Annotated in this window: 41 protein-coding genes and 1 rRNA gene (1 of these 42 running past the window's edge); 30 read left to right on the forward strand and 12 right to left on the reverse strand. The window is 73.8% G+C overall.

Going from position 1 to position 57,671, the window contains the following annotated elements:
• A 5S ribosomal RNA gene (gene rrf, locus ACIP4P_RS36240) occupies positions 1-87 on the forward strand; the annotation flags it as partial.
• A gap of 61 nt (positions 88-148) precedes the next feature.
• Positions 149-1,006 carry a phosphatase PAP2 family protein gene (locus ACIP4P_RS36245; RefSeq protein WP_400925964.1) on the forward strand — a complete coding sequence of 286 codons (858 nt, stop codon included), beginning with the start codon at positions 149-151 and terminating at the stop codon, positions 1,004-1,006.
• Here ACIP4P_RS36245 and ACIP4P_RS36250 read toward each other — a convergent pair.
• Together ACIP4P_RS36250 and ACIP4P_RS36255 are read right to left on the reverse strand one after the other, a co-directional pair.
• Positions 999-1,562: a GPR1/FUN34/YaaH family transporter gene (locus ACIP4P_RS36250; RefSeq protein WP_400925967.1), complete on the reverse strand. Its 564-nt coding sequence runs from the start codon at positions 1,560-1,562 to the stop codon at positions 999-1,001. The two genes, ACIP4P_RS36245 and ACIP4P_RS36250, sit on opposite strands and share 8 nt — an antisense overlap.
• Before the next feature lie 271 nt (positions 1,563-1,833).
• Positions 1,834-4,395, reverse strand: a complete 2,562-nt coding sequence (locus ACIP4P_RS36255) for a SpoIIE family protein phosphatase (RefSeq protein ID WP_400925970.1) — start codon at positions 4,393-4,395, stop codon at positions 1,834-1,836.
• A gap of 497 nt (positions 4,396-4,892) precedes the next feature.
• Here ACIP4P_RS36255 and ACIP4P_RS36260 point away from each other — a divergent pair, with 497 nt between their 5' ends.
• The 9 genes from ACIP4P_RS36260 (at position 4,893) to ACIP4P_RS36300 (ending at position 18,165) form a co-directional block, all read left to right on the forward strand.
• Complete coding sequence (locus ACIP4P_RS36260; protein ID WP_400926211.1) at positions 4,893-9,503, forward strand: HAMP domain-containing protein; 4,611 nt, start codon at positions 4,893-4,895, stop codon at positions 9,501-9,503.
• A gap of 297 nt (positions 9,504-9,800) precedes the next feature.
• Positions 9,801-10,436 carry a response regulator gene (locus ACIP4P_RS36265; RefSeq protein ID WP_400925973.1) on the forward strand — a complete coding sequence of 212 codons (636 nt, stop codon included), beginning with the start codon at positions 9,801-9,803 and terminating at the stop codon, positions 10,434-10,436.
• A 148-nt stretch (positions 10,437-10,584) separates the two neighbouring features.
• Positions 10,585-13,269: a DNA translocase FtsK gene (locus tag ACIP4P_RS36270; protein ID WP_400925976.1), complete on the forward strand. Its 2,685-nt coding sequence runs from the start codon at positions 10,585-10,587 to the stop codon at positions 13,267-13,269.
• Positions 13,270-13,551: 282 nt separating this feature from the next.
• Complete coding sequence (locus tag ACIP4P_RS36275; RefSeq protein ID WP_400925979.1) at positions 13,552-14,412, forward strand: helix-turn-helix domain-containing protein; 861 nt, start codon at positions 13,552-13,554, stop codon at positions 14,410-14,412.
• 97 nt (positions 14,413-14,509) lie between these two features.
• Positions 14,510-16,000, forward strand: a complete 1,491-nt coding sequence (gene rimO / locus ACIP4P_RS36280) for a 30S ribosomal protein S12 methylthiotransferase RimO (RefSeq protein WP_400925982.1) — start codon at positions 14,510-14,512, stop codon at positions 15,998-16,000.
• Positions 15,997-16,635, forward strand: a complete 639-nt coding sequence (gene pgsA, locus ACIP4P_RS36285) for a CDP-diacylglycerol--glycerol-3-phosphate 3-phosphatidyltransferase (protein ID WP_350513642.1) — start codon at positions 15,997-15,999, stop codon at positions 16,633-16,635. Before rimO ends, pgsA begins: the two co-directional genes overlap by 4 nt.
• Positions 16,636-16,655: 20 nt before the next feature.
• Positions 16,656-17,132: a CinA family protein gene (locus ACIP4P_RS36290; protein WP_350513643.1), complete on the forward strand. Its 477-nt coding sequence runs from the start codon at positions 16,656-16,658 to the stop codon at positions 17,130-17,132.
• Positions 17,133-17,448: 316 nt separating this feature from the next.
• Complete coding sequence (locus ACIP4P_RS36295; protein ID WP_030290911.1) at positions 17,449-17,817, forward strand: helix-turn-helix domain-containing protein; 369 nt, start codon at positions 17,449-17,451, stop codon at positions 17,815-17,817.
• A gap of 57 nt (positions 17,818-17,874) precedes the next feature.
• Positions 17,875-18,165, forward strand: a complete 291-nt coding sequence (locus ACIP4P_RS36300) for a hypothetical protein (protein WP_400925987.1) — start codon at positions 17,875-17,877, stop codon at positions 18,163-18,165.
• Positions 18,166-18,248: 83 nt separating this feature from the next.
• On the opposite strand, the gene ACIP4P_RS36305 is transcribed toward ACIP4P_RS36300, so the two are convergent.
• Positions 18,249-22,988 carry an ATP-dependent helicase gene (locus ACIP4P_RS36305; RefSeq protein WP_400925990.1) on the reverse strand — a complete coding sequence of 1,580 codons (4,740 nt, stop codon included), beginning with the start codon at positions 22,986-22,988 and terminating at the stop codon, positions 18,249-18,251.
• Between the two features lie 289 nt (positions 22,989-23,277).
• On the opposite strand from ACIP4P_RS36305, the gene ACIP4P_RS36310 reads away from it, so the two are divergent.
• The 6 genes from ACIP4P_RS36310 (at position 23,278) to rny (ending at position 30,334) form a co-directional block, all read left to right on the forward strand.
• The gene (locus tag ACIP4P_RS36310; RefSeq protein WP_400925993.1) at positions 23,278-24,816 is read left to right on the forward strand and encodes a S8 family serine peptidase; all 1,539 of its coding nucleotides are present in this window, start codon (positions 23,278-23,280) and stop codon (positions 24,814-24,816) included.
• Between the two features lie 72 nt (positions 24,817-24,888).
• Positions 24,889-25,083 (forward strand): DUF3046 domain-containing protein, encoded by a 195-nt coding sequence (locus ACIP4P_RS36315; RefSeq protein ID WP_350513647.1) that lies wholly within the window; start codon positions 24,889-24,891, stop codon positions 25,081-25,083.
• A 25-nt stretch (positions 25,084-25,108) separates the two neighbouring features.
• The gene (locus ACIP4P_RS36320; RefSeq protein WP_400925997.1) at positions 25,109-26,332 is read left to right on the forward strand and encodes an AI-2E family transporter; all 1,224 of its coding nucleotides are present in this window, start codon (positions 25,109-25,111) and stop codon (positions 26,330-26,332) included.
• 209 nt (positions 26,333-26,541) lie between these two features.
• On the forward strand, positions 26,542-27,657 hold the full coding sequence (recA, locus tag ACIP4P_RS36325) for a recombinase RecA (protein ID WP_350513648.1): 1,116 nt from the start codon (positions 26,542-26,544) through the stop codon (positions 27,655-27,657).
• 4 nt (positions 27,658-27,661) lie between these two features.
• On the forward strand, positions 27,662-28,729 hold the full coding sequence (locus ACIP4P_RS36330; protein WP_400926001.1) for a regulatory protein RecX: 1,068 nt from the start codon (positions 27,662-27,664) through the stop codon (positions 28,727-28,729).
• Between the two features lie 132 nt (positions 28,730-28,861).
• Positions 28,862-30,334 (forward strand): ribonuclease Y, encoded by a 1,473-nt coding sequence (gene rny, locus ACIP4P_RS36335; protein ID WP_400926004.1) that lies wholly within the window; start codon positions 28,862-28,864, stop codon positions 30,332-30,334.
• 28 nt (positions 30,335-30,362) lie between these two features.
• Here the strand turns inward: rny and ACIP4P_RS36340 are convergent, their stop codons facing one another.
• The 5 genes from ACIP4P_RS36340 to ACIP4P_RS36360 all read right to left on the reverse strand — a co-directional run bounded on the left by ACIP4P_RS36340 (position 30,363) and on the right by ACIP4P_RS36360 (position 35,573).
• Positions 30,363-32,102 carry an FAD-dependent monooxygenase gene (locus ACIP4P_RS36340; protein ID WP_400926007.1) on the reverse strand — a complete coding sequence of 580 codons (1,740 nt, stop codon included), beginning with the start codon at positions 32,100-32,102 and terminating at the stop codon, positions 30,363-30,365.
• A 122-nt stretch (positions 32,103-32,224) separates the two neighbouring features.
• Positions 32,225-33,073: an amino acid ABC transporter permease gene (locus ACIP4P_RS36345; RefSeq protein WP_400926009.1), complete on the reverse strand. Its 849-nt coding sequence runs from the start codon at positions 33,071-33,073 to the stop codon at positions 32,225-32,227.
• The gene (locus tag ACIP4P_RS36350; protein WP_350513653.1) at positions 33,070-33,720 is read right to left on the reverse strand and encodes an amino acid ABC transporter permease; all 651 of its coding nucleotides are present in this window, start codon (positions 33,718-33,720) and stop codon (positions 33,070-33,072) included. The genes ACIP4P_RS36345 and ACIP4P_RS36350 overlap by 4 nt, the downstream gene beginning before the upstream one ends.
• Positions 33,721-33,776: 56 nt before the next feature.
• A complete protein-coding gene (locus tag ACIP4P_RS36355) occupies positions 33,777-34,679 on the reverse strand; it encodes a glutamate ABC transporter substrate-binding protein (protein ID WP_350513654.1) in 903 nt (300 codons plus the stop codon).
• A 120-nt stretch (positions 34,680-34,799) separates the two neighbouring features.
• Positions 34,800-35,573 carry an amino acid ABC transporter ATP-binding protein gene (locus tag ACIP4P_RS36360; RefSeq protein ID WP_350513655.1) on the reverse strand — a complete coding sequence of 258 codons (774 nt, stop codon included), beginning with the start codon at positions 35,571-35,573 and terminating at the stop codon, positions 34,800-34,802.
• Between the two features lie 398 nt (positions 35,574-35,971).
• Here ACIP4P_RS36360 and ACIP4P_RS36365 point away from each other — a divergent pair, with 398 nt between their 5' ends.
• The gene (locus ACIP4P_RS36365; RefSeq protein ID WP_400926013.1) at positions 35,972-36,730 is read left to right on the forward strand and encodes a response regulator transcription factor; all 759 of its coding nucleotides are present in this window, start codon (positions 35,972-35,974) and stop codon (positions 36,728-36,730) included.
• A gap of 6 nt (positions 36,731-36,736) precedes the next feature.
• Positions 36,737-38,170 (forward strand): sensor histidine kinase, encoded by a 1,434-nt coding sequence (locus tag ACIP4P_RS36370; RefSeq protein WP_400926016.1) that lies wholly within the window; start codon positions 36,737-36,739, stop codon positions 38,168-38,170.
• Between the two features lie 52 nt (positions 38,171-38,222).
• Here ACIP4P_RS36370 and ACIP4P_RS36375 read toward each other — a convergent pair whose 3' ends face one another.
• Positions 38,223-39,242: a TAXI family TRAP transporter solute-binding subunit gene (locus ACIP4P_RS36375; protein ID WP_400926019.1), complete on the reverse strand. Its 1,020-nt coding sequence runs from the start codon at positions 39,240-39,242 to the stop codon at positions 38,223-38,225.
• 117 nt (positions 39,243-39,359) lie between these two features.
• On the opposite strand from ACIP4P_RS36375, the gene miaB reads away from it, so the two are divergent.
• Positions 39,360-40,862, forward strand: coding sequence for a tRNA (N6-isopentenyl adenosine(37)-C2)-methylthiotransferase MiaB (gene miaB / locus ACIP4P_RS36380; protein ID WP_400926022.1), 1,503 nt, complete (start codon positions 39,360-39,362; stop codon positions 40,860-40,862).
• Positions 40,863-40,993: 131 nt separating this feature from the next.
• Positions 40,994-41,692 carry a hypothetical protein gene (locus tag ACIP4P_RS36385; protein WP_400926025.1) on the forward strand — a complete coding sequence of 233 codons (699 nt, stop codon included), beginning with the start codon at positions 40,994-40,996 and terminating at the stop codon, positions 41,690-41,692.
• Positions 41,693-41,695: 3 nt separating this feature from the next.
• On the opposite strand, the gene ACIP4P_RS36390 is transcribed toward ACIP4P_RS36385, so the two are convergent.
• Positions 41,696-41,953: an antitoxin gene (locus tag ACIP4P_RS36390; RefSeq protein ID WP_350513661.1), complete on the reverse strand. Its 258-nt coding sequence runs from the start codon at positions 41,951-41,953 to the stop codon at positions 41,696-41,698.
• Positions 41,954-42,191: 238 nt separating this feature from the next.
• Between ACIP4P_RS36390 and miaA the strand changes: the two genes are divergently transcribed.
• The 5 genes from miaA (at position 42,192) to hflX (ending at position 49,117) form a co-directional block, all read left to right on the forward strand.
• Entirely contained in the window at positions 42,192-43,127 is a 936-nt protein-coding gene (gene miaA, locus ACIP4P_RS36395; protein ID WP_400926030.1) for a tRNA (adenosine(37)-N6)-dimethylallyltransferase MiaA, read from the forward strand.
• Positions 43,128-43,356: 229 nt separating this feature from the next.
• Entirely contained in the window at positions 43,357-43,869 is a 513-nt protein-coding gene (locus ACIP4P_RS36400; RefSeq protein WP_400926033.1) for a hypothetical protein, read from the forward strand.
• A gap of 168 nt (positions 43,870-44,037) precedes the next feature.
• On the forward strand, positions 44,038-44,946 hold the full coding sequence (gene dapF, locus ACIP4P_RS36405; protein WP_400926036.1) for a diaminopimelate epimerase: 909 nt from the start codon (positions 44,038-44,040) through the stop codon (positions 44,944-44,946).
• Between the two features lie 184 nt (positions 44,947-45,130).
• Entirely contained in the window at positions 45,131-47,488 is a 2,358-nt protein-coding gene (locus ACIP4P_RS36410) for an HD domain-containing protein (protein WP_400926038.1), read from the forward strand.
• A gap of 126 nt (positions 47,489-47,614) precedes the next feature.
• Positions 47,615-49,117: a GTPase HflX gene (gene hflX / locus ACIP4P_RS36415; protein WP_400926041.1), complete on the forward strand. Its 1,503-nt coding sequence runs from the start codon at positions 47,615-47,617 to the stop codon at positions 49,115-49,117.
• A 41-nt stretch (positions 49,118-49,158) separates the two neighbouring features.
• Here hflX and ACIP4P_RS36420 read toward each other — a convergent pair whose 3' ends face one another.
• Together ACIP4P_RS36420 and ACIP4P_RS36425 are read right to left on the reverse strand one after the other, a co-directional pair.
• Positions 49,159-50,340, reverse strand: a complete 1,182-nt coding sequence (locus ACIP4P_RS36420; RefSeq protein ID WP_400926044.1) for a hypothetical protein — start codon at positions 50,338-50,340, stop codon at positions 49,159-49,161.
• Positions 50,341-50,368: 28 nt separating this feature from the next.
• Positions 50,369-51,568, reverse strand: coding sequence for a trypsin-like serine peptidase (locus tag ACIP4P_RS36425; protein ID WP_400926047.1), 1,200 nt, complete (start codon positions 51,566-51,568; stop codon positions 50,369-50,371).
• 434 nt (positions 51,569-52,002) lie between these two features.
• On the opposite strand from ACIP4P_RS36425, the gene ACIP4P_RS36430 reads away from it, so the two are divergent.
• The 4 genes in view from ACIP4P_RS36430 to ACIP4P_RS36445 are tightly spaced (at most 9 nt apart) and all read left to right on the forward strand, a layout consistent with a single transcriptional unit that may run on beyond the window.
• Complete coding sequence (locus ACIP4P_RS36430; protein ID WP_400926050.1) at positions 52,003-53,895, forward strand: IucA/IucC family protein; 1,893 nt, start codon at positions 52,003-52,005, stop codon at positions 53,893-53,895.
• On the forward strand, positions 53,787-54,458 hold the full coding sequence (locus tag ACIP4P_RS36435) for a GNAT family N-acetyltransferase (RefSeq protein WP_400926214.1): 672 nt from the start codon (positions 53,787-53,789) through the stop codon (positions 54,456-54,458). The genes ACIP4P_RS36430 and ACIP4P_RS36435 overlap by 109 nt, the downstream gene beginning before the upstream one ends.
• A gap of 9 nt (positions 54,459-54,467) precedes the next feature.
• Positions 54,468-55,889, forward strand: coding sequence for a lysine N(6)-hydroxylase/L-ornithine N(5)-oxygenase family protein (locus ACIP4P_RS36440; protein ID WP_400926053.1), 1,422 nt, complete (start codon positions 54,468-54,470; stop codon positions 55,887-55,889).
• Positions 55,867-57,671, forward strand: the 5' portion of a protein-coding gene (locus ACIP4P_RS36445; protein WP_400926056.1) for an IucA/IucC family protein. It continues 19 nt past the right edge of the window; 1,805 of the gene's 1,824 nt are visible here — the first part of the coding sequence; it begins with the start codon at positions 55,867-55,869; its stop codon lies beyond the right edge, outside the window. Before ACIP4P_RS36440 ends, ACIP4P_RS36445 begins: the two co-directional genes overlap by 23 nt.

Raw genomic sequence — 57,671 nt, forward strand, 5'->3', positions numbered from 1 at the left:
GGTTACATTCCGAACCCGGAAGCTAAGCCTCACAGCGCCGATGGTACTGCAGGGGGGACCCTGTGGGAGAGTAGGACGCCGCCGAACAATCATTCCAAAAAGACCCCCTCCCATTCGGGAGGGGGTCTTTTTGCGTTACCCTCTGCCAATGCAGAACCTGACCCTGACCTGGCAGAGCGCCGGGGGTGCCGCCGTCGTCCTCTACGGAGGTGCGTACGCCGCCGCGAGGGTCCGGAAACCGGGGGCTTCGGCCCTGCTGCGGGAGGCCGGCACGCTGTTGGCGCTGTTCGCGCTCTGGCAGCTGGTGGGGCACCTGTCGGTGATGAGCGCCGACCACGCGCTGGACCGGGCGAGTTGGATCCACCGGACCGAGCGCTCGCTGGGGCTGCCGGACGAGGCGTCCTGGCAGGCGGCCGTCACACCGCATCCGGTGCTGGTGCGACTGGCGAACTACTACTACGCGGTCATGCACTTCGCCGTGATGCTGGGCGTGCTGCTCTGGGTCTTCCTGCGGCACCGGGAGCGTTACGCGTGGGTGCGCAACACGGTGGTGATCACCACCGCGGTCTGTCTGCTGGTGCAGTTCATCCCGGTGGCGCCGCCGCGGATGCTGCCGCAGAGCGGCTTCGTCGACGTGGCCGCGGAGTACGGGCAGTCGGTGTACGGCGGCGCGGTCGGTGGGGTGGTGGTGGCCGATCAGCTGTCGGCGATGCCGTCGGTGCACGTCGCCTGGTGCGTGCTGGCGGCGGTCGCGGTGGTGCGGGTGTCGCGGAGCCCGTTCCGCTGGGTGGTGCTGCTGCACCCGGTGCTGACGGTCGCGGTGGTCGTGGTGACGGCCAACCACTTCTGGGCGGACGGCATCGTCGCGGTCGCGATCCTGCTGTTCGCCTACGCCGTCCTGGCCCTGGCGGCCCGGGCGGTGGCACGGCGACGGGGCCGGGGCGCCGTCGAGACGGAGCTCCGACCCCGGGCCGGTGCCGAGGAGCGGCCCCGGCAGGTCACTTGACCGGCAGGGCGACCTTCCCCCAGGAGCCGTTGCTCAGTGCGGAGGTGGCCCAGTACCAGGCGACCAGCCCGGCGACCGCCGCGACCCAGCCGGCGGCCTTGGCCAGGCCGCTGTAGCCGCCGAGGACGGCGATCGCGTTCAGCACCAGGGCGACCGTGAACAGCCCGTAGACGGCGCGGCTGAACAGGCCCGCCCCCCAACTGGCCGCCGTGAGGCTGAGGGCGAGCAGGGCCCACAGCAGCAGGAACAGGCCCGCGGCGTTCTTGCCGGTGCCGCCCGCCACCGACCAGGTCACCCAGAAGGCGCCGAGGCTGGTGAAGGCGGTCCCGGTGAAGCCCTCGCCGCCGCGGAGCTGCCAGAGGCCCGCGACGAAGAGGGTGATGCCGCCGAGGACATGGGCGAGGTGGGCCGCATCCCCGGCGCCGGTGCCGTGCAGGACCCCGGTGGAGAGCAGACCGTAGGCGAGAAGTGTGAGGCCGAGGGCGAGGTAGCCGAGGTTACCCGCGTCGGCTCCGGTGGAGCGGGCGTTCGTTGCCCCGGTAGCGTCGTTGCTCACCGGAGGCTCCTTTCACTCTGGGCGCGCGCAGGGCGCAGTGACGCTCGGTGATGTCGGTGACGGGGGATGCGCGCGACCGCGCCGAGGGCGCACGGCGGTGGGCCGTGCGCGGGCAGCGGTCAGAAGTGAGGTCAGCAGTGGTGGGCCGGCGGAGAGCCGCTGGGCACGTCCTCGCCGGGGGATTCCCCGGCGAGATCGGTGTACCCGGCACCCGCTCGCTTGTACCCTTGTGAAGATAACAATTCGTGACGGCGTCAGTTGTGGGGAGAGTTCATGACTGACGCTGGGTCGGCACCCGCAGGGTCAGGATCGCCATGTCGTCGGAGGGCGGTTCCGGGGCGAAGCGCTCGACCGCGCGCTGCACCCGCATGGCGACCGCGCCGGCGGTCAGGCCGGTGCAGCCGGTGAGCACCTCGGCGAGGCCGTCGTCGCCCAACATCCGCCGCCCCTCCCGGCGTTCGGTCACGCCGTCGGTGACGCAGAGCAGCACCTCGCCGGGGGAGAGCACCAGACGCTCGGCGGTGAGTTCGAGGTCGTCCATGACGCCGAGCAGCGGCTGCGGGGTGGCGGCCCGGTCGACCTGGCCGTCGGTGCGCAGGCGCAGCGGGAGCGGGTGGCCGGCGCAGACCAGGGACAGTTCGGTGCTGCCGTCCGGGCGGGGTGTCAGTTCGCCGTAGAGCAGGGTGAGGAAGCGGCTGCGCGCACCCTCGTCCAGGATGGCCGCGTTGAGTCGGCGCAGCACCTGTGGGGCGTCCAGGCCCTCGCGGGCGAGCAGGCGCAGTGAGTGCCGGGCCAGGCCGGTGACGGAGGCGGCCTCGGGGCCGGTGCCGCAGACGTCGCCGATGGCGAAGCCGTAGGTGCCCTCGCGGATGGTGAACAGGTCGTAGAAGTCGCCGCCGACCTCGTTGCCCTCGCCCGCGGCCTGGTAGTAGACGTCCACCTCGACGCCGGGGATCTCGGGCAGGTCCGGCGGCAGCAGGCTGCGCTGCAGGGCCTGGCTGGTGGCGGTGCGCTCGGAGTAGAGCCGGGAGTTGTCGAGGGCGAGGGCGGCCCGGCGGGAGAGGTCCTCGGCGAGTTCGAGGATCTCCTGGCGGAACCGGACGCCGGCCGGGACGCCGAGCGCGAGCAGCCCGATGACCCGGTTGCGGGCGGTCAGCGGCAGCACGACGGTCTCGCCGAGCAGTCCGGCGAGTTCGGGGCTGTCGGTGAGGCCGCCGGCCCCGGCGGTCTCGGCGGGCGCGGTCCAGAAGCGCACCCCGTGGGTGGGGCCGGCCTCGGGGGCGGGGGTCTTGTCGAGCAGGTCGCGCAGCGGGTCGATCCGGTCCTCGTCCTCGTGCAGGACGAAGGCGAGGCCGGCCGAGGAGCTGTGGTCGCCGTTGGTGTAGACGGCGCACCAGGAGGCGAGGGTGGGGACGGCCATCTGGGCCATCAGCGCGAGGGTCTGCTCGTGTTCGAGGGTGCCGGCCAGCAGGTCGGAGGCCTCGACGAGGAAGGAGAGCGAGCCGCGGCGCAGTCGTTCGAGCTCGGTCAGCCGGGTGCTCTCGACGGCCAGGGCGACCCGGTCGGCGGCGAACTGCAGGCGCAGCGCGTCCTCGTTGTCGTAGCGGCCGGGGGCGGTGGTGGCGATGCCGAGCGAGCCGATCAGGCGGCCCTCGACCTTGAGCGGGACGGTGACCAGGGAGCGCATCCCGCTGCCGGAGAGCAGGGGCAGGCCGGTGGGGCGGGCGGTGAGGTCCTCGTGCACCGAGGGCAGCCGGGCGGAGTCGTAGCGGTTGCCGGTGCCGACCGGGAAGCGGGTGTGCCGGCGGTGTCCGGTGGTCAGGCCGGTGGCGGCGCGGACCTCGAACTCGGTCTCGTCGTCGGTGGTGAGCAGCAGGTAGGCGGCGTCGGCGTCGAGCAGGTCGCGGGCGCGGTCGACGGTGCGCTGGAGCAGGGTGTCGAGGTCGTCGGTGGCGACCGGACCGGCCAGCAGGTCGAGCCGGGGCCCGGCCGGGTCGGGGCGCTCGCCGGGCAGGGCCCGGGCGGGGGAGCGCAGCACGGCGCGGTCGGGTTCGAGGACGAGCAGACAGAGGGTGGAGGGGACGCCCTCGGTGTCGCGCACCCGGACCTGGACGCCGTAGACCTCGACCTCCTCGCCGTCGGGGCGCCGTACCCCGTAGCCGCCCTCCCAGCGGGCCAGCCGGAGGGTGTCGGTGAGGCCGAGGCCGCGGCCGGGGGACTGCGGCCAGACCGCGAGGTCGGCCCAGGGGCGGCCGAGGACGGCGGCGGCGGGGTGGCGGAAGAGGGCCTCGGCGTCCGGGTTCCAGGCCAGGACGTGGCCGTCCTCGTCGAGCTGGACGACGGCGACGTGCACCGGTCCGGGGCCGCTGGGCAGGTCGCTGCCGGGGGTGGCGGGCACGGCGTAGCGGGTGCCGACCACGTGGGCGGGCAGGGCGAGGCGGAACCAGACGGTCTTCTGCCCGGCCGCGTACTCGACGCCCCAGCGTTCGGCGAGGGCGGAGCACATCAGCAGGCCGCGGCCGCCCTCGCCGTCGGGGTCGGCGTAGCGGTCGGAGCGGGCGACGGGCCCGTCGCCGAGGGAGGGCAGTCCGCGTTCGGGGTGGTGGTCGGTGACCTCGATCCGGACGGTCTCCTCCTCGCGCAGGCAGCACACCTCGGCGGCGGTGCCGGCGTGCACGACCGCGTTCGTGACCAGTTCGCTGACCAGCACGACGGCGTCGTCGACGACCTCGGGCAGACCCCAGCCGAGCAGCGCGTCCCGAACGAAACCCCGGGCGGCGGCCGCGGACCGGCCGTCGGGGTCGAAGGTGGCGGCTGCGCGCGCGGTGACCACGTTGCCACTTCTCCTCTACTGCTCTGGCCCTGACTGTCCGGGGCTCGGCGCCGACCTCCCCGTGCGCGCCGTCGGGGGTGGGCGGCGGCGCTGGGGCGGGTCGTGGCCCGGTGCAGCGCTCCACCCTACTTTCCGCTTGGTTCCCCGTGGGGGCGGGGCTGTGAAACAGGCACCTGAGGGTGATTCTGCCCACCTGTTTCGGACGGTGCGGGGACAACCGGGCGCAACCGGCCGTATACCCGGCGCGGGTGCTGCCAGACTGGGGGGTCCGCGACGGCCGGTGGGAGCAGTACGGTCGTGTGGGTGCCGGTGGGCCGCGAGGGCCGGCCGGTGCAGCCCAGCCGGGCCGGTGCCCGGGCCCGTGCCGTGCCGGCGCGGCGGTCACCGGACAGTTCACACGATGTGGGAGGGGCCCGTTGAGTTCGGCCACCAAGGACGCAACCAAGGACGCCACCGGTACGACGCCGCCCGCGCCGCGCGGCGGTCGGTCCGGAGCGGTGCCGCGGATCGCGGCGGGCCGGCGGTCGGGCTCGGGCCACAACCGCAGCGCGGAGCCGGCCGAGCTGCGCAAGCTGCTGGCGGCGCTGACCGCGATGCGGGACGGCAATTTCCGTCGCCGGATGACCGTGCCGGGGGACGGGCCGCTGGCGGAGATCGCCGCGGTGTTCAACGAGGTCGCCGAGCGCAACCAGCACCTGACCGGTGAACTGGCCCGGGTGCGGCGGGCGGTGGGCCGTGAGGGCCGGCTGAACGAGCGGCTGGAGACCGGCGCGGGCGAGGGCGCCTGGATGGCGGCGGTCGACAACTGCAACGCGCTGATCGACGACCTGGCCCGCCCGATGGCCGAGGTGGGCCGGGTGCTGAGCTCGATCGCCGAGGGCGACCTGGACCAGAAGATGGAGCTGCGCTCGCTGCACAGCAACGGGGTGAGCCACCCGCTGCGCGGCGAGTACCTGAAGATCGGCCGGACCGTCAACGGGCTGGTGGACCAGCTCTCGGAGTTCACCGACGAGGTGACCCGGGTGGCCCGTGAGGTGGGCACCGAGGGCAAGCTCGGCGGGCAGGCCAAGGTCCGCAGCGTGTCCGGCAGTTGGAAGGACCTGGCGGACTCGGTCAACACCATGGCGGGCCGGCTCACCGCGCAGGTGCGCAACATCGCCCAGGTGACCACGGCGGTGGCCAAGGGCGACCTGTCCCGCAAGGTGACCGTCGACGTGGCCGGCGAGATGCTGGAGCTGAAGAACACCGTCAACACGATGGTGGACCAGCTGAACGGCTTCGCGGCTCAGGTCACCACGGTGGCCCGGGACGTCGGCACCGAGGGCCGGCTGGGCGGTCAGGCGCAGGTGCCGGGCGTGGCCGGGGTGTGGCGGGAGTTGACCGATTCGGTGAACTTCATGGCCGACAACCTGACCGGCCAGGTCCGCAACATCGCCCAGGTGACCACGGCGGTGGCGCGCGGGGACCTCTCGCAGAAGATCGAGGTGGACGCTCGCGGCGAGATGCTGGAGCTGAAGAGCACCATCAACACGATGGTCGACCAGCTCTCCGGCTTCGCCGAGCAGGTGACCCGGGTGGCCCGCCAGGTGGGCACCGAGGGGCGGCTGGGCGGTCAGGCCCAGGTGCCCTGGGCGGCCGGGGTGTGGCGGGACCTGACCGACAACGTCAACTTCATGGCGAACAACCTCACCGATCAGGTGCGCAACATCGCCCAGGTGACGACCGCGGTCGCCAAGGGCGATCTGTCGCAGAAGATCCAGGTGGACGCGCGCGGGGAGATCCTGGAGCTGAAGAACACCATCAACACGATGGTCGACCAGCTCTCCGCCTTCGCCGACGAGGTGACCCGGGTGGCCCGGGACGTCGGCACCGAGGGGATCCTGGGCGGTCAGGCGAGCGTGCCCGGGGTGTCCGGCACCTGGAAGGACCTGACCAACTCGGTCAACCTGATGGCCAACAACCTGACCAGCCAGGTCCGCAGCATCGCCGAGGTGACCACGGCGGTGGCGCGCGGCGACGTGTCGAAGAAGATCACCGTCGATGCCCGGGGCGAGATCCTGGAGCTGGTGACGACCGTCAACACCATGGTCGACCAGCTGTCGGCGTTCGCCGACGAGGTGACCCGGGTCGCCCGCGAGGTGGGCACCGAGGGCATCCTGGGCGGTCAGGCGCGGGTGCGCGGGGTGTCGGGGATCTGGAAGGACCTGACCGACAACGTCAACTTCATGGCGTCGAACCTGACCGGACAGGTGCGCAACATCGCCGAGGTCGCCTCCGCGGTGGCCCGCGGTGACCTCTCCAAGAAGATCACCATCGACGCCCAGGGCGAGATCGCGACCCTGGCCGGGACCCTGAACACCATGGTCGACCAGCTGTCCGCCTTCGCGGTCGAGGTCACCAGGGTGGCCCGCGAGGTCGGCACCGACGGAACCCTGGGCGGCCAGGCGAGCGTGCCGGGCGTGGCCGGCATCTGGAAGGACCTGACCGACAACGTCAACCAGATGGCCAACAACCTCACCGGCCAGGTCCGCAACATCGCGCTGGTGATCACGGCGGTTGCCCGCGGTGACCTCTCGCAGAAGATCGACGTCGACGCGCGCGGCGAGTTCCTCCAGCTCAAGACCAACATCAACACCATGGTCGACCAGCTCTCGGCCTTCGCCGACGAGGTCACCCGGGTCGCCCGCGAGGTCGGCACCGACGGACGGCTCGGCGGCCAGGCCCGGGTGCCCGGGGTGGACGGCACCTGGCAGGACCTGACCGAGTCGGTGAACGAGCTGGCCAACAACCTGACCCGGCAGGTGCGCGCGATCGCCCAGGTCGCCACCGCGGTGACCAGGGGCGACCTGAGCCTGCGGATCGACGTGGATGCCGCCGGGGAGCTCGACGAGCTCAAGGACAACATCAACCAGATGATCGCCAACCTGCGCGAGACCACCCGCACCAACCAGGAGCAGGACTGGCTCAAGACCAACCTGGCCCGGATCTCCGGCCTGCTCCAGGGCCGCCGGGACCTGGAGGCGGTGGCCTCGCTGATCATGACCGAGCTGACCCCGGTGGTCTCCGCCCAGCACGGCGCCTTCTTCCTGGCCCAGCCGGCCGGCCGGACCGCCGAACTGATCACCGAGGACGACGACGAGAACGACACCGTGCTGCGGCTGATCGGCAGCTACGGCTACCAGCGGCGGGCGATGCCGACCACCTTCCGGCCGGGCGAGTCGCTGATCGGCCAGTCGGCGGTGGAGAAGCGGGCGATCATCGTCAAGGAGGCGCCGCCCGGGTACCTCAAGATCGCCTCCGGTCTGGGCGAGGCCTCGCCGACCCACATCGTGGTGCTGCCGGTGCTGTTCGAGGGCCGGCTGCTGGGCGTGATCGAGCTGGCCACCTTCAGCTCCTTCACCACCGTCGCACTGGACTTCCTCAACCAGATCGCCGACCTGATCGGCGTCACCGTCAACACCATCAGCGTCAACACCAAGACCGAGGGCCTGCTGCTGGAGTCCCAGCGGCTCACCGCCGAACTCTCGATGCGATCGGCCGAGTTGGAGGCGCGCCAGGAGGAACTGGAGCGCACCAACGAGGAGTTGCAGGAGAAGGCGGAGCAACTCGCCCAGCAGAACCGCGACATCGAGATCAAGAACAGCGAGATCGAGGAGGCCCGGCAGGTGCTGGAGGAGCGCGCCGAGCAGCTCGCCCTGGCCTCCCGGTACAAGAGCGAGTTCCTCGCCAACATGTCGCACGAGCTGCGCACCCCGCTCAACTCGCTGCTGATCCTGGCCAAGCTGCTCTCCGACAACAACGAGGGCAACCTCTCGCCGAAGCAGGTCGAGTTCGCCGACACCATCCACGGCGCCGGCTCCGACCTGCTCCAGCTGATCAACGACATCCTCGACCTGTCCAAGGTCGAGGCCGGCAAGATGGACGTCCGCCCGGCCCGGATCGCCCTGGTCCAGCTGGTCGACTACGTCGAGGCGACCTTCCAGCCGGTCGCTCTCGACAAGAACCTGGACTTCGCGGTCCGGGTCTCGCCGGTCCTGCCGGTCACCCTGCACACCGACGAGCAGCGGCTCCAGCAGGTGCTGCGCAACCTGATCTCCAACGCCGTCAAGTTCACCGAGACCGGCGGCGTGGACTTCTCGATCAGCGCGGCCGGCCGGGACGTCCCCCAGCACGTGCGCGAGCGGTTGCTGGAGTTCGGCTCGATCCAGGGCCCGGACGACGAGCTGATCGCCTTCTCGGTCTCCGACACCGGCATCGGCATCCCCAGCAACAAGCTGCGGGAGATCTTCGAGGCGTTCAAGCAGGCCGACGGCACCATCAGTCGCAAGTACGCCGGGACCGGCCTCGGGCTGTCCATCAGCCGCGAGATCGCCCGGTTGCTCGGCGGTGAGATCCACGCCGAGAGCGAGCTGGGCAAGGGCTCGACCTTCACGCTCTACCTGCCGCTGCGCACCGACGCCCCGGACGCCGCCGAGCGGTCGGCCGAGCGCCCGGGCGCGGCGGGCCAGTCCGTGCTGCGCGCCTCGGTCGGGGTGACCCCGGTGGGCCTGCCGGTGCCGGTGGGCGAGAGCCCGGCCGACCACTGGGCCCAGGAGGTCCGGGAGCTGGCCGAGGAGCGCCGCCGCGGCGTGGTGGAGCGACGTCGCAACGCCGCGCTGGAGAGCGCCGCGGCGCCCCGGGCGGTGGAGTCCGTCCAGCCCCGGCCGGCCCGCGGCGACACCCGCTTCGACGGCCAGCAGGTGCTGATCGTGGACGACGACGTGCGCAACGTGTTCGCCCTGACCAGCGTGCTGGAGCAGCACGGGCTGACCGTCCTGTACGCGGAGAACGGCCGCGAGGGCATCGAGATGCTGGAGCAGCACGAGAACGTGGCGCTGGTCCTGATGGACATCATGATGCCGGAGATGGACGGCTACGCGACCACCGAGGCGATCCGCCGGATGCCCCAGTTCGCCGGTCTGCCGATCATCGCGCTGACCGCCAAGGCGATGAAGGGCGACCGGGAGAAGTCCCTGGAAGCGGGCGCCACCGACCACATCACCAAGCCGGTGGAGACCGACCACCTGCTGTCGGTGATGTCCGAGTGGTTGAACGGCGACCGCGCGTGACGCCGGCGGCGGGCGTGAACTCCGGTGCGGGCCCCGGGCTTCACGCCTGCCGGTCGGTCGGTTTGCTGGCGGTCGGACCCGGGAACCCGGTAGGGTCACCGAGCGTTGCGAACAGTGACCGGACGGCGACACGCTGCTGAGCGTGCGCCGGAGCACTGGCTGAGCGCCGTTCCGGATCGGGTCACGACGGAGCGATGTGCCGGGCGAGGGGGTGCGGCTAGCATGACCGGGGTAGCGGTGGGCAGTACGCGGGTGCCCACACCGGGCGGCAGGCAGGCGACAGGAGGGCGAGCCCCGATGCAGAAGGCGAAGATCCTCCTGGTCGACGACCGGCCGGAGAACCTCCTGGCGCTGGAGGCGATCCTCTCCGCCCTGGACCAGACGCTGGTGCGCGCCGCCTCCGGTGAGGAGGCGCTCAAGGCGCTGCTGACCGACGACTTCGCGGTGATCCTGCTGGACGTCCAGATGCCCGGGATGGACGGCTTCGAGACGGCCGCCCACATCAAGCGCCGCGAGCGCACCCGGGACATCCCGATCATCTTCCTCACCGCGCTCAACCACGGCCCGCACCACACCTTCCGCGGCTACGCGGCCGGCGCGGTGGACTACATCTCCAAGCCCTTCGACCCGTGGGTGCTGCGGGCCAAGGTCTCGGTCTTCGTCGACCTGTACGTCAAGAACTGCCAGCTGAAGGAGCAGGCCGCGCTGCTGCGGCTGCAGCTGGAGGCGGGCGGTGGCGAGCCGGCCCTCGGCGGGGCGCTGCTCGGCGAGCTGTCCGCGCGGCTGGCGGCGGTCGAGGAGCAGGCGGAGGCGCTGGGCAAGCAGCTGGACGGGGCGGAGGACGCCGGGGTGGCCGCCACCGCGGCGCACCTGGAGCGCAAGCTCGTCGCCCTGCGCCGGGCCCTGGACGCGATGCGCCCCGGCAGCGCGTAGTCCCGCGGCACCGCGTTCACCCGTCCGGGTGGCCCACTGCTGCGGCCGGGTGAAACCCGGTCAGCGTGACGGAGTGTCTGCGACACGTCGGGGCGGCCCGGCTCGGCCGCGTGGGCACGGGTGGCCCGCCCCGGTAGGCTGCTGACCCATGGCCACTCGTACGCCCGGAAACGCCGCACGCAAACCGAGTCCGGGACCGTCCAAGAAGGCCGCGGCCAAGCCCCCGGGCAAGCCGCCCGCGAAGAAGGCGGCCGCCCGTCGGGCCCCCGCGAAGAAGGCGGCGTCCAGGTCGGCGCCGCCGCCCCCGCCGCGCCGCTCGGGGCTGATGAGCCTCCTCAACGCCCTGGCGAGCCCGATCGCGGCGATCTTCCGCGGCGTCGGCGACGGCGCCAAGAACCTCCACCCGGACCACCGCAAGGACGGTCTGGGACTGCTGCTGTTCGGCCTCGCGCTGGTGGTCGCCGGCGGCACCTGGTTCAGCTCGGAGGGCTGGCTGAACGGCGCGGCCACCGCCGTGGTGTCCGGGCTGTTCGGCCGGCTCGACGTCCTGGTGCCGTTCCTGCTGGCCGGGATCGCGATCCGGCTCTGGCGCCACCCGGAGCTGCCGGAGGCCAACGGCCGGATCGTGATCGGGCTGAGCACGCTGCTGGTCGGCGTCCTCGGCCTGGTCCACATCGGCTGCGGCGCGCCCACCATGGGCAGCGGCGCCACCCGGATAAGGGCGGCCGGCGGGATCATCGGCTGGGGCGCGTCCACCCCGATGATGGCCGCCGCCGGTGCGGTGCTGGCCGTGCCGCTGCTCCTGCTGCTGGCCTTCTTCGGCCTGCTGGTGGTCACCGCCACCCCGGTCAACCGGATCGGCGAGCGGCTGCGCGGGGCGGCGATAAGGCTCGGGGTGATGGAGCCCGGGCCCGAGGACGAGCTGCGCTGGGGGCGCACGCCGGGGTACGAACCGTCCACCGACCCGCCGGAGGACGCCGACCCCGACGCGCTGCCCTACGCCGTGGACACCGACGGTGACGACCCGGTCGACGAGGTGGCCGCCCGCCGGCGCCGCCGTCGGCGCAAGCAGGACGTGCCGGACGAGCTGGACGAGTCGTCGCAGGCCCAGCGGGTCTCGCTGGACAAGGAGCCGCTGGACCCGTACGCCACCCGCGACCTGGCCGCCGGCGCGGCCGCCGACCTGGACGGCGCGCTGGTCTACGGCGTGCCCGCCTCCTCGGCGGTGGCCGACATGATGCACCAGGTCAAGGACCTGACCGCGGCGCCCGAGGAGTCCGCCGTCCCGGCCGCCCGCAACGGCGGCCCGGGCGCGCCCGCGGAGCACGGACCGGCGCCGGTGCGGATGGAGCAGCTCCAGCTCGGCGAGGGCGTCACCTATGCGCTGCCCTCGCTCGACCTGCTGGAGCGCGGTGGCCCGGCCAAGGCCCGCAGCGCCCTCAACGACGAGGTGGTGGCCCAGCTCACCGGCACCTTCGCCGAGTTCAAGGTGGACGCCAAGGTCACCGGCTTCACCCGCGGCCCGACGGTCACCCGCTACGAGGTCGAGCTCGGCCCGGCGGTCAAGGTGGAGCGGATCACCGCGCTCGCCAAGAACATCGCCTACGCGGTGGCCAGCCCGGACGTGCGGATCATCAGCCCGATCCCGGGCAAGTCCGCAGTCGGCATCGAGATCCCCAACCGGGACCGGGAGATGGTCAACCTCGGCGACCTGCTGCGCTCGCGCACGGCCGCCGAGGACACCCACCCGATGGTCGTCGGCATGGGCAAGGACGTCGAGGGCCACTCCGTGATGGCCAACCTCGCCAAGATGCCGCACATCCTGGTGGCCGGCGCGACCGGCGCGGGCAAGTCCTCCTGCATCAACTGCCTGATCACCTCGATCCTCGCCCGGGCCACCCCGGACGAGGTGCGGATGGTGCTGGTCGACCCCAAGCGGGTCGAGCTGACCGCCTACGAGGGCATCCCGCACCTGATCACGCCGATCATCACCAACCCCAAGAAGGCCGCCGAGGCCCTCCAGTGGGTGGTGCGCGAGATGGACATGCGCTACGACGACCTCGCGGCGTTCGGCTTCCGGCACGTGGACGACTTCAACGCGGCGGTGAAGGCCGGCAAGGTCACCCCGCCGCTGGGCAGCGAGCGGGAGCTGCGGCCGTACCCGTACCTGCTGGTGATCGTCGACGAGCTGGCCGACCTGATGATGGTCGCGCCGCGCGACGTCGAGGACTCGGTGGTCCGGATCACCCAGCTGGCCCGCGCGGCCGGCATCCACCTGGTGCTCGCCACCCAGCGGCCCTCGGTGGACGTGGTCACCGGTCTGATCAAGGCCAATGTGCCGTCCCGGCTGGCCTTCGCGACCTCCGCGATGGCCGACTCCCGGGTCATCCTGGACCAGCCCGGCGCGGAGAAGCTGATCGGCAAGGGCGACGCGCTGTTCCTGCCGATGGGCGCCGGCAAGCCGGTCCGGATGCAGGGGGCGTTCGTCACCGAGGCGGAGATCGCCAGGGTCGTGCAGCACTGCAAGGACCAGCTGACCGCCGTCTACCGGGACGACGTGACGGTCGGCGGCGGGCCGAAGAAGGAGATCGACGAGGAGATCGGCGACGACCTGGACCTGCTGATCCAGGCGGCCGAGCTGGTGGTCTCCACCCAGTTCGGCTCGACCTCGATGCTCCAGCGCAAGCTCCGGGTCGGCTTCGCCAAGGCGGGCCGGCTGATGGACCTGATGGAGTCGCGCGGGATCGTCGGCCCGAGCGAGGGCTCCAAGGCCCGCGACGTGCTGGTGAAGCCGGACGAGCTGGACGGGGTGCTGCTGACCCTGCGGGGCTGAGCGGCGGCGCGGCCGGGCCGACGGGCCGTGCCCTCCGGGTGGGTTCACTCGTTCGGAGGAGGGTAGGCGCGGTGTGCGGAACCGAATGCCCGTAGGCCGCGTCACAGGCCGGACAGCGCACTCCGGGTCCCCGCGCACGTCCCCGCTGACGGCCGGTCAGCGGGGGTCGGACCCCGGCCGGAGCGGGCACGCGCATTCGGGCCCGTTCCGCTTGAGAAACGATCCGCCCACGCCCCTAGACTGTTCTCCAGCAGGTGGCCATCCGCTCGAAAGGCGTGCCCCGTGACCATCGGCAAGTCCTCCGACCGCGAGAACGCCTCGTCGTCCGTCGAGCCGACCGACGACGCGGTGCAGGCGGCCGATGCCCCGAGCATCGGCCGGGTGCTGTCCGCCGCCCGGATCGAGGCGGGACTCACGGTGGACCAGGTGAGTACCGCCACCCGGGTCCGGGTGCCGATCGTCCATGCCATCGAGGAGGACGACTTCGGCCGGTGCGGCGGCGACTTCTACGCCCGCGGGCACATCCGCGCGATCGCCCAGGCGGTCGGCGCCGACGGCGAGGCGCTGGTCGCCCGCTACGACGCCGCGCACGGCGGCTCGCCGGCCTCCAGGAGCCCGGCCACCCAGCTGATCGACAGCGGCCCGATCAAGGTGCCCGCCCGCAGCCGGCCGAACTGGGCGGCGGCCATGGTCGCCGCGATCGTCGCGGTGGTCGCGCTGATCGGCTTCAACCTGGTGAGCGGCAAGAGCGGGCACACCGGCTCCGGCACCGCCAGCGCGCCGCTGCCCAGCGGCTCCGGCACCGGCTCGGTCGCCCCGGCGACCCCGGCCGTCCAGCCGCCGGCCCCCGCGCCGAGCGCGGCGGCGATCGCCGCCGTCCCGGCCGACAAGGTCACCGTGAAGCTGGTCGCCGAGGGCACCAGCTGGGTCTCGGCGACGGACGGCAGCGGGAAGTCGCTGTTCCAGAACAACATCAGCGACGGCCAGGACCAGACCTTCACCGACCCCAAGCAGATCAAGCTGGTGCTCGGCAACGGCGGGGCCGTGCACGCGTACGTCAACGGCAAGGACCTCGGTGTCCTGGGCAAGGACGGCCAGGTGGTGCACGTCACGTACACCCCCGGAGACCCGCAGGCTGGCTGACCACAGGGCCCGCCGAGGGCCGTCGATGATCAGCTGATCGAAGGCACGCGGCCTCCGGGGCGAACGGCACCGGAGGCCGCGCGTTAATCTTGGCCCTATGCCTGAACGCCGTACTGTCGCCCTTGTCACGCTCGGATGCGCCCGCAACGAGGTGGACTCCGAGGAACTCGCCGGGCGACTGGAAGCCGACGGCTGGTTGCTCGTCGACGATGCCGCCGAGGCCGATGTCGCCGTCGTCAACACCTGTGGCTTCGTCGAGGCCGCCAAGAAGGACTCCGTCGACGCCCTGCTGGAGGCCAACGACCTCAAGGGGCACTCCCGCACCCAGGCCGTCGTCGCCGTCGGCTGCATGGCCGAGCGGTACGGCAAGGAGCTCGCCGACGCGCTGCCCGAGGCCGACGGGGTGCTCGGCTTCGACGACTACGCCGACATCTCCGACCGCCTGCAGACCATCCTCTCCGGCGGCCACCACGCCCCGCACATCCCGCGCGACCGCCGCAAGCTGCTGCCGATCAGCCCGGCCGAGCGGCAGTCCGCCGCCGAGGCCGTCGCGCTGCCCGGCCACGGCGCCGAGGCCGCCGCCGAGCCGATCGCCGACCTGCCCGAGGGCCTCGCCCCGGCCTCCGGCCCGCGCACCCTGCGCAAGCGGCTGGACGACAACCCGGTCGCCTCGGTCAAGCTCGCCTCCGGCTGCGACCGGCGCTGCTCCTTCTGCGCCATCCCCGCCTTCCGCGGCTCCTTCATCTCCCGCCGCCCCTCCGACGTGCTGCAGGAGGCCCAGTGGCTGGCCGGGCAGGGCGTCCGCGAGGTCGTCCTGGTCAGCGAGAACAACACCTCGTACGGCAAGGACCTCGGCGACATCCGGCTGCTGGAGACGCTGCTCGGCGAGATCTCCACGATCGAGGGCGTCGAGCGGGTGCGGGTCTCCTACCTGCAGCCCGCCGAGATGCGCCCCGGCCTGATCGACGCGATGACCGGCACCGCCGACGTGGTGCCCTACTTCGACCTGTCCTTCCAGCACTCGGCGCCCGCCGTGCTGCGCCGGATGCGCCGCTTCGGCTCCACCGACCAGTTCCTCCAGCTGCTGGGCACCGTCCGGGACAAGGCCCCGCAGGCCGGCGCCCGGTCCAACTTCATCGTCGGCTTCCCCGGTGAGACCGAGGAGGACTTCGCCGAGCTGGAGCGCTTCGTCACCCACGCCGGGCTGGACGCGATCGGCGTCTTCGGGTACTCCGACGAGGACGGCACCGAGGCGGCGACCTACGACGGCAAGCTGCCCGAGGACGTGGTCGCCGACCGGCTGGCGCGGCTGAGCCGGCTCGCCGAGGAGATGACCGCCCAGCGGGCCGAGCAGCGGATCGGCACCGAGGTCGAGGTGCTGATCGAGTCGATCGAGGACGGCGTGGTCGAGGGCCGGGCCGCGCACCAGGCCCCGGAGACCGACGGCCTGACCACCCTGCACGGGGTCGAGGACCCGCAGGTCGGGCAGTTCTGGCGGGCCACCGTGGTGGCCAGCGAGGGCGTCGACCTGATCGCCGAGGCGCAGGAGCAGGTGCGGGTCCGTCGGGCTCCCGGAGCCGGGGAATGACCAAGGGGCCCGGCGCCCCGGCCGCGGCCCACCCGGGCAGACCGGCGGCCGCCCTGCCGACGGCACCGGGCATCTGGAACATCGCCAACGTGCTCACCATGGTCCGGGTGCTGCTGGTGCCGGTCTTCGTGGCCCTGCTGTTCGCCGACGACGGGCACAACCCGAAGTGGCGCGCGGTCGCCTGGGCCTCGTTCGCGATCGCGATGATCACCGACCTGTTCGACGGTGAGCTCGCCCGCCGCAAGGGCCTGGTCACCGACTTCGGGAAGATCGCCGACCCGATCGCCGACAAGGCGATCATGGGCGCCGCGCTGATCGGCCTCTCGGTGCTCGGCGACCTGCCCTGGTGGGTCACCGTGGTGATCCTGGCCCGTGAGCTCGGCATCACGCTGATGCGGTTCTGGGTGATCCGCTACGGGGTCATCCCGGCCAGCCGCGGCGGCAAGCTCAAGACGCTCACCCAGGGCACTGCGGTCGGCATGTACGTGCTGCCGCTGACCGGCTGGCTGGCCACCGGGCGGGCCTGCCTGATGGGCCTGGCGGTGCTGCTGACCGTCGGGACCGCGCTCGACTACATCGGACAGGCGGTGCGACTGCGCCGCGAGGGCACGGCCGCGGAGCGCGCGGACCGGTAGGAACGGACGGGGGAGCCTCGGTGACGGACTACGGGCTGGCCGAACGGGTGCACGCCGCGCTGCGGGCCGAGGGCGGCACGCTGGCCGTCGCCGAGTCGCTGACCGGGGGGCTGCTGGCGGCCGCACTGGTGGACGTCCCCGGGGCGTCCGCGACCTTCCGCGGCTCGGTCACCGCGTACGCGACCGAGCTGAAGGCCTCGGTGCTCGGTGTGGACGAGGGGCTCCTGGACGTGTACGGTCCGGTCCACCCGGTGGTGGCCCGACAGATGGCCGAGGGCGTGCGCGGGTTGCTGGGCGCCACCTACGGGCTCGCGACGACCGGGGTGGCCGGTCCGGAGCCGCAGGACGGGCAGCCGGTGGGCACGGTACACCTGGCGGTCGCGGGCCCGGGCGGAACTCTGGTCAGTTCGCCCCTGCTGTCGGGCGCTCGTGCCACAATCCGTCACGGGGCGGTGACCGCCGCACTGGAACTGCTCGCCGGTCGGCTCGCCCGCTAGCGGTCCGCGGCCGGATTCTCCACCGGGCCGGGATCCGCCGAACTGCTGTGCGGGTATGGCACGGCTGGAGGATCGTGTTACATCCAACGGCCTGGTTGGGCAGAAACCAGGTGGCGAACGAGTTGCGTGACGGTGGCCGGGTGGGCCAGGTCGGGTACCACGAGGGGCCCGCGAACCCGGGTACGACACCGGAACAAGGAGGGGGACGGCCTTGCAGCCCAGAGTGAACACGACCAGGGTCCCCGCACGCGAAGCGGGCAAGGCGGTACGGTGGGGTCGTGACATCTCGATCCGCAGTCCGAGGAGGGAGGCACCGATGATCCTGCTCCGTCGCCTACTGGGCGATGTACTGCGTCGGCAGCGCCAGCGCCAGGGCCGCACACTCCGCGAGGTGTCGGCGGCCGCACGGGTTTCGCTCGGATACCTCTCCGAGGTCGAGCGGGGACAGAAGGAGGCCTCCTCGGAGCTGCTCTCCGCCATCTGCGACGCACTCGACGTCCGGATGTCCGAGGTCATGCGCGAGGTCAGCGACGAACTGTCGCTCGCCGAACTTGCGGCCATGGCCACCCTCTCCGAAGGTGATCTGCTGAGGCCGGTACTCGAACCGGTTCCGCTGCCCGCCCCCGGCGCCGACCGGGCGAACATGTCGCCCAAGGCCGCCGCCATGGACGTGGTCGCCGCCTGAATCCGGCCTCGACACCCGGGCGCCTCCGATGCCCGGGGCGAGCGGAGGAGGGCGGTCGTGCGAAGAGTCGCGACGGTGCGCGCGGTGGCCCGAATACGGCTGCGGGTGCGACGGTCGGTGCCCTGGCCGGCCCGTTGGGTCCTGGTGGTCCTGGCGGCCGGGCTCGGCTGGTGGCTGGTGGCCCTGCGCGGGCAGCTGTCCGACGGCGCCGTGCTGGGGCTGTTGGCGGCCGGCGGCTGGGGGCTCGGTCTCATTCCGGTCCACGCCGACCGGAACGCCACCGGACCGGTCCGCCGCCGTACGGCGGCCGTGGGCCGGGCGGAGGCACCCCCGCCACCGATCGGGTGAATCGATGTGGCCGGAGGCCGCGGAGTCGTCGACTCCGCGGCCTCCGGGCTTTCCGGGCCCGTCCCGGAGCGGCGGGACGGGCCCTACGGCCGCAGCCGCAGACCGCGCGGGGTGGCGTGGAAGCCGGCCTCCTCCAGCGCGCGGCCCAGCTCCGAACCCAGCGCGGGCTCGCCGTTGGCCCGTTCGACCGTGACGCTGCCGAGCGCCCCCGCCCGGACCGCCCCGGCCAGCGCCCCGGCGGCCGGGGCCAGCACCGCGTCGTCCTGCGCCCAGGCCAGCAGGGACTTGCCGCCGCGCTCCACGTACAGCACCAGCTCGCCGTCCACCAGCACCACCAGGGCGCCGGCCTTGCGGCCCGGGCGGTGCGCCCTGGACTCCTTGGCGTCCGGGGCGGTGGGCGGCTCGGGCCAGGGCAGCGCGGCGCCGTAGGCGTTCGCCGGATCGGCGGCGGCCAGCACCAGCAGCTGCGGCGGCTCGGCCGACGGCGGGGCCGGCCACTCGGCGGCCCGGGCCCGCTCCAGTCGGCCGTTGACCGAGCGCAGCCGGTCGGCCGCGCCCTCCATGGCGAACTGGGCGCCGCCCAGGCCCTCGACGAAGTAGCCCCGGCGGGCCCGGCCGCGCTCCTCCATCGCGGCGAGCACCCGGTACACCCCGGCGAAACCGCCGGGCACCCGTTCGGCCGCCACCGCGCCCCGGGTCAGCAGACCGTGCCGGTCCAGCAGGCTCTGCGCCCGGGTGGTGGCCCGGACCGTCGGATCGGCGGCGAAGGCGGGCAGCAGCGACCACCGCCCGGCCACCGTCGGCGGGCCGCTGCGCAGTGCCCCGCCGGCCCGGCCGAAGGCGCGGCCCGCGCCGCCGTAGCGGCCGCGCGGGGTGGCCCGCGGCGCTCGGTGGGCGGTGGCGCCGGCCGTCCGGCCGGAGCCGAGCAGGGCACGCATCGGGGCGAGGGTGTCATTGCTGACGTAACCGGCCCAGACCAGGTCCCAGAGCGCTTCGACGGCCTCCGGCTCCGGCGTCTCCTCCGGCAGCTGCTGGAGGAGCTGGCGGAAGAACAGGCCGTAGCCGCCGGCCAGGGCCTGCAGCAGGGCGCTGTGCAGCGGGGTGAGGGCGGGCGGGACGGGCTCCGGGCGCAGCAGGTGGGCGTTCTCGGCCAGGTGCAGGCTGAGCCAGCCGTCCTTGCCGGGCAGCGCGCCGGCGCCGCACCAGCCGATCTCGCCGGCCGCCATCAGCTCGTCCAGCAGGCCGGGGGAGTAGTCGGCGAGCCGGGCCGGGAGGATCAGCTTCTCCAGCGCGGAGGCGGGCAGCGCGGTGCCCTGGAGCTGTTCGACCACCCGGAGCAGGCCGTCCGGGCCGCGCAGCCGGTGGCCGGCCAGGTGCTGCCACTGGGGGAGGAAGGCGGCCAGGGCGCGCGGCGGGACGGGCTCCACCTCCTGGCGCAGGGCGGCCAGTGAGCGGCGGCGCAGTCGGCGCAGCACCTCGGTGTCGCACCACTCGGGGGCGGTGTGCCACTCGGGGTCGGTGTGGCCGGCGGGCCTGAACTGGCCCTGGACCAGGCGGCCGGCCGCGGTGAGCCGTTGCAGGGTGCCGGTGACCACGGCGGTGCCGAGGCCGTAGCGGGCGCCGACCTCGGCGGCGGTGAACGGGCCGTGGGTGCGGGCGTGCCGGGCCAGCAGGTCGCCCAGCGGGTCCTTGACCGGCTCGGTGAAGGCCTCGGGGACGCCGACCGGCAGCGGGGTGCCGAGTGCGTCGCGCAGCCGTCCGGCGTCCTCGATCGCGGCCCAGCGCTGCTCGCCGGCGATCCGGACCTGGATCACCCGGCGGGCGGCCTCCAACTCCAGCGCCCGGAGCGGCTCGGCGCCGCGGGCCGTCAACTCGGCCTCGGTGAGCGGGCCGAGCAGGCGCAGCGCGTCAGCGACGCCCTCGGCGTCCTTGATCCGGCGTTCGGGGGTGAGGCGTTGGAGCTCGGCCTCCAGCTCGGCGAGCACCTGGGGGTCGAGCAGTTCGCTCAGCTCGGCCTGGCCGAGGAGTTCGGACAACAGGCGGGAGTCGAGGGAGAGCGCGGCGGCGCGGCGCTCGGCGAGCGGGGAGTCGCCCTCGTACAGGAACTGGGCGACGTAGCCGAACAGGAGGGAGCGGGCGAAGGGGGACGGCTCGGGGGTGGTGACCTCGACCAGGCGGACGGCCCGGGATTCGAGGTCCCCCATCAGCTCGACCAGTCCGGGGACGTCGAAGACGTCCTGGAGGCACTCCCGGACGGCCTCCAGGACGATCGGGAACGAGCCGTACTCGGAGGCGACTTCGAGCAGTTGGGCGGCGCGCTGGCGCTGCTGCCAGAGCGGGGTGCGGCGGCCGGGGTTGCGGCGCGGCAGCAGCAGGGCCCGGCCGGCGCACTCGCGGAAGCGGGAGGCGAACAGGGCGGAGCCGCCGACCTGGTCGGTGACCAGCTGCTCGATCTCGTCGGCGGCGAACAGGGCGGCGTCGGCGCCGACCGGGGCCTCGTCGGAACCCTGCTGCGGGGAGGGGCTGCCGAAGTCGAAGTCGGGGGAGAGCAGGTCGGCGTCCGGGAGGCGGAGCACGATGCCGTCGTCGGCGTGCATCACCTGCGGGTCCAGGCCGTGCTTCTCGCGCAGCCGGGCGCCGAGGGCGAGCGCCCAGGGGGCGTGCACCTGGGCGCCGAAGGGGGAGTGGATGACGATCCGCCAGTCGCCGAGCTCGTCCCGGAAGCGCTCGACCACGATGGTGCGGTCGTCGGGGAGGTGGCCGCAGGCGGTGCGCTGCTCGGCGAGGTAGTCCAGCAGGTTGGCGGCGGCCCAGTCGTCCAGGCCGGCCCGCTTCAGCCGCTCGGTGGCCTCGGCGGGCTGGAGGGTGCCCAGTTCGCGGGTGAACGCGCCGAGGGCGCGGCCGAGTTCGAGCGGGCGGCCGAGGGTGTCGCCCTTCCAGAACGGGAGTCGGCCGGGGACCCCGGGGGCGGGGGTGACCAGCACCTTGTCGTGGGTGATCTCCTCGATCCGCCAGGAGGTGGTGCCGAGGGTGAACACGTCGCCGACGCGGGACTCGTAGACCATCTCCTCGTCGAGCTCACCCACCCGTCGCCCGCCGCCGGCCTTCCCGCCCGTCTTGGCGTCGGACCCGGTGCTGCCGGCGATGAAGACGCCGAACAGGCCGCGGTCCGGGATGGTGCCGCCGGAGGTGACGGCCAGCCGCTGGGCGCCGGGGCGGCCGGTCACCGTGCCGGCCACCCGGTCCCAGACCACCCGGGGGCGCAACTCGGCGAAGGCGTCCGAGGGGTAGCGGCCGGCCAGCATGTCCAGCACGGCGTCGAAGGCGGACTGCGGGAGGGTCGCGAAGGGCGCGGCGCGCCGGACCACGGTGAGCAGCTCGTCCACCGGCCAGGCGTCCAGCGCCGTCATCGCGACCAGCTGCTGGGCCAGGACGTCCAGCGGGTTGCGCGGGATCCGCAGCGCCTCGATCCGGCCCGCCCGCATCCGTTCGGTGACCACGGCGGACTGCACCAGGTCCCCGCGGTACTTGGGGAAGAAGACACCGGTGGAGACGGCGCCGACCTGGTGGCCGGCCCGGCCGACCCGTTGCAGGCCGGAGGCCACCGAGGGCGGGGACTCGACCTGGACGACGAGTTCGACCGCGCCCATGTCGATGCCCAGCTCCAGGCTGGAGGTGGCGACCACGGCGGGCAGCCGGCCGGCCTTCAGGTCCTCCTCGACCAGGGAGCGCTGCTCCTTGGAGACGGAGCCGTGGTGGGCCCGGGCGATCACCGGGGGCGCGCCCTTGGCCGCGCCCGAACCGCCCATCAGCTCGGCCGGGGCGTGCGCCTCGGGGACGGCGGTGCCGGTGGCGCGCTCGTACGCGATCTCGTTCAGCCGGTTGCACAGGCGCTCGGCCAGGCGGCGGGAGTTGGCGAAGACGATGGTCGAGCGGTGCGCCTCGACCAGGTCGACGATCCGCTCCTCGACGTGCGGCCAGATCGAGGCCTGCCGCTGCGGGTCGGAGCCGGCGGCGCCGCCGGTGGCCGGGGCGGCGGGCAGGTCGTCCAGGTCGGGGACGGGGACGACCACCGAGAGGTCGAACTCCTTGGCGGCGGCGGGCTGGACGATCGTCGCCCCGCGCCGGGGGCTGAGGAAGCGGGCCACCTCCTCGACCGGGCGGACGGTCGCCGACAGGCCGATCCGGCGGGCCGGACGGTCCAGCAGTTCGTCCAGCCGCTCCAGGCTGAGCGCCAGGTGGGCGCCGCGCTTGGTGCCGGCGACCGCGTGCACCTCGTCCAGGATCACCGTGTCCACCCCGCGCAGGGCCTCCCGGGAGGCGGAGGTGAGCAGCAGGAAGAGCGACTCGGGGGTGGTGATCAGGATGTCCGGCGGGTGGGTCGCGAAGCGGCGGCGGTCGGCGGCGGGGGTGTCGCCGGAGCGGATCGCGACCTGGACCTCGGGCTCGGGCAGGCCCAGTCGGACGGCGGCCTGGCGCAGGCCGGTCAGCGGGGCGCGGAGGTTGCGCTCGACGTCCACCGCGAGGGCCTTGAGCGGGGAGACGTAGAGCACCCGGCAGCGGCGCTCGGGCTCGGCGGGGGGCGGGGTGCTGCTGAGCCGGTCGAGGGCGGAGAGGAAGGCGGCGAGCGTCTTGCCGGAACCGGTGGGGGCGACCACCAGGACGTCGGTGTCCTGCCCGATGGCGCGCCAGGCCTCGGCCTGGGCGGTGGTGGGGGCGGGGAAGGCGCCGGTGAACCAGGCCCGGGTGGCCGGGGCGAAGCCGGCCAGCGGGTCGTCCGGCCGGGGAGTGTCGGCGGGTGGGGTCGGGTGCGGGGGCGCCATGCCCCCATGGTGCCGGGTGGGACTGACAAGTGGGACGGGGGTGGGGTGGGGGTGGTGGTGTTGCGGGTGGCGTTGCGGGGGCGGGAATGATGAACCGCTCATATGGTGATGAATCGGGCACGTGATCAAACCGTGACCGGGGCCGTGGCCGTGGGAGTGCGGCTGCGGCCGCACCGGACCGACGAGCGGAGGGCGTGGGATGGCGCAGGCGCACCGGTCCGGTGGGTCCGTCCGTGATCGTGGGTGTGGGCGTGGTCCCGGGTGCGGGCGTGCGGTGCGGCGGCGCGGGGTGCGCGGGCCGGTCGGGGTGCTGTTCGCGATGCTGCTCACGGCGCTGGTGCTCGGCGGCGCGGTGCCGTACGGGACCGGGCCCGGGCGGGCGTACCTCAGCTACCTGGTGCTGGCCGCGCAGGAGGACGCCGCGGGGGCCGCCCGGGCCGGGGCGGAGAGCCGGGCGGCGGGCGGGCGGGTGGTGCAGGAGTACCCGCAGATCGGGGCGGTGCTGGCGTACGCGACCGACGGCTTCGCCGACAAGGTGCGGGCCCGGCCCGGGATCGCCGCGGTCGGGGCGACCCGGACGACGCCGGTGGTGGGGCCGCCGCGGGCGGTGGACGGGGCCGGGGACTTCGCGGCCGGACGCGGGCGCGGCCGAGGGAGTTCGGAGGGGGCCGAGGCGGTGGAGGCTCGCGGCGGTGCGGAGGGGGACGACCGGGGCAGTGTGGAGGGGGTGGCGCGGAGAGCCTCGGACGGGCGGGACGGCGGGACGGTCACGGTGCCGGACCCGGGGGAGGGCGGGGCCTGGAACCTCGCGGCGGTGCACGCCGGAACGGGACGGCCCGGTGACGCCACCGGGGGCGCGCCGAGTGCCGAGGCGATGCGCAAGGTGCTGGTGGCGGTGCTGGACTCGGGCGTCGACGACACCCATCCGGACCTGCGGGCGGCCGTCGACCCGAAGGCCTCGGCCTCCTGCGCGGACGGACGCCCGGACGCCCGGACCGGCTCCTGGCGGCCCGACCCCGGGGTGGCGGAGAGCGGGCACGGGACCCATGTGGCCGGGATCATCGGCGCGGGGGGCCGGGACGGGCAGGGCGTCACCGGGGTCGCCCCCGGCGTGCGGATCGCCGCCGTCCGACTGCTCGGGCCGCTCGGGCAGTACTACGCGGAGAACATCGTCTGCGGGATGCTCTGGGCGGCCGACCACGGGGCCAAGGCGATCAACGACAGCTACTTCGCCGACCCGTGGAAGTACAACTGCCCCGAGGACCGCGACCAGGCGGCACTGATCGCCGCGGTCGGCCGGGCCGTCGGGTACGCCCAGCGCAAGGGCGCGGTGGTGGTCGCCTCGGCCGGCAACGACGGCCAGGACCTGGGCGCCGCCCGGACCGACGGGCGCAGCCCCAACGACCGGGTCTCCGGGCCGGCCCCGACGCGCTACCTGGGCGCCGAGTGCATCCGCCTGCCCGGCCAGCTGCCCGGCGTCGTCACCGTCACGGCCGTCAACCGGGACGGGCGCCCGTCCTCGTACACCAACTACGGGCGCGGCCTGGTCTCGCTGGCGGCCCCGGGCGGGGACCCGGACGCGGGGGCGCAGGGGGCGATCGTCTCGGACTGGCCGGGCGGGCAGTACGCGGTGCTGGCGGGCACCTCGATGGCGGCGGCGCACGTGACGGGGGCGGTGGCGGTGGCGGCGGCGCTGCATCCGGACTTCGGGTCGGCGCGGTTGGCCGAGCTGTTGGCGGTGACGGCGGCGGGGGCCTGTCCGGCGGGGGCCGGGGGGTGCGGGGACCGGCGGGTGTTCGGGGCGGGCGAGGTGGTGCTGCCCCGGTGAGGGTGGGGGCGGGCGCGCGGGTGGGGCCCGTGCGACCGGGGTGGTGGGGCGTGGGTCCGGGATACTGGGGGCATGAGGCTGACCGAGTTCTGGCGACGGATGTACGCGCACTTCGGGGAGGCGTACGCGGAGTCCTTCGCGTCCGACCACGTGATGAGCGGGTTGGGCGGGCGGACGGTGCGCCAGGCGCTGGACGCGGGCTGGGAGGCCAAGGACGTCTGGCGGGTGGTCTGTGAGACCCAGGGGGTTTCCGCGCAACTGCGTTGAGCGTCCGGTGGGACAGACTGTCCGGGTGACTGTGAGCGAAGAGCGGAAGGGCCCGGACGAGGCGGCGCGGGCCGACGGGCGGGGGCGGACGGGCGGCGGGCTGCTGTGGGGCGGGATGCCGCCCTGGCTGCCCCGGGCGATGGTGCTGTTCCTGGTGCTGGTGGGGCTGTTCCAGCTGGCCGACTGGGCGTTCCGGCAGCTGATCGACCTCTTCGTGATGCTGCTGGTGGCCTTCTTCATGTCGCTGGCGCTGGAGCCGGCGGTGGACCGGATGGCGGCGCGCGGGGTGCGCCGGGGGGTGGGCACCTTCCTGGTGTTCGTCGCGGTCGGGGTCGCGGTGGTCGGGTTCCTGGCGGCGCTCGGCACGCTGTTGGTGGATCAGGTGGGGAAGATCGCCGGGGACATGCCGCACCTGGTCGACAACCTGATCGGCTGGGTGAACCGGACCTTCCATCAGGACCTCTCGCTGGGCGAGCTGCAGAAGCGGCTGCTGAAGGACTCCGGCACGATCGAGGGCTACGCCCAGCAGGCCGCGGACAACGTGTGGGGGGTGTCCTCCACGCTGATCGGGGGGCTGTTCCAGACCTTCACGGTCGGGCTGTTCACCTTCTACTTCACCGCCGAGGGCCCGCGGGTGCGCCGGACGGTCTGTTCGCTGCTGCCGCCCGCCAAGCAGGGCGAGGTGCTGCGGGCCTGGGAGATCGCGCTCGCCAAGACCGGCGGCTACCTCTACTCCCGGGCGGTGCTGGCGGTGGTGTCGGCGGCCGGGCACTGGGTGATGTTCGTGCTGATCGACCTGCCGTACTCGGCGGCGCTGGCGATCTGGGTCGGCGTCATGTCGCAGTTCGTGCCGACCATCGGGACGTACCTGGCGGGCGCGCTGCCGGTGCTGGTGGCGCTCACCGTGCAGCCGGTGGACGCGCTCTGGGTGCTGCTCTTCACGGTGGTCTACCAGCAGATCGAGAACTACCTGCTGCACCCGAGGATCACCGCCCGGACGGTGGACGTGCACCCGGCGGTGGCCTTCGGCGCGGTGATCGCGGGCGCGGCGCTGCTGGGGGCGGTGGGCGCGCTGATCGCGATCCCGGCGGCGGCGACCCTGCAGGGCTTCGTCGGGACGTACGTGCGGCGGTACGAGGTGGCCACCGACCCGCGGATCGACCGGGGGGAGCAGCGGCGGGCCCGGCGGGCGCTGCGCCGGGAGGCGGCGCGGCGGTTGCGCCGGATGGTCGGCGGCGAGGGGGAGTGACCGGTCCGCGGGGCGGGTGGAGGGCGATGGCCCACCACCCGCCCCGCGGCGTGTTCGGGGGCTGCGGGGCTTGAATCGAACAGGTGTTCTTTTGTACTCTCCGGCGAGGAGTTTTCCACAGGCCGAGCCGGGTGGGGCTCGTTTGTCAGTGGGACGCGCTAGCGTCGATGACGATGAAGCGCACAGCACAGAACCCGAGGGAAAAAGTCATGGCAGGTACGGACCGCGAGAAGGCCCTGGAAACCGCGCTCGCCCAGATCGAGCGGCAGTTCGGCAAGGGCTCGGTGATGCGCCTCGGCGAGAAGGCCAACGAGCCGGTCGAGGTGATCTCCACCGGGTCGACCGCCCTGGACGTCGCCCTCGGGGTCGGCGGCATCCCGCGCGGCCGAGTGGTCGAGATCTACGGCCCCGAGTCCTCCGGCAAGACCACCCTGACCCTGCACCTCGCCGCCAACGCCCAGCGGGCCGGCGGCACGGTCGCCTTCGTCGACGCGGAGCACGCGCTCGACCCGGAGTACGCCAAGAAGCTCGGCGTGGACACCGACGCCCTGCTGGTCAGCCAGCCGGACACCGGTGAGCAGGCCCTGGAGATCACCGACATGCTGATCCGCTCCGGCGCGATCGACCTGGTGATCATCGACTCGGTCGCGGCCCTCGTCCCGCGCGCCGAGATCGAGGGCGAGATGGGCGACTCGCACGTCGGTCTGCAGGCCCGACTGATGAGCCAGGCGCTGCGCAAGATCGCCGGTGCGCTGAACCAGTCGAACACCACCGCGATCTTCATCAACCAGCTGCGCGAGAAGATCGGCGTGATGTTCGGTTCGCCGGAGACCACGACCGGTGGCCGGGCGCTGAAGTTCTACGCCTCGGTCCGCCTGGACATCCGCCGGATCGAGACCCTGAAGGACGGCACCGAGGCGGTCGGCAACCGCACCCGCGTCAAGGTCGTCAAGAACAAGGTCGCCGCGCCGTTCAAGCAGGCCGAGTTCGACATCCTCTACGGCATCGGCATCAGCCGCGAGGGCGGCCTGATCGACATGGGCGTCGAGCACGGCTTCATCCGCAAGTCCGGCGCCTGGTACACCTACGAGGGCGACCAGCTCGGCCAGGGCAAGGAGAACGCCCGCAACTTCCTGCGGGACAACCCGCAGCTCGCCGACGAGATCGAGCGGAAGATCAAGGGCAAGCTCGGCATCGGCCCGAAGACCGAGGAGCCCGCCGCGGGTGAGCCGGAGGCCGCCGCCGCCGACGCCGCGGCCAAGCCGATCACCGCGACCGCCGCCAAGACGGCCGCGGCGAAGAAGACGGCGGCTGCCAAGGCCTGAGCCGTTGACGCAGCACGACATGGTGGGCGGCGGTCCGGCGGGCCCCGAGGACGACGACTTCGGCCCGCCGGACTGGTTCGCCGCGGTCGCGGAGCCGGAGCCGGAAGGAGAGCCGGAGCCGGCACCGCGACCGTCGGCACTCCGCTCGCGGGCGCGCTCGCGCTCCGGCAACTCGCGCTCCGGCAAGGGGCGCGCGGCCACCACCCAGTGGGCAACCGGTTCCGAGCCGGAGCCCGACCAGGCCCCGGGCCGGGCGGCGCGCGGCGCGGCGTCCGGCCCGGTCTTCGAGCCGGAGCCGTCGATCGGGGAGCTCGGCCTGCTCTCCGCCTCCGAACTGCCCACCGGCCGCCGTCGGCGCCGTTCGGCGCTGGCGGCCGAGGGGGCGGACACCGAGGGCGGCCCGCCGCCCGCGATCGGCGGGTGGAGCGGAGCCGGGGCGGCCGGTCACGGGGGTGCGGCCGCCCCGTCCGCCCGTCCGCGCAGGAGCGGCCGCGGGAGCGCCCGTACCGGTGAGGGCCCGCCGGGCGAGGACGACGAGGGCACGGGCCGCGCCCCCCGCAAGCGCGCCGAGGAGGAAGCGGATCCGGAGAGTCGCGCCCGGGACATCTGCCTGCGGCTGCTCACCGGTGCCGCCAAGAGCCGCAAACAGCTCGCCGACGCCCTGCGCAAGCGGGAGATCCCGGAAGACGTCGCCGAACAGGTGCTCAGCCGGCTGGAGGAGGTCGGGCTGATCGACGACGCGGCCTTCGCCGCGGCCTGGGTGGAGTCCCGGCACGCCGTCCGGGGACTGTCCCGGCGGGCGCTCGCCCAGGAGCTGCGCACCAAGGGCGTGGCCGCCGACCTGGTCGAGCAGGCACTCCTCCAGGTCGACCACGACGACGAGACGGACGCCGCCCGGGCGCTGGTCGAGCGCAAGCTGCGGTCCACCTGGGGGCTGGACCCCCAGGTCCGCACCCGTCGGCTGGTCGCCATGCTGGCCCGGCGCGGCTACTCCGAGGGCCTCGCCTTCCGGGTGGTGCGCGGTGCGCTGGAGGAGGAGGCCGGAGGGCCGTCCGGGAGCGACTGGGAGTGAGGGGGAGTCCGACGGTTCCTTGGTCCGCTCCTGGTCTGGCCTTGACCCTTTCGTGACCCGCACCTAGCCTCGCACTCAGCGTGCGGCCGCTCCCGCGCAGGCACGCCCGCGCGAGGACTGGGAGTGGGTCGCATGAGGATCTCGGCGGGCACCGGCACGGCTGACTCCCTCCTGGTGCCGATCGTCGGGGCGGCGGCGGCCGTCCTGCTGGTGCTCGCGGCGCTGGCCGTCCTGACGGTCAGGCGACTGCAGGCCGCGCAGCGGGAGGCGGTGGCCGAGGCCGAGCGGTCCCGTCGGTGGGCCGAGGAGCAGACCGGCCGACAGCGGGACGAACTCGCCCGGCGCGAGGAGAGCGTGGCCGAGGAACTGCGCCGACTGCGCCAGCGGGAGGACGAACTGGCCGAGCGGTCGGCGGAGTTGGAGCGGTCCCGGAGCGAGGTCGAGGCGCTGGCGGCCCGCCGGGCGGCGGCCCTGGAGCGTGTTGCCGGGCTCTCCGCCGAGCAGGCGCACGCCCAACTGCTGCGCGAGGCCGAGGAGTCGGCCCGGCGGGAGGCGGCCGTCACGGTCCGGGAGATCGAGCGCGGTGCCAAGGAGGAGGGCGAGCAGCGGGCCCGGGAGATCATCGCCGGGGCGATCCAGCGGCTGGCGTCGGAGCAGACCGCGGAGACCGCCGTGACTCTCTTCCGGCTGCCGGGTGAGGAGATGAAGGGCCGGATCATCGGCCGCGAGGGCCGCAACATCCGGGCCTTCGAGGCGGTCACCGGCGTCAACCTGATCGTCGACGACACCCCCGCCGCGGTGCAGTTGTCCTGCTTCGACCCGGTCCGCCGGGAGGCCGCCCGGCTCACCCTGGAGCAGCTGGTCGAGGACGGCCGGATCCAGCCGAGCCGGATCGAGCACGTCCACGAGCGCAGCCGGGCCGAGGTCGAGCAGCGCTGTGTCCGGGCCGGCGAGGACGCCCTGCTGGACGCCCGGATCGGCGGGATGCACCCCGACCTGGTCCGCACCCTGGGCTCGCTGCGGTACCGCGCCTCCTACGGGCAGAACGTGCTCGGGCACCTGCTGGAGTCCGCGCACCTGGCCGGGATGATGGCCGCCGAGCTGGGGGTGGACCCGGAGCCGGTGCGCCGGGCGGCGCTGCTGCACGACATCGGCAAGGCGCTCACCCATGAGGCGGAGGGCAGCCACGCGGCGGTCGGCGCGGACTTCGCCCGCCGGCACGGGGAGTCCCCCGAGGTGGTGCACGCGATCGCCGCGCACCACGGCGAGGTGGAGCCGCGGACCGTGACGGCGGTGCTGACCCAGGCCGCGGACGCCTGTTCGGGCGGCCGGCCGGGGGCGCGCAAGGAGTCGATGGAGCTGTACGTGCGGCGGCTGGCCCGGCTGGAGGAGATCGCGCGCTCGCACGCCGGGGTGGCCGAGGTGTACGCGATGCAGGCCGGGCGCGAGGTGCGGGTGATGGTGCGGCCGGACGCCGTGGACGACCTCGGGGCGGAGCTGATCGCCCGTGAGGTGGCCCGGCAGGTCTCGGCGGAGCTGACCTACCCGGGCCAGATCCGGGTGACGGTGGTGCGGGAGAGCCGGGCCACGGCGGTCGCGGGGTAGGGCGTCCCGGAGACGCCCCCGGGCCTCGTCAGCCGGCCGAGTCGACCTGCTGGGCGGCGGGCTCCGGGACGGCCTCGTCCTCGACCTCGGCCTCGGGTTCGGGGCTGCCGGCGAGCGGGGCCGGGCCGCCGCGGGCGCGGTCGGCGAGCACCAGGAGGTCCTCGGCGGCGGCGCCCTGGGTGACGCCGACCAGGTGGCCGTCCGGCCGGATCAGCAGCACGGTGTGCGGCCCGGCGCCCGGGTACTCCTCGGTGACCAGCACCTCGGCCGGCACCGGCAGCGCGGCGGCGACCTCGGCGAGCCGGGGCATCAGGCCGGCCCCCAGCCAGTGCTCGGCCGACCAGACGGCGGTGCCGGGGGCGACCAGCAGCAGCAGGAAGGTGGCTCCGAGCCGGGCGTGCAGGTGGTCCGGGGTGCCGTCGTCGGCGAGCACCGGAAGGTCCGGGACGAGCACGCCGGGAGCGGTGGCGGGCAGCAGCTCGCTGAGCGAGGTGGTGCTGCGCGCGCCGCGCTGCACCGGCACCCGGCCGGGGACGCCGGAGGGCGCCGCCGGGTAGGCGGGCGCGCCGCCGAAGCGGCCGGTGCCCAGCTGGCCGTCGGCGAGCAGCGGGGCGTGCTTGCGGAAGCCGCCGACCAGCAGCGAGCGGCGGGTCTGCTGCCAGCCCCGCAGCGGGCGCAGCAGCGGCATGGACTGGTCGACGGCGCGCAGCCGGGCGCCGACCGCGCCGCGCCGCTCGGCCTCGTAGCCGTCCAGCAGCGAGCCGCCGGGCTGCGGGCCGCCGGAGTGGAGGTGCCAGGCGAGGGCGAGCCGCCAGGCCAGGTTGTCGGCGTCGCGCAGCCCGTCGGCGAGGTTCTGCATGCCGAGCGCGCCGTGCAGGTGGGCGGCGTCGCCGGCCAGGAAGCAGCGGCCGCTGCGGAAGCGGGCGGCCAGGCGCTGCTGGGCGGTGTGGTCGGCGGCGGCGAGCAGCTCGTAGCGGGGGAGTTCGCCGCACCAGCCGGTGAGGGTGGCGGTGACCCGGGTGAGCAGGGTGTCGCCGGTGACGACGCCGGGCCAGGTGGCGTGCGGGTCGACCGGTTCGGTGGGGGCGGGCCGGCCGGGGGGCAGCCGCCAGTCGAGCCGCCAGACGCCGTCCGGCAGCGGGCGGGCGGAGGCCTCGCGGTCGCCGCGCCAGGGGGGCTCGCGGTGCAGCCGGGCGCCGTCGAAGGGCAGGTCGACCCGGACGGTGGCGATGGCGTTGCGGTCGACCGCCGGGCGGCCGGGGAAGCGGATCTTCAGCAGCTTGCGGACGCTGGACCGGGCGCCGTCGCAGCCGACCAGATGGCTGCCGCGCCACCAGGTGGCGGAGCCGTCCTGGGTGCCGTGGGTGCGGACGCTGACCCCGTCGCGGTCCTGTTCCAGCTCGACGACCCGGTTCAGCGGGACCAGCCGGACCAGCGGGGTGCCGGTGAGGGCGTCGCGCAGGCCGCGCTGGAGGCGGTGCTGGGGGAGGTGGAAGGTCGGCGAGTCGGTGAGGTCGATCCGCAGCACCTCCTGGCGGCGGCGCCAGACCGCGAAGGAGTCCCACAGCGCCGAGTCGGAGACGGCCCGGGAGTAGCCGATCCGGGTCAGGAAGGCGGCCGTGTCGGCGCCGAGGACGACGCTGCGGGGGCCCTCGGGGCAGAGCCCGGAGCCCTCGTCCAGGACGACGGTCGGCACCTCGTGCCGGGCGAGTGCGAGGGCCAGGGCCAGACCGACCGGTCCGGCCCCGACCACGATCACCGGATCCATGCGGGGACCTCCGGGCACGAACCGGACCATGGGCCGGCGTCAGTTACCGCTGCCGCATATGCCGCGTGGATGCTCCCGGGAGGTGTCACGAAGAGCAATGCAACAGTTCGCCTGGGTGTCCGTCAAGCAGCAGCTGAAGTGCGCCGGTTCGCGCCGCGACGGCCACGTGCTTCGATCCACCGCGCGAGCGCGGTCAGCAGGAGGCACAGGATGATGTAGATCGGCGCGATCACCAGGACCACGGGGATGTACGGGAAGCCCGCGGCGTTCAGTGGCTGGCTGGCGATCTTCTTGCCCATGAAGAGCAGCTCGTTGTACGTGATGACGAAGCCCAGCGAGGTGTCCTTGAGGGTGACCACCAGCTGACCGATCATCGACGGCAGCATCGAGCGGACGGCCTGCGGCACCAGGATGCCGGACATCACCTGGGTCTTGCGCATCCCGAGGGCGTACGCCGCCTCGCCCTGGCCGCGCGGGACGGCGTTGACGCCGCTGCGGATGATCTCGGCCTGGACCGCACCGTTGTAGAGGGTGAGGCCGAGCACCAGGGCCCACATCGGGTTCTTGGCGAAGAACGCGTAGTAGAGCGCGACGATCAGGATCAGCAGCGGCATCGCCCGGAAGAACTGGACGACCGAGGTGCAGACCCAGCGGACCGGCCGGTGGTCGGACAGCTGCCCGGCGGCCAGCAGCGAGCCCAGGGTGAGCGAGAAGACCGCCGCCAGGCCGAAGGCCTTCAGGGTGGCCAGCAGGCCGTCCAGGATCATCTGCTGGACGTAGGTGTACTGGAACGCGTCCCACAGGTCGGGGTCGAACTGGCCGTTGTCGGCGAGCGCGGAGACCACGTACCAGAGCAGTCCGGCGATGCCGAGGACCGAGAGCGCGCCGAAGAGGCGGTAGCGGGCTCGGGCGTTCGGGCCGGGGGTGTCGTAGAGGACACTGGCCGTCGCCGGGCGGTTGAAGAACTTCATCGGGCCACCGCCAGTCGGGATTCCAGGAAGCGGAAGAGGGTGGCGACCGTCGCGCTGATCAGCAGGTAGGCGCAGGCCACCCAGAAGAAGATCGAGAAGATCGAGTAGCCGCGCTCGGAGAAGGTCTGCTGGGCGCTGTACAGCTCGGCGACGCTGAACGCGCCGGCGATCGCCGAGTTCCTCGGCAGTGCGATGAACACGCTGCTCATCGGCGCCAGCACGGTCCGGGCGGCCTGCGGCAGGACGACCAGGGTGACGGTCTGGAAGAAGTTCATGCCGAGGCTGCGGGCCGCCTCCGCCTGGCCGAGCGGCACGGTGTTGATGCCGGAGCGGATCACCTCGCAGACGAACGAGGCGGTGTAGCCGCCGAGCGCCAGCACCGCGAAGGTGAGGTAGCTGAAGTGCACACCGAGCGGCGGCAGGCCGAAGGTGACGGCGAAGAACAGCAGGGTCAGCGGGGTGTTGCGGAACAGCGTCACCCAGACGGTGCCGAAGGCGCGCAGGGCCGGTACCGGGGAGACCCGGAAGGCCGCCAGCAGGGTGCCCAGCAGCAGGGCGAGCAGCGAGCTCAGTGCGCTCAGTTCGAGCGTCTGCAGGAAGCCGTCGCGGAACAACGCGAAGTTGTCCTGCTCGAACAGGAACCCCATCCGGCGGCCCTCCTCTCACAGATGGTCGGAACGGTCGGTCGGGAGCGGGAAGGGGATCAGTAGCGGTCGAGGGTCGGGATCGCCGGGGCGGCCGAGCCGGACGCGCCCAGGGTCGCGTCGTAGGCCTTCTTCCAGTCGCCGTTGTCCTCGTGGGCCTTGAGGGCGTCGCTGATCGCGTCGCGCAGCACCTTGTCGTCCTTGTTCAGGCCGACGCCGTAGTTCTCCTTGGTGAACGGCTTGCCGACCACCTTGAGCTTGGGGGCGTACTTGGAGGCGTAGCCCTTGAGGATCGCGTCGTCGGTGGTGACCGCGTCGACCTCGCCCGACATCAGCTTCTCGACGCAGGCCGAGTAGGTGTCGAACTGGGTGATCTTCGGGTTGTACTGCTTGATGTTCTGGATCGAGGTCGAGCCGGTGGCGGTGCAGATGTTCTTGCCGCTGATGCTCTCCGGGCCGGTGATCGAGGTGTTGTCGCTCTTCACCAGGAAGTCCTGGCCGGCGATGTAGTACGGGCCGGCGAAGGAGACGGTCTTCTTGCGCTCGTCGTTGATGCTGTAGGTGCCGACGTAGAAGTCGATCTGGCCCTTGGCGATGGCCGGCTCGCGCTGCGAGGAGACCAGGGTCTGCCACTTGATCTGCTGCGGGGTGAAGCCGAGGTCGGCGGCGACCATCTTGGCGATCTCGATGTCGAAGCCGCTGCGGTCGCCGCTGGCGACGTCCTCCCAGCCGAGGTTCGGCTGGTCGGCCTTGGCGCCGATGATCAGCTGGCCGCGCTTCTTGGCCTCGGCGATGACCGGGGAGTCGACCTTGACGTCGGTCTTGACCGTGTAGGTCGGCAGCGCCGGGGCGTTGCTGGCGCTCGCCGCGTTGGAGGCGGGCGTGCCGTCCTTGCCGCAGGCGGCGGTGGCGGTGAGCGCGACGGCACAGAGCGCCACGGCGAGGGTGCGGGAAGTCCTCATGAGGGTTGTTCTCCTGGGGGCTGGGCCGCGGCGTCAACCGGGCTCTGGCGTCTGGAAGTCGTGCACGGGGCAGGGCCGGCCGGCGTGGTCGCCGGCCGTGGACCCGCGGGTCTCGAAGCGTCAGTGGTGCAGGATCTTCGAGAGGAAGTCCTTGGCGCGCTCGGAGCGCGGCGCGGTGAAGAAGGCGTCCGGGGTGTTCTGCTCGACGATCTTCCCGTCGGCCATGAACAGCACCCGGTTGGCGGCGGAGCGGGCGAAGCCCATCTCGTGGGTGACCACGACCATCGTCATGCCGTCGGCGGCCAGTTGGCGCATGACCTCCAGCACCTCGTTGACCATCTCCGGGTCGAGCGCCGAGGTCGGCTCGTCGAAGAGCATCACCTTCGGCTTCATCGCCAGCGCGCGGGCGATCGCCACCCGCTGCTGCTGGCCGCCGGAGAGCTGGGCCGGGAACTTGTCCGCCTGGGCGCCGACGCCGACCCGGTCCAGCAGTTCACGGGCGGTCTTCTCGGCGTGCGAACGGACCACCTTGCGCACCTTGACCTGGGCCAGGACCACGTTCTCCAGCACGGTCTTGTGCGCGAACAGGTTGAAGCCCTGGAACACCATGCCGACCTCGGCGCGGAGCTTGGCCAGCTCCCGGCCCTCGGCGGGCAGCGGGCGGCCGGACAGGGTGATCGTGCCGGAGTCGATCGTCTCCAGCCGGTTGATGGTGCGGCAGAGCGTGGACTTGCCGGACCCGGACGGGCCGATCAGCACGACCACCTCGCCCTGCTCGATCTCCAGGTCGATGTCCTGGAGCACGTGCAGCGCCCCGAAGTGCTTGTTGACCTTGCTCAGCACGACCAGCGGGGCGGCTGCGGGGGTGTAGTCCTCGACCGGGCTTTCGGTCATCGCGCCTGACTCCCTCTGTGTCGAACTGTCGAATACCACCCGCCAGCACCGGACCGGAAGGCCCAACTCCCTTGGCGGGCAGTGGTGGTGCGAATCCGGGGGCCGCGACCGGCGGAGCCGCGGCCCCCGGTGGGGTGACCATAGGAGCGCTGAACGGGCCCCGTCAGCCGATCTGAGCGGAACTTGAGCATCACGAAACGGCCACGTGGTGCGTACGCCGTGTTCGCGACGGCGTCGACGGGGCATGTCACAGCGGGAAACCGCACCGGTGCCGACCGTCCCCCACGGGCCCGGTCCGCGGCCGAACCTGGCGCCGGGCCGCGCACTGGCCCATACTGCGCAGGACCGGGCCCCGAACGAACAGCCCGGTGATCACGTGGGGAGAGGAGGAGAACAGGATGCGACTGCTGCTCGTCGAGGACGACGAACGCGTGGCCGCGGCACTGGTCGCGGTGCTCGGCCGGCACGGCTTCCAGGTGCGGCACGCCCGCAGCGGGCACGAGGCGCTGGACGCCCTGGTGCCGGACGGCAACGAGTCGTACCGGGTCGTGCTGCTCGACCTCGGGCTGCCCGACCGCGACGGCTTCGAGGTGTGCAGCCGGATCAGGGCCGGCAGCGGCGTGCCGGTGATCATGGTGACCGCCCGGGCCGACATCCGCTCCCGGATCCACGGCCTCAACCTGGGCGCCGACGACTACGTCACCAAGCCGTACGACATGGGCGAGCTGCTCGCCCGCATCCACGCGGTGGCCCGCCGCGGTGCCCAGCCGTCCTCGGTGGCGGTGCCCGCGCCCGACGCCGTACCGCAGCAGCGCGGCCCGCTGGAGTCCCGCGGCATCCGGATCGACCGGGAGCGCCGCCGGGTCAGCGTGGACGGCCGTGACGTGCCGCTCACCCGCAAGGAGTTCGACCTGCTGGCGCTGCTCGCCCAGAGCCCCGGCGTGGTCTACCGGCGCGAGCAGATCTTCAGCGAGGTCTGGCGCAGCGGCTGGGAGGGCAACGGCCGCACCCTGGAGGTGCACATCGGCTCGCTGCGCAACAAGCTGGCGCTGCCCGGCCTGGTCGAGGCCGTGCGCGGCGTCGGCTACCGGCTGATCCCCGACTCCCCGACCACCACCGCGGCCGACCGGGCCCCGTCCGCCCCCGCGGAGCACTGACCGCACGTGCGCACCCGCCTGCTCGGCATCCTGATCGCCCTCATGCTGTGCGTCCTGGCCGCCCTGGGGCTGCCGCTCGCGGCGGCGTTCGCGGCGGCCGAGCAGACCCGGGTGGTGGTCGACCGGCTCGACGACGCCGCCCGCTTCGCCCAGGACCTGCCCACCTCCGGGGCGGCCGCCCTGGACTCCGCCCTCAAGGCCGACCCGCAGGACGCCCCCGGCGACGCCGGCCGGCGGCACGCGATCACCACCGAGGTCCAGCGCTACTACGACCTGTACGGCGTGCGGCTGGGCATCTTCCAGCGCGACGGCATGCCGATCGCGGTCGCGCCCCACGACTGGCGGGTGCCCGCCGTCGGCTGGGGCGCCCAGGCCTTCCAGGAGGCGCTGGACGGGCGGCGCAGCCACAACCCGCCGCAGGTCTGGCCGTGGACCGAGGACCGGACGATCATCGTCGCCGCCCCGGTGGTGCGCGACGGCGACGTGGTCGCGGTGGTGCTGAGCGAGTCCCCGACCGGGGCGGTACGGGCCCGGGTGCTGCACAAGTGGCTGGTGCTGGCCGGCGGCGAGGCGGCCGCGATGGCCGTCGCGGTGCTGCTGGCCGTCCGGCTCACCGAGTGGGTGCTGCGCCCGGTGCGCACCCTCGACCGGGCCACCCACGACATCGCCACCGGGCAGATGGCGGCCCGGGTCGCGCCCGGCGGCGGACCGCCCGAACTCCAGCGGCTGGCACGCTCGTTCAACGAGATGGCGGACCACGTGGTGCACGCCCTGGACCAGCAGAAGGCATTCGTCGCGGACGCCTCGCACCAGCTGCGCAACCCGCTCTCGGCCCTGCTGCTGCGGGTCGAGGTGCTCGGCCTGGAGCTGCCCGAGGGCCACGAGGAGGAGCTCAGCGGCGTCCGGGAGGAGGGCACCCGGCTGGCCCGGGTGCTGGACGACCTGCTCGGCCTGGCCACCGCCGAGCACGCCCGTCCGGAACCCGAGCAGACCGACCTGGCCCAGCTGACCCTGGCCCGGGTGGACGGCTGGCGGCCGGTCGCCGAGCAGCGCGGGATCGAGCTGCGCTGGGACGGCCCGGTGATGGCGATCGGCATGGCGGACCCGATCGGCTTCGGCTCCGCGCTGGACGCCGTCCTGGACAACGCGCTCAAGTTCGGGCCGACCGGCAGCCAGGTGCGACTGCGGGTCTCGGTGCGCCGGGACGAGGTCGCGGTGACCGTCACCGACGCCGGGCCGGGGCTGACCGAGGACGAGCTGGCCCGGGCCGGGGACCGGTTCTGGCGCAGCGCGCGGCACCAGAACGTGGACGGTTCGGGGCTGGGACTGTCGATCGCCCGCACCCTGCTCGCGGCCGGCGGCGGCTCGCTGGGCTTCGCTCCGGTCAGGCCGACCGGGCTCGCGGTGACCCTGGCGGTACCGCGGCCGGGGCACTCCTAGGGCTCCAGGGGTGCGGGGCCTCAGGGCTTCAGGGGTGCGGGGCTTCAGGGCCTCAGGGCTTCACCGAGCGGTAGTAGCGCGCCGCGCCCTCGTGCAGCGGCAGCGGATCGGTGTAGACGGCGGTGCGCAGGTCGACCAGCTGGGCGGCGTGCACCTGGGCGCCGATCTGGTCCCGGCTGTCGATCACCGCCCGGGTCATCCCCTCGACCAGCCCCGGGTCCACGTCGTCCCGGGTGACCAGCAGGTTGGGCACCGCCATGGTGGCGACGGCGTCCTTGGGCTCGGCGTTCGGGTAGGTGCCCTTGGGCATGGTGGCCGCCCGGTAGGCGTCCATCCCGTCGCCCTCCGTCCGGTGCAGCGCCCCGGCGAGGTCGGCCAGCGGGACGATCCGGATCCGCATGTGCTCGGAGAGGTCGGTGAGGGCGCTGGTCGGCAGGCCGCCGGACCAGAAGAAGGCGTCGATCTTCCCCGCGCGCAGCTCGTCGGAGCCGTCGCTGACGCCGCCCGGGACCGGGGTGATGTCGTGGTCCGGGTCCAGACCGGCCGCCGTCAGCAGCCGCCGGGTCACCAGGTTCACGCCGGACTGCGGCAGGCCGATGCCGACCCGCAGCCCCTTGAGGTCGGCGGTGCGGCGCACCCGCGAGTCCTCCGGGACGATCAGCTGCAGGTAGTCGTCGTACAGCCGGGCGATCGCCCGCAGCTTCCCCTTGCCCTCGCCCTGGTAGGCGGCGACCGCGTCGGCGGTGGCGATGGCGAAGGTGTCCTGGCCCTTGGCCACCCGGGTGAGGTTGTCCACCGAGCCCTCGGAGCTGTCCAGGGCCAGTCGCACCCCCGGCATGGTCTGCGAGACGTGGGACTGCAGCAGCTGCCCGTACCGGTCGTAGACGCCGCGCGGGACGCCGGTCGCGAAGCGGGTCTCCCCGCGCGGGTACCCGGGCGAACGGGCCGCCGACAGCCACCAGCCGCCCAGCCCGGCCACCAGCAGCGCCAGCGCCAGCACCGTCCGCCACAGCGGGCTGCGGGCCGCGCGGCGGACGGCGGCGCCGAGTCGGGACGGATCGGTGGGGGCCATGCAGGGATACTGCCAGGCGCTCCGGCCGAACGGGAGGGGAACGGCTCGTGGAAAGCTCCGCGGCCGCTCGGTGAAGATCCGGAAAAACCCGCTCGCGGCTGCCCGTACCCTGGTCTGGTGAGCGGTGAGAGCGGATTGAAGAGCTACAAGGTCGTCACGCACGGCTGTCAGATGAACGTCCACGACTCCGAGCGGCTGTCCGGCCTGCTGGAGGACGCGGGCTACGTCAAGGCCGGGTCGGAGGGCGACCCGGACCTGGTGGTGTTCAACACCTGCGCGGTGCGCGAGAACGCCGACAACAAGCTGTACGGCAACCTCGGGCAGCTCGCGCCGGTCAAGAGCCGCCACCAGGGCATGCAGATCGCCGTCGGCGGCTGCCTGGCCCAGAAGGACCGCGAGTCCATCGTCAAGCGCGCCCCCTGGGTCGACGTGGTGTTCGGCACCCACAACATCGGGCACCTGCCGGCCCTGCTGGAGCGGGCCGCGGTCGAGCGCAAGGCCCAGGTCGAGATCCTGGAGTCGCTGGAGACCTTCCCCTCCACGCTGCCCACCCGCCGCGAGTCCGCGTACGCCGCCTGGGTCGCCATCTCGGTCGGCTGCAACAACACCTGCACCTTCTGCATCGTCCCGGCGCTGCGCGGCAAGGAGGAGGACCGCCGCCCCGGCGACGTCCTCGCCGAGATCGAGGCGCTGGTCGACGAGGGCGTCATCGAGGTGACCCTGCTCGGCCAGAACGTCAACGCCTACGGCTCCGACCTGGGCGACCGCGAGGCCTTCTCCAAGCTGCTGCGCGCCGCCGGCCAGATCGACGGCCTGGAGCGGATCCGCTTCACCTCGCCGCACCCGCGCGACTTCACCGACGACGTGATCGCCGCGATGGCCGAGACCCCGAGCGTGATGCACCAGCTGCACATGCCGCTGCAGTCCGGCTCGGACCGCGTCCTCAAGGCGATGCGCCGCTCCTACCGGCAGGACCGCTTCCTCGGGATCATCCGCAAGGTCCGGGAGGCGATGCCCGACGCGGCCATCTCCACCGACATCATCGTGGGCTTCCCCGGCGAGACCGAGGAGGACTTCGAGGAGACGATGCACGTCGTCCGCGAGGCCCGCTTCACCAACGCCTTCACCTTCCAGTACTCCAAGCGCCCCGGCACCCCCGCCGCGGAGATGGCGGACCAGGTGCCGAAGGAGGTCGTCCAGGCCCGCTACGACCGGCTGATCGCGCTCCAGGAGGAGATCTCCTGGGACGAGAACAAGAAGCAGGTCGGCCGCACCCTGGAGATCCTGGTCGCCGAGGGCGAGGGCAAGAAGGACGACCGGACCCAGCGGCTCTCCGGTCGCGCCCCGGACAACCGGCTGGTGCACTTCACCAAGCCCGAGGAGCCGGTGCGCCCCGGCGACGTGGTGACCGTCGAGATCACCTACGCCGCCCCGCACCACCTGCTGGCCGAGGGCCCCGCCCTCGGGGTGCGCCGCACCCGGGCCGGCGACGCCTGGGAGAAGCGCCAGGCCAAGCCCGCCGACAAGCCGGTCGGCGTCATGCTCGGCCTGCCGGGCATCGGTGCCCCGGCCCAGCTGCCGCTGGCCGCCCCGGCGGGCGGCGCCTGCTGCGGCGACTGACCCGCGTGGCCTGACGGGCGGCCCGGTGGGAGCTTGCGAGCTCCTGCCGGGCCGTTCCGCTTCCCAGTGGGGGCTTCCGCGCCCACGCCGGTCCCGCCGGGCCGTTCTGCTTCCCGGCTAGAGTGATCGACATGCTGGTAGCCGCCGCCGTGTGCCCCTGTCCGCCGCTGCTCGTCCCCGAGGTCGCCGCCGGGGCCGCGCCCGAGCTGGACGGGCTGCGCGCCGCCTGCGACCAGGCGCTGGCGGCGCTGGTCGCGGCCGGGCCCGAGCTGGTCGTGGTGGTCGGTACCGGGCCGGACGCCGAGGTGTGGACCGAGGGCGGGGCCGGCTCCTTCCACCGCTACGGGGTGCCGCTGGTCGCCAAGCTGCCCGGCGGGCGGGTCGAGGGGCCGGAGCTGGCGCCCTCGCTCACCGTCGGCGCCTGGCTGCTGGAGCGCGCCGGGGTGGCCCTGCCGACGCACGCCTGTGCGGTGCCCGCGGACGCCCCCGCCGACCGGATGCTCGGGCTCGGCCAGGGCCTGGCCGGTCTCGCCGACCGGGTCGCCCTGCTGGTCCTCGGCGACGGCAGCGCCTGCCGTTCGCTGAAGGCGCCCGGCTACCTGGACGAGCGGGCCGAGGGCTACGACGCGGCCCTGGCGGCCGCCCTGGGCACGGCCGACCTGCCCGCGCTGGCCGCACTGGACCCGGCGCTGGCCGCCGAGCTCAAGGCGGAGGGCCGGGCGCCCTGGCAGGTGCTGGCGGGTGCCGCCGAGGGCGCCGGCCTGACCGCGCGGCTGGGGTACCAGGACGCGCCGTACGGGGTCGGGTACTTCGTGGCGTCCTGGAGCTGAGCCTCAGGACTGCGGGGGCCGGGGGGTCCCGTCCTCCTCGTCCGTCGGCTTCGGCTTGTGGGCGAAGTCGCCCACCGCGTCCTTGGCCTTGCCCGTGCCGTGCTCGATCTTGTCGCTGTACTTGCCCTTGGTCGCCTTGTCGATCGCGCCGCCGGCCTTGTCCACGATCTGGTCGATCTGGTCGTTGTGCTTGCCCGCGAGCTCGCTGGCCTTCTCCTTGAGCTCCTCGGCCTTGCCCTTGAGGTTGTCCATCAGGCCCATGGTGATCTCCTTCGTTCCCTGTCTCCTGCACAACGCACGGGACGGGTAAAGCGTTCGCAAAAACCGGGTCGGGTGCGGAACGGGCCGGAGGCAGTCCGGGAAACAGTCATATCCTCGCGCAGTCCGGGCCGCGGGGCAGCCCGGCCAGGTTGGCCGCCCCGGTCGGACGACGGCGGTGCCCGCGGCCGCGGCCCCGGCGGCGGCCCCGGCAACGGCGACGGTTTGGGAGACTGGAGCGGTGAGCAGCTCCCGTGTGATCAGCATCGTCGGCGCGACCGCCGCCGGAAAGTCCGACCTGGCCGTCGCCATCGCCCGCAGCCTCGACGGCGAGGTGATCAACACCGACTCGATGCAGCTGTACCGGGGCATGGACATCGGCACCGCGAAGCTGACCACCGCCGAGCGCGGGGGAGTGCCGCACCACCTGCTGGACGTCTGGGACGTCACCGAGGCCGCCAGCGTCGCCGAGTACCAGCGGCTGGCCCGGGCCGAGATCGACCGGCTGCTCGCGGCCGGGCGCAGCGCCGTCCTGGTCGGCGGCTCCGGGCTGTACGTCCGGGCCGCGATCGACGAGATGGAGTTCCCCGGCACCGACCCGGCGGTGCGCGCCCGGCTGGAGGCCGAGCTGGACCAGGCCGGCCCGTACGCGCTGCACCGGCGGCTGGCCGAGCTGGACCCGGCGGCCGCCGAGGCGATCCTGACCTCCAACGGCCGGCGGATCGTCCGCGCCCTGGAGGTCATCGAGATCACCGGGCAGCCGTTCACGGCCAACCTGCCGAGCAACACCGCGGTGTACGACGCGGTGCAGATCGGCGTCGCGGTGCCCCGCCCCGAGCTGGACGAGCGGATCACCCTGCGGGTCGACCGGATGTGGCGGGACGGGCTGCTGGACGAGGTGCGGGAGCTGGAGCGGGTCGGCCTGCGGGACGGCCTGACCGCCTCCCGGGCGCTCGGCTACCAGCAGGTGCTCGACCACTTCGCCGGCGGGTGCACCGAGGACGAGGCCCGGGCCGAGACCGTCCGGGCCACCAAGCGCTTCGCCCGCCGCCAGGAGTCCTGGTTCCGCCGGGACGACCGCATCCACTGGCTCTCCCGACCGGCCGGCACCGACCCGGTCGAGCTGCTGGACCGGTCCCTCGAACTGATCGAACGTCAGGGAGTTCCGGCCGCATAGGTCCTGTTCCGGCCAATTCGGCGGTGCACCTGCGCGCGCAGGTGACCGTGCAGGACACACCGGGGGTCACGGCCCGATCACGTGATGGCCACGGATCACCCGAGGACCCCGGTCAGGCCCCGAACGTCCCCTCTGGACATGCCATCATCGATGCCATAAGGGTCGGCCCGCGCGGGTCGACCGTGCCCGGCCGCGAGTCCGCTCGTGTCGAACTGTCAGGGGAGGCCGTGTGTCGACGGGTACCGGCCCCGAACCCGGCCAGAGCGGGAGCGTCACCGCACCGGCCGAGGAGTTCGACGAGTCGACCAGGGGGGACCTTCCCGTGCTGACCGGCCTGGAGGCGCCGACCTCGTACGCGGCCGCGGTGCCCGCGCTGGACACCCGCACCCCGCCGGACGCCGCGGTGCACGAGCGGGAGATCCGGCCGCTGCGCCGGCTCCGCTGGTGGCAGACCCTGCCGATCGCGCTGCTCGGCACCCTCGGCTCGCTGATGTTCGCCTTCCCGCTCGCCTTCGGCTCGGCCGGGGCGCGGGCCACCATGATCGGGATGCTCGGGCTGCTGTTCACCGCGGCCTCGTTCGGCTGGGGCGCGATGGCGGCCCGGCACGCCGGCTACAAGTGGCCGGGTCTGCCGCGCCGGGGCTCCGCGCAGCGGGCCGGCTGGAAGGCCATCGCGGTCTACACCCTGATCGCGCTGGCCGCCTGCGCGCTTGCGGTCTGGCGGGTCGCCTACCTCCGCTGACCGCGGCGCCCGTCCCGAACCCTCGGTGACCCGCCCCGAGCCGAAGGGGCGCGCCGGTGCCGAAAGGGAGAAGCGAGGGAGCGACGAAGGAGCGAGGGAGCGCCGACCGTCGGCACCGGACGAGAGCGCCCCCGAGGCGAGCGGGCGAGTGTCGATACCATCGGGGGCGTGAGCGCATCCTCTCCTCAGCGGGCCGGCCTCCCCTTCTTCAAGGGGCACGGCACCCAGAACGACTTCGTGATCGTGCCGGACCCGGACGGCGTGCTGGAGATCGGCCCGGAGGCCGTCGCCGCGCTGTGCGACCGACGGGCGGGCATCGGTGGCGACGGGCTGCTGCGCGTGGTGCGCGCGGCCGCCGACCCGGCCGCCGCGGACCAGGCCGACCGGGCCGAGTGGTTCATGGACTACCGCAACTCCGACGGCAGCATCGCCGAGATGTGCGGCAACGGCCTGCGGGTCTTCGCCCGCTTCCTGGTCGAGGCGGGCCTGGCCGAGGTGGGTGAGCTGGCGATCGCGACCCGCTCCGGGGTGCTCACCGCGAGGGTCGCCGAGGACGCCGCGGACGGCACACCCGGAGACGTCACCATCGACATGGGCCGGGCGAAGCTGCCCGGACCGGACGGCATCGAGGTCGCGGTCGGCGGGCGGCGCTGGCCGGCCCTGAACGTCAACATGGGCAACCCGCACGCGGTGGCCTTCGTGGAGAGCCTGGACCACGCCGGGGACCTGTACACCGCCCCGCTCACCAGCCCGGCGGGCGCCTACCCGGAGGGCGTCAACGTCGAGTTCGTGGTGGACCGCGGCCCCCGGCACGTCGCGATGCGGGTGCACGAGCGCGGCTCCGGCGAGACCCGCTCCTGCGGCACCGGCGCCTGCGCCGTCGCGGTGGCGGCGATCCGCCGGGACGGCGTGGACCCGGCGGTCACCGGCGCGGCGGTCGCCTACACGGTGGACGTGCTGGGCGGCCGGCTGGTGATCACCGAGCACCCGGACGGCCGGGTGGAGATGACCGGGCCGGCCGTGATCGTGGCCGAGGGCCGGCTGGACGCGCGCTGGTGGGAGTCGCTCGGCCGGTAGCAGCGGGGCGGTGACGGCCCGGTTTGCCCACTTCGTACGGCGACGAATCCCCCCGATCGGGTGATACCGGTCGCGGACGGGAATCACGGCGTCGCGGAACGTGCTCTGCTCGGTAGCATGGACCACCGGGTCGATCACCCCGACGGGGAGGGGGAGCGCCCGGCGACCGTTGCCGGAGGTGCCGATGACCATCTCAGCCGGGCAGCCCATCGCGGGGCAGCCGACGAGCACGCGACAGGCCGGGCCCAGGCGGCCGCTCGGCGAGCTGGGCCGGGCCGCCCTCGGCCGGGCCGGGCGGGCCGCCCTGCTGGCCACCGGCCGCCAACCGGTGCCGGACGCGCTGGAGCCGCTGGTCCAGGTGCACCGGCGGCACCATCCGCAGGCCGACCTCGCGTTGCTGGCCCGGGCCTACCGACTGGCCGAGGCCAGCCACCGCGGCCAGAAGCGCAAGAGCGGCGAGCCGTACATCACCCACCCGCTGGCCGTCACCATGATCCTGGCCCAACTCGGCGCCGGGACAACCACCTTGGTCGCCTCGCTGCTCCACGACACGGTCGAGGACACCGAGTTGACGCTGGACCAGGTGGGTGCCGGGTTTGGGCCCGAAGTCGCCTATCTGGTCGACGGGGTGACGAAACTGGAGAAGGTCGACTTCGGCGCCGCCGCCGAGGCCGAGACCTTCCGCAAGATGCTGGTCGCCACCGGGGACGACGTCCGGGTGATGGTGATCAAGCTCGCCGACCGGCTGCACAACATGCGCACCATCCGGCACATGAAGCCGGCCAGCCAGGTGCGGATCGCCAAGGTCACCCGGGACGTGCTGATCCCGCTGGCGGAGCGGCTCGGCATCCAGGTGCTGAAGGCGGAGCTGGAGGACATCGTCTTCGCCACCCTGCACCCCGAGGAGCACGCCCGCACCCGCGGCCTGATGGCCGGTCACGAGGCCCTTCCGGACACCCTGCTGGAGCCCTTCGCCCGGCAGCTGGCCCGCCAGCTGGCCGAGACCGGGGTCGCCGCCGAGGTGACGGTCCGGCCCCGGCACTGCGTCTCGCTGCACCGGGTGCTGCTCAAGCGGGCCGCCGCGCCGGGGCGGGACGGGCGGCCGCAGGAACCCCAGCCGGCCGACTTCGGGCGGCTGCTGGTGGTGGTCGAGGAGAACGCCGACTGCTACGCGGTGCTCGGCGAGCTGCACACCTGCTGGACGCCGTTGCCCGGGGAGTTCAAGGACTTCGTCGCCGCCCCCAAGTTCAACCTCTACCAGTCGCTGCACACCGCGGTGGCGCTGGACGGCGGCGCGGTGGTCGAGGTGCTGGTCCGGACCCGGCGGATGCACGAGGTGGCGGAGACCGGGGTGGTCGCCCTCGGCGACCCGTCCCCGACCGGCCCGGGCCAGGACGCCGACGAGCTGGACCGCACCGACCCGGCCCGGCCCGGCTGGCTCAGCCGGCTGCTGGAGTGGCAGCAGGAGACCCCCGACCCGGACGCCTTCTGGTCCGCGCTCACCGCCGACCTGGCCGGCGACCGCGAGATCACCGTGGTGACGGAGAGCGGTGAAACGCTTCAGCTGAGGGCCGGGGCCAGCTGCGTGGACGCCGCCTACCTGCTCGGCGAGGAGACCGGCCACCGATGTATCGGCGCCCGGGTCAACGGCCGGCTCACCGCGCTGTCCACCCCGCTCCAGGACGGCGACGTGCTCGCGGTGCTCACCGAGAACCTCCCGGCCGGGGGCGCGGCACAGCCCTCCGGCCCGTCCCCGGAGTGGCTGGCGCACGCCCGCACGCCCGCCGCCCGGCTGGCCATCGAACGCTGGCTGGCCGACCACCCGGCCCGGCTGCCGGTGGTGCGCACCGGCCCGGCCGCCCACCAGCCCGCCCCGGCCGCGCACCGGGCCGGCGAGCGTCGGGCCGCCCCGGTCGCGGTGGCCGGCCGGCCCGGGGCGCCGGTGCGGCTGGCCCGCTGCTGCACGCCCGTCCCCCCGGACGCGGTGGCCGGCTACCCGATCCGCGGTGGCGCGGTGGCCGTGCACCGCACCGGCTGCCCCGCCGGGCAGCGGCTGCGCGCCGACGGGCGGACCGAGCTGGAGGTCCGCTGGCGGTCGGAGGACGCCCCGGCCGCCGGGCACCGGGTGACCCTGCGGGCCGAGGCGCTGAACCGGCCCCGGCTGCTCGCCGACCTCACCGCGGCGATCTCCGCCGCGGGCGTCGGCATCGTCTCGGCCGAGGTCGAGCCGCCGCAGGAGCTGCGGGTCCGGCACACCTACTCCGTCGAGCTGCCCGAGCCGGGCGCGCTGCCCGCGCTGATGCGGGCGATGCTCCGGGTCTCCGGGGTGTACGACGTGAGCCGCCCGCACGCGCCGGAGGGCGCCCGGACCCGCGAGGGGGGCCGGGCGGGCCGGGACGGCGGTCCGGAGGACCGGGACGGCGGTCCGGAGGACCGGGACGGGGGCCCGGAGGGTCGGGACGGCGGTCCGGACGGCGGGCAGGGGAGCCCGGAAGGGCGCGAAGGGGGCGCGGAGGCGGCGCTCCGGGGGAAATGGGGATGACCCGCCCGCACCGGGCGTGCGACCATCATGGGGAATTCACGGCCGGTCCACGGCGTTCTCAGGGCTGAGGAGCCCGGGATGGGAAGCAGGGGCCCCGCCGCAGCAGCCCAGCGACCAAAGGACAGAATGACCTCCACGTTCGACACCCGCGACCACGCCGACGCCCCGCGCCGCCTCGACGGTCTGCGGGCGGAAGCCCTCATGGACGAGGACCTCGCGGCCATCGACGAGGACCTCGGCCACAACTACGACGGCGACCAGTACGACCGCAGTGAGCGCGCCGCCCTGCGCCGGGTCGCCGGCCTCTCCACCGAACTCCAGGACGTCACCGAGGTCGAGTACCGCCAGCTCCGCCTGGAGCGCGTGGTGCTCGTCGGCGTCTGGACCGACGGCACCCTGGAGGAGGCGGAGAACTCGATGGCCGAGCTCGCCGCGCTCGCCGAGACGGCCGGCTCCGAGGTGCTGGACGGTGTCATCCAGCGCCGCGACAAGCCCGACGCGGCCACCTACATCGGCTCCGGCAAGGCGAAGGAGCTGCGCGACATCGTCGCCTCCACCGGCGCCGACACCGTGGTCTGCGACGGTGAGCTCACCCCCGGCCAGCTGATCCAGCTGGAGGACGTGGTCAAGGTCAAGGTCGTCGACCGGACGGCCCTGATCCTGGACATCTTCGCCCAGCACGCCAAGTCCCGGGAGGGCAAGGCACAGGTCTCGCTGGCGCAGATGCAGTACATGCTGCCGCGTCTGCGCGGCTGGGGTCAGTCGCTGTCCCGGCAGATGGGTGGCGGTGGCTCCGGCTCCTCGGGCGGCGGCATGGCCACCCGTGGTCCCGGTGAGACCAAGATCGAGACCGACCGGCGTCGGATCCGCGAGAAGATGGCGAAGCTCCGCAAGGAGATCGCCGACATGAAGAAGGGCCGCGACACCAAGCGCCAGGAGCGCAAGCGCCACCAGGTGCCGTCCGTGGCCATCGCCGGGTACACCAACGCCGGCAAGTCCTCCCTGCTCAACCGGCTCACCGGTGCGGGCGTGCTGGTGGAGAACTCGCTGTTCGCCACCCTGGACCCGACCGTGCGCCGGGCCCAGACCCCGAGCGGGCGGCTCTACACCCTGGCCGACACCGTCGGCTTCGTCCGGCACCTGCCGCACCACCTGGTCGAGGCCTTCCGCTCGACCATGGAGGAGGTCGCCGACGCCGACCTCATCCTGCACGTGGTGGACGGCTCGCACCCCGAGCCGGAGACCCAGCTGGCCGCCGTCCGCGAGGTCGTCGTCTCGGTCGACGCGCAGAACGTGCCCGAGATCGTGGTGATCAACAAGGCGGACGCCGCCGACCCGCACGTGTTGCAGCGCCTGCTGCGCCGCGAGCCGCACGCCATCGTGGTGTCGGCCCGCACCGGCGCGGGCATCGAGGAGCTGCTGCAGCTCATCGACGACGAACTGCCGCGTCCGGCCGTCGAGGTGCGGGCCCTGGTGCCCTACACCCAGGGCGCGCTGGTCTCCCGGGTGCACAAGGAGGGCGAGCTGCTCGCCGCCGAGCACACCGCCGAGGGCACGCTGCTGCACGCCAAGGTGCCGGCCGAACTTGCCTCCGAGCTGGAGTACTTCGCGGTGGCCCTGCGGGGCTGACCGGCTGGTGGAAGCAGCCCCCGGACGTTCGCGTCCGGGGGCTACTTCACGTTCTTGGCGAAGTAGTCGAAGGCCTGCTTCGCCTGGTCCTGGAGGGACGGCCCGGCCAGGTAGCCGACCGGGTTGCGGTTGCCGATCGAGCTGACGCTGACCAGGTTGGGCTTGCCGTCCTTGGTGATGAACCAGCCGCCGCCGCCCGCCCCGCCGGTCATGGTGCAGCCGAGCACGTACATCGGCGGACGGGTCCGGTCGAAGGACAGCCGGCCCGGTGCGGCGGGGGAGTCGCAGCGCTGCAGCTCCGTCCCGTCGAAGGGCCGCTCGACCGGGTAGCCGAACACGGTGGCCGAGGTGATCTGCTCGGCCGGGGCGTTGAACCAGACCGGGACGGAACCGCCGACCGCCTCCTCCAGGGACGGGCCGGAGCCGGACTCGGGCCGCACCCGGACGATCCCGTAGTCGTACTGGTCATGGGCGCCGACGCCGCTCTCCTGCAGCCAGGTCGGCGAGACCAGCGCGCGCACCGCCGTCCAGCGGCCGTACGGGGCCGCCTGCTTGTCGTCGTACGGCTTGCCGCGGGCCGCCCCGCCGTCCCGGTTGCCCGCCTGTCCGTCCCGGTTGTAGGCGGGGACGAAGGTCAGGTTCCGCACCCAGCCGCCGCCCTTGCCGTCGTGCAGGCAGTGCGCGGCGGTGTAGACCAGGTTGCTCCGGCCCGGGGTGAGCGGGTCGGCGACCACCGTGCCGGAGCAGACCGCGTCGCCCTGCGCGGTGGTCATCAGCAGCTTGCCGACCAGGGCGGAGTCCGGGCCGTACGGGTGCGGCTGCGGCCGGGCCTGGACGGCGGCCGGCGGGGCGTCCCGCTGGACGGTGGCCGGGGTGGGCGCGGTCAGCGCGTACTCGGGGGTGGGGCGGGCCTTGGCGGCCTCCGTCCGGGCGGTGGTCCAGTAGCCCGGGGCCGCCGGGGCGGGGGTACCGCTGTCGGTGACGTACCGGGCCCAGTCCTCCAGCTTCCAGCCGCTCAGGTCGCCCAGGCTGGTCGGCGCCGCCTTCGGCAGGGCCGCGGGCGGGCTGGCCGGGGCGGCCGGGCCGTCCGGCCCGCACGCGGCCGCGCTGAGGGTCAGGGCGGCGAGCAGCGCGGCGCCGGCCGTGACGGCCCGCCGTCCCCGGGGAGCGGCGCCGACGGCGCCGGTGGTGCTGGAGGAGCGGGTGGTGCTGATGGTGCGCAAGCGGAGGAGTCCCTCGTGGTGGTGCCGGTCACTGCTTCCTGGAGATCCAGTCCAGGGCCTGTCGGGCGACCGTCTCCAGGTACGGGCCGCTCAGCGAGGTGTGTCCCTGGGTGCCGATCGACGTGTTGCTGACCAGGGCGGTCTTCCCGTCCGGCATGGTGGCGAACCAGCCGCCGCCGCTGGCGCCCTGGGTCATGTTGCAGCCGATGGTCAGCATGGTCGGGCGCTTGGGGTCGAAGGACAGCCGGGTCGGCTTGCCGCCGTCGCACTTGTACAGCTCCTGGCCGTCGAACGGCTTGACCAGCGGGTAGCCGACGGCCGAGACCTTGAGCTGGTCGCGGGGCGCGTCGAACCACACCGGGACGGCCGAACCCACCGTCTCCTCCAGGGACTTGCCGGTGTCGTTCTGGTTGTGCACCCGCATCACGGCGAAGTCGTACTGGTTGGCGGCGTCACCGGTCGGGCCGCCCTCGACCATCCACTGCGGCGAGGTGACCACCTGGTCGGCCCACCAGGTGCCGAGCGGGGCCAGCTCGGAGAGCGGGGCCTTCTTGCCGCCGCTGGAGGCACCGGAGTTGTTGTAGGCGGGGACGAAGACCAGGTCCTTGTAGAAGTCGCCGCCCTTGCCCTCGTGCACGCAGTGCGCGGCCGTCCAGACCAGGTTGCTCTTGCCCGGGTGCTGGGGGTCGGCGATCACCGTCGCCGAGCAGTTGCCGCGGCCGCCCTGGGCGGAGAAGAACACCTTCCCGGAGGGCTGCTTGAGGTACGGGCGGGGCACCTGGACGGCCTTGACCACCGGCGGCTCCGGGTCGGTCACGCCGTCGTCGGTGGCGGGCTTCGGGGTGGACGGGGCCGGCTTGGCGGTGGGCGGGGCCGGGTCGGCGGGCTTGGCGTCGCCCATCTTGTCCGGGTCCCAGAAGTCCTTCACCACCGGGTTGTTGAAGACGTGCTTGGACGCCCACTTGTCCCAGTCGTCGTACTTCCACTTCTTCAGGTCGTCCCAGCTCTTCGGCAGGCCCTCCAGCAGGCTGGTCGGCAGGCCGGACGGCAGGGTGATCCCGCCGATCACACCGCCGCCGGGAGTGGTGGAGGCGCTCACGCTCGCCGCGGGCGGCGGGGCCGGGGTGTCGGCGGCGCCCGGCGAGCCGTCCGGCCCGCAGGCGCTGACGGCCAGCAGCGTTCCGGTGGCCAGGGCGGCGGCCAGGACTGACCGGTGGATCGGTGGCATCGGTGCGCTTCCCCCTGTGTTCGGTCGGGCTTCGGTGCGGCGGCTCGCCGCCCTGGAGTCTTCCATCGCCGTGCAGGACGGCGGCGGCCGCCCCCCGGGTTCCGGGGTTGACCGGAGGTCACCGATCCGTGATGCGGGACGGATCCGCCGCGGGAGCGTCCGCCGGCGGTTCCCCGGTGTCCGCTTCGACGGTTCGTCGACGCCCCTTCGGGGTGTGCCGGTTCCGGTCGGCGTCCGGCGCCGCCCCGTTCGCACAGCAGGGCCGCCCCGCCCGCTGGTGCACAATCCCCGATCTTCACCCGGACGAGTGAGCCGTCCTTGTGATCACCCCTCAGGGATAGGTAACCCTTACCTGACGCGACGGTGCGAGCGCCCGCCGAACCCCTCCACCAACCAGCGCGCGTCCGCACCCCCACGCGCACCAAGGAGCAGCCTTGAGCACCGCCCTCACCGGAGCCCCGCCCGTACCGCCGCCGACCGCGGACCGGGCCGCCGGGCCCGACCCGCTGCTGCACCCAGATCCCGCCGTCGCCGCCGAACAAGCCACCCTGGAAGCCCTGTTGCGCTGCTGGGCCCGGGAGACCGGCACCCGCCCCGGACCGGACGGCCGACTGCGGATCGACGTCCTCGGCGGCGCCGCCCGGCTCACCGCCCCGGTCCGCTACTGGTCGCCCGGCGGCTGGCACCGCTTCGGGCCGGCCACCCTCTCGGCCGGGCAGGGTACCGCCGAGTCCCCGGTGGACGCCGTCACCGCCGCGGCCCTGCTCGCCGCCGTGGCCGCCGACCGGCCCGACCCCGGGCAGGTCGCCGAACTCGCCGCCCGGGTCGCCGACTCGGTCGTGCGCACCGCCGAGATCCTCGCCCACCACCGCACCGCCGCCGACCCCGGCGGACCCGAGCCCTCGCGGTTCCTCGCCGCCGAACAGGCCCTGCTGCTCGGCCACCCGCTGCACCCCACGCCGAAGAGCCGCGACGGCCTCGGCCCGGCCCAGAGCGCCGCCTACTCGCCCGAACTGCACGGCTCCTTCCAGGTGCACTGGTACGCCGTGGACCGCGCCCTGTTCGCGGCCGACTCCGCCGTCGCCCGGAGCGCCGACCGGATCACCGCCGACCTGCTCGGCGACCACGCCGCCCTGCCGCCCGGCACCGCCGCCCTGCCGCTGCACCCCTGGCAGGCCCGCGAACTCGCCCACCGTCCCGCCGTCGCCGCGCTGCTCGCCGACGGACTGCTGCACGACCTCGGCCCGGCCGGCGAGCCCTGGTACCCCACCTCCTCGGTGCGCACCGTCTACCGGCCCGGCACGCCCTGGATGCTCAAGCTCTCGCTCGGGCTGCGGATCACCAACTCCCGCCGGGAGAACCTGCGCAAGGAACTCCACCGCGGCGTGGAGGTGCACCGGCTGCTGGAGAGCGGGCTCGCCGCCGAGTGGCGGGCCGCCCACCCCGGCTTCGACATCGTCCGCGACCCGGCCTGGATCGGCGTCGACCACCCCGGCCTCGGGGACCCGGGCGGCCTGGACACCGTGCTGCGCGTCCAGCCGTTCGCGCCCACCGAGCGTGCGCTGTGCGTGGCCGGGCTGATCGCCGAGCAGCCGGGCGGGAGCCGCTTGACCGGTCTGGGTGCGGAGCCGGGCCTGAGTGCCGGGACGGGTTTGAGCGCAGGGACGGGCTCGGCCGGCGGGGCCGACGGCGGCCCGGCGGGCGGCACCGTGCCGTCCGGGCTCGGCGACGTCCTGCGCTCGCTGGCCGCCCGCACCGGCCGCCCACTGCGCACCGTGGCCGCCGAATGGTTCCTGCGCTACCTGGACGCCGTGGTGCTGCCCGTCCTCTGGCTGGACGGCCGGGGCGGCATCGCCCTGGAGGCGCACCAGCAGAACAGCATCGTGCTGCTGGACGCCGAGGGCTGGCCCAACGGCGGCCGCTACCGCGACAACCAGGGCTACTACTTCCGGGAGAGCGCCGCCGAACGGCTCACCGCCCGGCTGCCCGGACTCGGCGAGCACAGCGACACCTTCCTGCCGGACCCGGTCATCGACCACCACTTCGCCTACTACCTCGGCATCAACCACGTGCTCGGGCTGATCGGCGCCCTCGGCTCCCAGGGGCTGGCCGACGAAGCGGTGCTGCTGGCCGGACTGCGCCGGTTCCTGGCCGGCCCGCGCGCGGCCGCCACCGGCTCGACGCTGCCCGCGCTGCTGCTGGACGCGCCCACCCTGCCCTGCAAGGCCAACCTGCTCACCCGGATCAACGGCCTGGACGAGCTGGTCGGCCCGGTCGCCACCCAGTCCGTGTACGTGGACATCGCCAACCCGCTCGCGGGGGCCTGATGCTGGACGACCTGCCCGGGTGGGGCGAAGTCGCCACCCCGGCCGGGCGGTTCCGGCTCGTCCCGGTCCGACTGCCCGCCGACCTGGACCTGCTCGCCGGGTGGATGAACGACCCCGAGGTCGACGAGTTCTGGACGCTCGCCGGACCGCCCGCCGTCACCGAGCGGCACGTCCGGGCCCAACTCGACGGCGACGGACGCAGCGTGCCCTGCCTCGGCCTGCTCGACGGCGCGCCGATGAGCTACTGGGAGGTCTACCGCGCCGACCTCGACCCGCTCGCCGGGCACTACCCGGCGAGCCCGCACGACACCGGCGTGCACCTGCTGCTCGGCCCGGCCACCAGCCGCGGCCGGGGACTGGGCGCCCCGCTGCTGGCCGCCGTCGCCGAACTGATCCTCCGCCGGAGAGCCGACTGCCGGCGGGTGGTGGCCGAACCGGACGTCCGGAACCGGCGCTCGGTCCGGGCCTTCGAACGGGCCGGCTTCCGGGCCGCCGCCGAACTCGACCTGCCCGACAAGCGCGCCGCCCTGATGGTCCGCGACCGCGACACACCCCCTGCCTAGGACAACCCTGTGGACACCTCGACACCCCCTCCGTACGACCTGCTCGGCGTCGGCATCGGCCCGTTCAACCTCTCGCTCGCCGCCCTCGCCGAGCCCGTGACCGGCCTGCGCACGCTCTTCTGCGACCAGCGCCCGGAGTTCCGCTGGCACCACGGCATGCTGGTGGACGGCGCCCGGATGCAGGTCCCCTTCCTCGCCGACCTGGTCTCACTGGTGGACCCCACCAACCCGTGGTCCTTCCTCAACTACCTGCGCGCCCAGGACCGGCTGTTCCCGTTCTACTTCGCCGAACGCTTCCAACTGCCCCGCCGGGAGTACGACCACTACTGCCGCTGGGCCGCCGAGCGGCTGCCCAACTGCCGCTTCGGCACCGAGGTCACCGCCCTGCACCGGGAAGGCCCGCTGTTCCGGGTCGAGTTGACCGACACCGCGACCGGCCGGCGCTCCACCGTGCGGGCCCGCAACCTCGCGCTCGGCGTCGGCACCCGGCCGGTGCTGCCCGAGGCCTTCGCCGGGCTGGCGGACCGCCCGCGGGTCTTCCACTCCGCCGCGTACCTGGACCGCCGGGCCGACCTGGCCGGTGCCCGGGACATCACCGTGGTCGGCAGCGGGCAGTCCGGCGCCGAGGTCTTCCTCGACCTGCTCCGCCGCCACGCGGGCGACGGCGTCCGGCTGCGCTGGCTCACCCGGACCAGGGCGCTCGCCCCCATGGAGTATTCCAAGCTCGGCCTGGAGCACTTCACCCCCGACTACACCCGCTACTTCCACGGCCTGCCCGGTCCGGCCCGGGACGCCCTGGTCAGCGCTCAGTGGCAGCTGCACAAGGCCGCCAGCGCCGAGACCCTGGCCGAGATCCACGACCACCTCTACGAACGCACCATCGGCCGCCCGATCGACGCCGCCCCGGTCGAGATCACCCCCGGCACCGCCGTCACCGAGGCCCGGCCGGGGCCCTGCGGCGGCCTCGAACTGCGCTGCCGGCACACCGACTCGGGCGCCGAGCACCTGCTGCGCACCGACGCCGTGGTGCTCGCCACCGGCTACCGGGCCGCCCGCCCGGCCGCGCTCGAACCGCTCGCCGACCTGATCGACTGGGACGAGTCCGGGCGCTACCGGGTCGACCTCGACCACCGGGTCGCCACCCGGCCGGAGCTCGCCGGGGGGCTCTACGTCCAGAACGCCGAGCTGCACACCCACGGCGTCGGCACCCCGGACCTCGGGCTCGGCGCCCACCGGGCCGCCGTGATCCTCAACGCCGTCACCGGTCGGACCGTCCACCGGCTGCCCGGCCGCACCGCCTGGACCGGCTTCGCGCCGCCCGCGCCGGTCGCGCCCGACGTCCCCGCCGTGCCCGTTGCCCTGAAGTCCGAGCAGACCCCCGTCGTCCCCCGCCCCCAGGAGCTGACCCGTGCCGCAACCGTCGGCCGCTGAACCGCCGCTCTACCTGCCCCCGCACCTCACCGCCGGGCACTGGCAGCGGGCCGGCCGCGCCCTGCTGGCCAAGATGCTCGGCGAGTTCTCCTACGAGGAGCTGCTCCGACCCGTCCCGGGAGCCCTCGACGGCGAGTACCTGCTGAAGCTGCCCGAGGCCGAGTACCGCTTCGCCGCCCGGCGCGGTGCCTACGACGGCTGGCAGGTCGACCCCGAGTCGATCCGCTGCTCCCGCCCGGACGGCCTCGACCCGCTGCGCTTCCTCCCGTACGCCCGGGACGCCCTCGGGATGCGCGGCGAGACCACCGCCCACCTGGTCCGCGAGCTCTCCGCCACCCTCACCGCCGACGCCCGTCAGCTCGCCACCGCGCTCACCGCCGCCGAACTCGCCGAGCTCGACCACACCGCACTGGAGGGCCGCCAGGGCGGCCACCCGTGGATCGTCCCCAACAAGGGCCGGATCGGCTTCTCCGGCACCGACGCCGCCCGCTGGGCCCCGGAGGCCCGCAGCCCCCGCCCGCTGCCCTGGATCGCCGTCCACCGCCGACTCGCCGAGTACCGCGGGGTGCCCGGCCTGGAACGCCCCGAGCAGCTCTACGCCCGCGAGCTGGACGACGTCGACGCGCTGCGCGCCCCGCTCGGCGCGGACGCCGACGACTACCTGCTGCTGCCCGTCCACCCCTGGCAGTGGGACGAGACGGTGCTGACGCTGTTCGCGCCCTGGATCGCCTCCGGCGAGATCGTCCCGCTGCCCTCGGACGGCGACCCGCGGCTGCCCCAGCAGTCCATCCGCTCCTTCTTCAACACCGCCCACCCCGGGCGCTGCACCGTCAAACTGCCGCTGTCCATCCTCAACACCCTGGTCTGGCGCGGCCTGCCGGTCGAGCGCACCCTCGCCGCGCCCGCCGTCACCGCCTGGCTGCACGGGCTGCGCGACGCCGACCCGTACCTGCGGGAGGAGTGCCGGGTGATCCTGCTCGGCGAGATCGCCTCCGTCACCGTCGACCACCCGCTCTACCGCGAGATGCCCGACTCGCCGTACCAGTACAAGGAACTGCTCGGCGCGATCTGGCGCGAACCGCTCGGTCCCTTCCTCGCCGCCGACGAACGCGCCCGCACCCTCGCCGCCCTGCTGCAGACCGGCTCCGACGGGCGCGCCCTCGCCGTCGAGCTGATCGCCCGCTCCGGCCTCACCCCCGCCCGCTGGACCGCCCGGCTGTTCGCCGCGCTGCTGCCGCCGCTGCTGCACTTCCTCTACCGCTACGGACTGGTCTTCTCCCCGCACGGCGAGAACGCCATCGTGGTCTTCGACGAGCGCGACACCCCCACCCGGCTGGCGGTCAAGGACTTCGTCGACGACGTCAACCTCAGCGACCAGGACCTCCCCGAACTGCGCGGGCTGCCCGCCGAGGTCGCCGACGTGCTGCTCCGGGACGACCCCCAGGGGCTCTGCCAGTTCATCCACTCCGGGCTGTTCATCGGCGTCCTCCGCTACCTCGCCCCGCTCCTGGAGGCCCAGGCCGGCCTGGCCGAGACCGAGTTCTGGGCCCTGCTGCGCGCCGAGATCCACCGCTACCAGGACCGCTTCCCCGAGCTGCGCGAGCGCTTCGAGCTGTTCGACCTGTTCCAGCCGCGGATCGACCGGCTCTGCCTCAACCGCAACCGGCTGGTCATGGACGGCTACCAGGACCGCCCGCACCGCCCGCACGCCGTCCGGCACGGCACGGTGCCGAACGCCCTGGTCGGCGTGGAGGTGCGCCTTCCGGGGCAACGGGACCGGAT

The organism is Kitasatospora sp. NPDC089509, from assembly GCF_044749365.1.
GTDB lineage: Bacteria > Actinomycetota > Actinomycetes > Streptomycetales > Streptomycetaceae > Kitasatospora.

Excerpts from the sequence above, each read along its gene's own strand:
- ACIP4P_RS36245 (WP_400925964.1), top strand. The coding sequence starts at position 149 with ATGCAGAACCTGACCCTGACCTGGCAGAGCGCCGGGGGTGCCGCCGTC.
- ACIP4P_RS36265 (WP_400925973.1), top strand. The coding sequence starts at position 9,801 with ATGCAGAAGGCGAAGATCCTCCTGGTCGACGACCGGCCGGAGAACCTC.
- ACIP4P_RS36270 (WP_400925976.1), top strand. The coding sequence starts at position 10,585 with ATGGCCACTCGTACGCCCGGAAACGCCGCACGCAAACCGAGTCCGGGA.
- rimO (WP_400925982.1), top strand. The coding sequence starts at position 14,510 with ATGCCTGAACGCCGTACTGTCGCCCTTGTCACGCTCGGATGCGCCCGC.
- pgsA (WP_350513642.1), top strand. The coding sequence starts at position 15,997 with ATGACCAAGGGGCCCGGCGCCCCGGCCGCGGCCCACCCGGGCAGACCG.
- ACIP4P_RS36295 (WP_030290911.1), top strand. The coding sequence starts at position 17,449 with ATGATCCTGCTCCGTCGCCTACTGGGCGATGTACTGCGTCGGCAGCGC.
- ACIP4P_RS36305 (WP_400925990.1), bottom strand. The coding sequence starts at position 22,988 with ATGGCGCCCCCGCACCCGACCCCACCCGCCGACACTCCCCGGCCGGAC.
- ACIP4P_RS36315 (WP_350513647.1), top strand. The coding sequence starts at position 24,889 with ATGAGGCTGACCGAGTTCTGGCGACGGATGTACGCGCACTTCGGGGAG.
- recA (WP_350513648.1), top strand. The coding sequence starts at position 26,542 with ATGGCAGGTACGGACCGCGAGAAGGCCCTGGAAACCGCGCTCGCCCAG.
- rny (WP_400926004.1), top strand. The coding sequence starts at position 28,862 with ATGAGGATCTCGGCGGGCACCGGCACGGCTGACTCCCTCCTGGTGCCG.
- ACIP4P_RS36340 (WP_400926007.1), bottom strand. The coding sequence starts at position 32,102 with ATGGATCCGGTGATCGTGGTCGGGGCCGGACCGGTCGGTCTGGCCCTG.
- ACIP4P_RS36345 (WP_400926009.1), bottom strand. The coding sequence starts at position 33,073 with ATGAAGTTCTTCAACCGCCCGGCGACGGCCAGTGTCCTCTACGACACC.
- ACIP4P_RS36350 (WP_350513653.1), bottom strand. The coding sequence starts at position 33,720 with ATGGGGTTCCTGTTCGAGCAGGACAACTTCGCGTTGTTCCGCGACGGC.
- ACIP4P_RS36355 (WP_350513654.1), bottom strand. The coding sequence starts at position 34,679 with ATGAGGACTTCCCGCACCCTCGCCGTGGCGCTCTGTGCCGTCGCGCTC.
- ACIP4P_RS36360 (WP_350513655.1), bottom strand. The coding sequence starts at position 35,573 with ATGACCGAAAGCCCGGTCGAGGACTACACCCCCGCAGCCGCCCCGCTG.
- ACIP4P_RS36365 (WP_400926013.1), top strand. The coding sequence starts at position 35,972 with ATGCGACTGCTGCTCGTCGAGGACGACGAACGCGTGGCCGCGGCACTG.
- ACIP4P_RS36375 (WP_400926019.1), bottom strand. The coding sequence starts at position 39,242 with ATGGCCCCCACCGATCCGTCCCGACTCGGCGCCGCCGTCCGCCGCGCG.
- ACIP4P_RS36385 (WP_400926025.1), top strand. The coding sequence starts at position 40,994 with ATGCTGGTAGCCGCCGCCGTGTGCCCCTGTCCGCCGCTGCTCGTCCCC.
- ACIP4P_RS36390 (WP_350513661.1), bottom strand. The coding sequence starts at position 41,953 with ATGGGCCTGATGGACAACCTCAAGGGCAAGGCCGAGGAGCTCAAGGAG.
- ACIP4P_RS36410 (WP_400926038.1), top strand. The coding sequence starts at position 45,131 with ATGACCATCTCAGCCGGGCAGCCCATCGCGGGGCAGCCGACGAGCACG.
- hflX (WP_400926041.1), top strand. The coding sequence starts at position 47,615 with ATGACCTCCACGTTCGACACCCGCGACCACGCCGACGCCCCGCGCCGC.
- ACIP4P_RS36425 (WP_400926047.1), bottom strand. The coding sequence starts at position 51,568 with ATGCCACCGATCCACCGGTCAGTCCTGGCCGCCGCCCTGGCCACCGGA.